Raw genomic sequence first — 49,315 nt, forward strand, 5'->3', positions numbered from 1 at the left:
CCGCTGGCAGCAGGCCTGGCGCGATGCCGTGCGCGATCCGCGCGAGCTGCTGGCGCTGCTGGGACTGGACGCACTGATGGAGCGGGTGTCGGACGAAGCCGCGACGCAATTCCCGCTGCGGGTGCCGCGCGGCTTCGTCGCCCGCATGCGGTATGGGGACCCGCATGATCCGCTGCTGCGGCAGGTATTGCCGCTGGACGATGAAATGCGGCCGGTCGCCGGCTACGGCCTGGACGCAGTCGGCGACGGCGCCGCCAAGACCGGGGCCGGCGTCATCCAGAAGTACCGTGGCCGGGCCCTGCTGGTGGCCACCGGCAGCTGCGCGATCAACTGCCGTTACTGCTTCCGCCGCCACTTCCCCTATTCCGATGAGACCGCTGCCCGCGAGGGCTGGCGCGAGGCCATCGACCTGATCCGCGACGACAGCAGTGTCGAGGAAATCCTGCTGTCCGGCGGCGATCCGCTGTCGCTGTCGAACGCCAAGCTCGCCGAGCTGACCGATGCCCTGGCCGGCATCCCGCATGTCCGTCGCCTGCGCATCCACAGCCGCTTGCCGGTCGTACTGCCGGAGCGCATCGATGACGGCCTGCTGGCCTGGCTGACGGGCCTGCGGTGGCCGGCGACCCTGGTCATCCACGCCAACCATGGCAACGAGTTCGATGCCGCGGTCGACGCCGCGCTCGCACGCCTGCGCGGTGCCGGCGTGCACCTGCTCAACCAGGCGGTGCTGCTGCGGGGCGTGAACGACGACGTCGACGCCCTTGCCGCGCTCAGCGAACGGGGCCTTGCGGCCGGCGTGCTGCCGTACTACCTGCACCAGCTCGACCGGGTGGCAGGCGCGGCCCACTTCGAGGTGGACGACGCGCGGGCCAGGACGCTGCACGCGGCGCTGGCCGCCCGCCTGTCCGGCTACCTCGTGCCGCGGCTGGTGCGGGAAGTCGCCGGCGATACCGGAAAGCGGCCACTCTGACGGCCGCTCAAGCGGGGCGGTGTCAGCATCTGCGACGGTTGCATTGGACTCGTCTCACACGTTCGGGTATTAAACGCGCACCCCTCGCGGACACGTTGCATGCAGATCGGCAAAGACACCACGCTACGACTGACCCTGGTGGACGACAGTGCGGAAGACGCGGAGGTCATCGTCTCGACGCTGCGCAACGGCGGCATCGCCGTGCGCCCGCTGCGACCACTCGACGCAGGCGAACTGGGGCAGATGGTAAGCGCGCAGCCGATGGACATGGTGCTCGCGTCGCGATCGGCCAAGGGCATCCCGCTGGCGACCGTACTGGGACAGGTCGATGCCAGCGGCAAGGACATCCCGGTCATCGTGCTGGCTGACGCGATCAGCGAGGCCGACCTGCTCGCCGACCAGGCGGCCGGCGCGCGTGCGACGGCGCTGCGCGGCCGACCCGAACACGTACTGACCGTCCTCCGCCGCGAGTGGGCCGATCTCGACGCCCGTCGTTCGCAGCGCCGGCTGGAAAGCCAGATGCGCGAGACCGAGCGCCGTTGCGATGCCCTGATCTCGTCTTCCCGCGATCCCATCGCGTACATCCACGAAGGCATGCATATCCGGGCCAACGACGCCTATCTCGAGATGTTCGGCTTCGAGTCGTTCGAAGACGTGGAGGGCCTCTCGCTGCTCGACCTGGTGGCGCCGCAGTACGTCAACGACTTCAAGGCCCTGCTGAAGAAGCTCAGCAAGGGTGAAGCGCCGCCGCCGCGCTTCGAACTGGAAGCCCGCAGCATCGACGGCGACAGCTTCCCCGCCACGCTGGAATTCGCCACGGCGACCTACGAAGGCGAGGCTTGCGTACAGGTGGTGTTCCGCCGCCGCGAGGAGTTCGACCCCGAACTGGCCCGGGAAGTCGAAGACCTGCGCCAGCGCGACATGGTCACCGGGCTGCTCAACCGCCCGACGTTCCTGCGCGAACTGGAGAACGCCGTGGCCAAGGTCGCCCACGGCGAAGACCAGTACGCCTTGTTGCTGATCGAGCCCGACCACTACCAGCGCCTGCTGCAGGACATCGGCATCGACTCGGCGGACGCCTTGGCCGCCGCCTTGGCCGCGCGCCTGTCCGAGAAGCTCGACGAGGGCACCCTCGCCGCGCGCTTCGGGGAGCGCACGTTTGCGGTCCTGCTGCGCGGCAACCATGCGCAGACCGCCGCGCTGGCGGAAAAGCTGCGTGCGTCCTACGCATCGCACGTCTTCAACGTGGGCGAGCGCTCGGCCTCGGTCACCGCCAGCATCGGCGGCGTGCAGATCGGCGAGAAGATCGCCAGTGTCGGACCGGTGCTGACGCGTGCCACCGATGGCCTGCAGACGGCCACCAACCTGGGCGGCAACCGCATCGAGATCTTCGACCCCGGCGCCGTGGATCGCGCCGAGGAAGAACGCGTGCAGAACTGGATCCAGCGCCTGCGCGAAGCCCTGCAGGACGGCAGTTTCCGCCTGCACTACCAGCCGGTCGTCAGCCTGCAGGGCGAGCCCGGCGAAGTGTACGAGGCATTGCTGAGGCTGGAGTCCAACGACGAAGTGGTGCTGCCGCAATCCTTCATCGGCATCGCCGAGGACAACGGCCTGCTCGATGCCATCGACCGCTGGGTGGTCAACCGCGCCATCGAAGTGCTGGCCGAGCGCAAGCGCGCCGGTCGCGATACCCGCCTCGTCGTGAAGGTCAGCCCGGCGTCGTTTGCCGACACGCGCTTGCTGGACCTGATCGCCAGGCAGCTGGCCGCCCTTGATGTGCCCGGCGACCGCCTGTGGCTGCAGACACCGGAGGCCAAGGTGTTCACTCACCTGCGGCAGGCGCAGGCCTTCCAGTCCGCGGCGGCCAAGCTTGGCTGCCAGGTGGGGCTGGAGCATTTCGGCGCCGGGCTGGATTCGTTCCAGCTGCTGTCGCACTTCCAGCCGACCTTCCTCAAGATCGACCGCGTCTTCAGCGAGGACCTGGGCAAGAACACCGAGCACCAGCAGAAGATCCGCGAGATCGCCGAGCGCGCGCAGGCGCTGGGCATCCTGACGGTGGCCGAGCACGTGCAGGACGCCGCCACGATGTCGTTCCTGTTCACCGCCAGCCTCGATTACGTCGAAGGCAACTTCCTGGCCGCACCCGGCCCGGCGATGCACTACGACTTCAGCTGACGGGCTGCCTCCTCCCTTGAAACAGGAAACCCGCCTTCCGGCGGGTTTCCTTTTCGTCGCGGTTGCCTGTCAGGCGAACGTGCCCTGCTGCGCACGCAGCGCGGCGATGCGATCTTCCAGTGGCGGGTGGCTGAGGAACAGCTTCTTCATGCCCTGGCCGATGCCGCCGGCGATGCCGAAGGCCTCCACTTGCGCGGGCAGCGTGCTGGGACGCTGCTGCTGGCTGAGGCGTTCCAGTGCGGCGATCATCTTCTGGCGACCCGCGTACGTGGCACCGCCCTGGTCGGCGCGGAACTCGCGACGACGCGAGAACCACATCGCGATCATCGTGGCGAACAGGCCGAACACCACTTCCAGCACCATCACGATGATGTAGTAGCCGAACCCGCGGCCGCCGCCTTCACGGTTGCCGGACAGGAAGCTGTCGACGATGCCGCCCACCACGCGGGCCAGCACGATGACGAAGGTGTTCAGTACGCCCTGCAACAGCGCCATGGTCACCATGTCGCCATTGGCGACGTGCGCGACCTCATGGCCCAGGACCGCCTCGGCTTCGTCCTGGGTCATCGAACGCAGCAGGCCCGTGGACACCGCCACCAGCGCGTTGTTGCGATTGGCGCCGGTGGCGAACGCATTGATCTCCGGCGCGTCGTAGACCGCGACTTCAGGCATGCCGATGCCGGCCGCCTGCGCCTGACGCTGCACGGTGGCGACCAGCCAGCGCTCGGCATCATTGCGGGGCTGGGTGATGACCTGCGCACCGGTCGCGCGCTTGGCCATCCACTTGGAGGTCAACAGCGAGATCAGCGAACCGCCGAAGCCGAAGATCGCCGCCATGATCAGCAGCCCGCCCATCTGGCCCGAATTGACGCCCAGGAGGGACATGACCACGCTGGCGAGGGCCAGCACGGCAAGGTTGGTAGCGAGGAACAAGGCGACGCGCGTGAACACGACAGGGATCTCCGGGATGGGTGGTATGCAAACGGTTACGACCGCAGAATTGCGGCTGTGACCGCTTGAATTCAAGCGACTTCCTGACTACGTGGTTCAGCTTTCCTCCCTACTGACGAATGAGCGACACCGTTCCCTCCCCGTACCGCGGTCGTTTCGCGCCCTCACCCACCGGACGACTGCATATCGGATCGCTCGTCGCCGCACTGGGCAGTTGGTTGCTGGCCCGTCACCACGGCGGTGAATGGCTCATCCGCGTGGAGGACCTCGACCCGCCCCGTGAGATCGCCGGCGCTGCCCGATGGCAGGTGGACACGCTTGCCGCCTTCGGCATGGAATCGGACCTTCCCATCGTCTGGCAGAGCACGCGTCATGCGCGGTATGCCGACGCGCTCGCGCGCTTGCTGGCCGACGGCCATGCGTTCGAATGCCGGTGCAGTCGCAGCGATCTCGCCGCGGCAGGCGGCATCCATCGCGCCTGCGTCGCGTCGGATCCCGGACGCCCGCCGGCGATTCGCCTGCGCGTGCCGGAGGGTACCCGCGTGTCGTTCGATGACGGCCTGCAGGGAATGGTCGAACAGCACATCGACCGCGAGGTGGGCGACGTCGTCCTGCGCCGCGCCGACGGCTTCTGGGCGTATCAGCTCGCCGTCGTCGTCGATGACGCCGACCAGGCCATCACCGATGTCGTGCGCGGCGCCGACCTGCTCGACTCCACGCCCCGGCAGATCCTGCTGCAGCGCACCCTGGGCCTGCCCACCCCGCGCCATCTGCACCTGCCACTGATCGTCGATGCGCACGGCAACAAACTGTCGAAATCGATGGCATCCCTGCCCATCGACGACGACGCGCCGCTACCGGCCCTGCGGGTCGCCTGGCAGGCGCTGGGGCAACCGGCCACCGTCCTCGACGGCGCGCCTACGGTCACTGCCGCCCTTCGGCTCGCGATACGCGAATTCCAGCCGGATCGCCTGCCAAAAGTGACATCAATGACGTTCGCTGCAGCGCACAACAATCCTGCCGCAGGCGCTGTCTAGAATCGGGTGGCCGTCGGCTTGCGGCGGTCCAAGGAGATTCCCCACATGACATCGCGCGTCGCCCTGGTCACTGGCGGCACCGGAGGTATCGGTACCGCCATCTGCAAGAAGCTGGCCGACATGGGCCACAAGGTCGCCACCAACTATCGGAATGAGGAAAAGGCGCGTGCGTGGCAGGCGCAGATGAAGGCGGACGGTTACGACTTCGTGCTGGTGAAAGGCGACGTGACATCGCCGGACGAAGCGCAGGCGATGGTGAAGGACGTGGAGCAGTCGCTCGGCCCGGTCGAGGTGCTGGTCAACAACGCCGGCATCACCCGCGATGGCACCTTCCACAAGATGTCGTCTTCGCAATGGGGCGATGTCATCAACACCAACCTCAACTCGGTGTTCAACGTCACCCGCCCGGTGATCGACGGCATGCGCGACCGCAAGTGGGGCCGCATCATCCAGATCAGCTCGATCAACGGCCTCAAGGGCCAGTACGGCCAGGCAAACTACGCCGCGGCCAAGGCCGGCATGCACGGCTTCACCATCTCGCTGGCGCGTGAAAACGCCAAGCTCGGCATTACCGTCAACACCGTTTCGCCTGGCTACGTGGCCACGGACATGGTGATGGCCGTGCCGGAGGAAGTCCGCGCCAAGATCGCCGCCGACATCCCGACCGGTCGCCTCGGCAAGCCGGAGGAAATCGCCTACGCCGTGGCATTCCTCGTGGACGAACAGGCCAGCTGGATCACCGGCTCCAACCTGGACATCAACGGCGGCCACCACATGGGCTGGTAAACCCAGCACGTTTACACCCGTTTCCCGACGCCCCGCATGGGGCGTCGTCGTACCTGCATGCGGCGCAGCATGTTCCCGCGGCTGAACAGGGCCTCCCTGCCTTGTGGCCTGTTGCAAGGGCTGTTGCGCTGCGTCATGCTGGCCGTATACGCGTTTAGAGCGAAGACTCAATGGCTGCGATCCGCATCATCAAGAAGTACCCCAACCGTCGTCTCTACGACACCGAGATCTCCAGCTACATCACCATTGAGGACGTGCGCCAACTGATCGTCGACGGCGAGGATTTCGAGGTCCGGGACGCCAAGAGTGGCGACGACCTGACCCGCACCGTGCTGCTGCAGATCATCAGCGAGCAGGAACAGGACGGCGAGCCGATCCTGTCCACCCAGTTGCTCAGCCACATCATCCGGTTCTACGGCGACTCGCTGCAGGGCTTCATGGGCAACTACCTGGAGCGGAGCATGCAGTTGTTCATGGAACAGCAGCAGCAGTTCCGCAGCCAGATGGGCAACCTGCTCGGCCAGACGCCGTGGACCATGATGAACCAGCTCACCGAGCGCAACATGGAGCTGTGGCAGGAATTCCAGCGCAACCTCACCGGTGGCATGGGCCGACCGACCACGGTCAAGCCGAAGGACGAGCCGCGCGAGACGCCCAAGACGCGCGCCCGCTAACCACCTCGTAGTGAAACCCGGCCCGCGCCCCGTTGCGCGGGCCTTTTTTTGACCTCGTGACGCAGGAATACGCATGACGCAACGCATCGCCGTGGTGACCGGGGGGCTGGGTGGCCTGGGAGTGGCGATCTGCCGCGCACTGGCGCAAGCCGGACGCACGGTGATCGCCGCCGACCTGCCCGCTTCCACCGAACAACTGGACCGCTTTCGCGCGCACACCGCCGGATTGAACATCGAAACCGCGGCCGTCGACGTGGCCGACTTCGACGCCTGTGCAGCGTTCGTGCACGACATCGAAGCCCGCTATGGCGCGCTCGACATCCTGGTCAACAACGCCGGCATCACCCGCGATGCGACCCTGCGCAAGATGGACAAGGCGCAGTGGGATGCGGTGATCGGGGTGAACCTCGACAGCGTGTTCAATCTCTGCCGCCATGTCGTCGACGGCATGCAGGCACGCGGCTTCGGCCGCATCGTCAACATCAGCTCGGTCAGTGGCCAGACCGGCAACTTCGGCCAGGTGAACTACGCCGCGGCGAAGGCCGGCCTGCACGGCTTCTCGATGTCGCTGGCGCGCGAAGTCGCACGCAAGGGCGTCACCGTCAACAGCGTGTCGCCCGGTTACGTGGAAACCCCGATGACCCGCGCCATGCCCGACGAGGTGCGCGACCGCACCGTCGCCTCGGTGCCGGTCGGCCGCATCGGCCAGCCGGACGACATCGCACGCGCGGTCGCCTTCCTCACCGCCGACGACGCCAGCTACATCACCGGCGCCAACCTGCCGGTCAACGGCGGCCTGTTCATGAGCTTCTGAGCGTCGGTTCCCGGCGCTTCACCGACACGACAAGGAATCCCGATGAAACTGACCCCTCCCACGTTCGGCGTCTGGCTGATCGCGCTGCTGCTCGGCAGCGGCGGCATCGCCGCCAAGTTCGGCTACGTGCCGGTACTGGCCCCGCACGCTTTCTGGCTGGTGGTCGCCGGCTTCGGCCTGCTGGTGGCGGCAACGCTTTTCAGCAAGCTCTGACACTGCGTCGTCCGCTGGACTGATCCCTACTCCAGCTCGAAGCGGTCGAACGCGATCTCCAGCGTTTCGAACAAGGCCTCCGCCAGCGCCGCATCCATCGACGAGGTCTGGTAGGCCGCCGGCCGGGCGCGCAGGAAGCGCCAGCGCATCGCCGGATTGCCCTGCTCGTCCAGCAGCGTCACGCTGATGCTGCGCCGTGCGTCGCCGCCATTGCGTGCTTCGTCCCACCACTGGTACCACGCCAGCGATCCGATCACGCCCCGCCGCAGCACCAGATGCCCGTAGTGCGTCAGCGTGGACAGCTTGGTGGCTTCCAGCGTCTTGTCGTTGCCGTTGCGGTATTCGTTGAGCTGCAGCCGCGCATCGGGGAAGGTCACTTCGGATACACCGCCCTGGGCGCCGTCCTCCCCGGTGCCGAGGTCGACGAGGAAATTCATTCCGGCATACGGACGGTCACGCAGTACGGCCATGGGCAGGTTCCATGTGAGGGAGGAAGGCCGGCGCAGGTATGCCGCCGACCTCTTTTCCAACGCAGAGACGCCGTGCCGGAGGTCAACAAAGTGACATTCGGGGGGCGAGATGGCCTGTCGAGCCCCATCGATGGAGCCCGGAATCCCTCGCGCAAGGCTCGGAATGTCACGCGTCGGGCGCGGAAAGCCATCGATGGCATGCCGAGGGCCATACCCGGCACTCGGAGGGCGATCGACGGGATCTACTGTGAGACGGATGACCATCAGAAAGCCATCGATGGCACATTGAAAGCGATCGATGGCATTCGGAAACCCATCGATGGCTTTCAACGTGAGACACGCCGGGCTCCGAACGCGATCGATGGAGCTCGGAATGCCATCCGCACCGATGGATGTGAGACCGGACGACGGTCCGTCGCGACCGTGGGGCAGTAACGCCCTAGCCCGCCGCCTGCTGACCGATCCAGAGACGGTTGCCGTCCGGGTCGTCGATGCGGAATTCGCGCATGCCGTAGAAGGTGTCGTCCAGGTCGGGGACGTCGAGGCCGTTCTCGCGCGCCTGCCGGTGGAACGCCGCGATGTCGTCCGGATGCACCGCACCGCGCGGCGCGTCTGGATTCACGTTGATCGACTGGTCCAGCATCACCCGGCACTCGCCCCAGCGCAGCTTCGCCCAGCCCCAATCGTCACGCCGGTCCTCGACGGTGAAACCCAGTTGCTCGTAGAACGCGATCGCCCGCGGCAGATGGCGGACGGGTTGCATGGGGATGATGCGTGGGGACATGCAGGCGTGCTCCTACGTAGGATGGGTTAAGCGAAGCGATACCCATCGTCAAGAAAATCGTCGTCCGAGATGATGGGTATCGCCTTCGGCTCCACCCATCCTACAAAAGCCCCTACGTTCCGCCGGTTTGCAAGGCTTGCCCCAACGCTTCGGCAAACAGGGCGATGCACGACGGGTCGGCAACAAGGTGCAGATTGCCCGTCAACGCGCCGATGGAAAAGCGGATGCTCGCGACAGGTTTTCCGACGTCGAAATTCACGTTCTCGACAGGACCGAATCGGAGACACAACCGCTGTCCTGGTACCGCCAGTTCGAACACAGCGTCCAGGCGCGAAGAAACAAGTGCTTCCAGGCGGCCATCCAGCCAGGCCACCAGATGGCGGTGCAATGCCTCAAGCGATGCCGTCGTCAGGAGGAAGCCCTCCACAGCTCCCGTGAACGGCTGACCGCGTGCGCTGTTCCAGTCCTGATCCACGAACGCGAGCGTGCATTCCCACTCGGCATCGCTGCACAGGTTCAGGCGCAGCGTGAGTTCGGATACACCGCGAGTGGACCTGAGCACCGCGTCCATATCCCTTCTCCCGCTCACCTCTTCCTGCACAGCGTTCGCGATACGCGCGGCCAGCATGCCACTCCCACCAGGGCCGATCCGCACATCACCAGCAAGGCGCCCGAGGCCATGCCGAAGAACACACCCTCGGTCTGCTGAAGGAACAACCATTCCAGCTTCCAGCGCAGACCCTTCAGTGTCGCCAGTGTCGCGTCATCACGGGGAAGCATCTGCCTGAGGTCGTGATACTCCTTGACCAATCCCTGACTCAGGAACGGCGGGTCAGCAAACAGAGGCCAAGCCCACACCAACACGATAATGCCGGCCACGATCTGCAGGACCCCAATGCAGAGCACCAGGAACTCCGACATTCCGGCAGTGCCCGGCGAGCTGGTTGGACATGGCGCCTGCGAAACCAAACGTCCGCCTTACACCTCGGCCCACACCACATCGATCCCTTCCGATTCACCCACCGCCGTGCGCAGCAGGGCGACGAAGTCCGCGCTGGCGCCGAGGCTTTCGAGCGCGTCGATGGCGGTGTGCTCGACGTAGTAGTCCTGGTCCGTCGAGGACTCCTCTTCCATGTGGTCGACCAGCAACTGGAAGTCTTCCTGCGAGATCGTGCCCAGCGTACGGCCACTGTCCTTTTCCGTCAGACGAATGCTCATGCGGTCCTGCTCTCCTTGAGGGATGTGATGAAACTCAACGCGACGGGGTCGATGCCGGCGGTGGTGCGCCGAGGAACGTCGCCAGGCCGCCCAGCTGCACGCCCTGCACCTTGTCGACGGCCGGCGCGAATTTACCCAGATCATCGGGCGTATAGCCGCCAACGCGATACCACAGGGTGATGCGGGTACCGCCCTTCTCTTCGGCGAAGCGCCATTCCAGCGCACCGTGCAGGCCCATGCCCTGCAGCGGGCCGAGGCCGCCGGTCATGCGCAGCAGCGTGCCGGGATCGGTGAAGGTCACCGTCATGTGCCACGCCTGCTGCGCGCCGTTGATCTCGCAGAAGCAGCCGCCGGCCTTGTCGCTGATCGACAGCTTCGAGGCATCGCCCCACCACGTGTGATCCGCCGGCCACCAGCGACCGACGTCGTTCACCAGCGCGGCATACGCCGCCTGCGGCGTGGCCGGGACCCACGCCGAATGCTCGAGGGTAAAGCCCTGGGGCCTCGCATCCTTGACCTCGGCATACGCCGGCATTGCGACCGCAACCGACAACAACGCCAAGCGTGCGGTAGTGAAGATCACTTTCATTGGCTGCCGTGCATCGATGCCGAGGAAACATCAGGCATTCGACCCGTTTGTTCCGTACTGTGCAAGCAGGCCCGCCTGTATTCGGCGACGTGGGCCGCCCTCCATTAACTCCCGGGGGCCGCTAGCGGCCCCCGTGCAACGTACTGAAGCTTCAGGCGATCAGCGACCCGGCACGCGGCAGCAGGTGCGTGACGCGCGCAACTCGGCCGCACCGCCCGAGTTGTTCTGTGCCGAACAAGTACCGTTCTTGAAGAAAACGAAGGGCATCTGCCAGGTCTGCGATTCGCAGTTCGTAGCGGTCTGGGTGTAGCCGGCGGGGCAAGCGGGAGCGACGGAATTGGCGGTAGCGCCCGCTGCCACGCTGGTGATCGTGCTCGTCGTATCCACGCACTGCAGCGCCGTGGCAAGCGGGGGTGCGAAGTAGCCGACGATATCGACCACGTAGTGCGATTGCGCCAACGAATAAATGCTGAAGTCGAACGAACCCAGCGGATTCGGAATCTGCACGATGAGTGCGTTGTTGACGACGTCACCCGCCGTGTAATTCACGCTGGCGGTGGAGGGCTGCGTCGTAGCGTAGGGATATACCGTGGCGTAGCCGGCCCCGTTCGGTACAACCGCAGTGACGTTCACCGCGATGGCGGTCGCCACCAGGCCCAGCGTACCGCAGTTGGTTGCACTGCCGCCCTGCGCGCTGAAATTGCTCGCATTGACGCCAAGGAAGTTGCGCGTCGCGTTCGCGTTGATGGCACCTGCCGACGTGCTGCGCGTATCGACGATGCGGCATGGCGCGACTGGCGTATACACGAGATCGTTGTTGAGGGCGCCCAGCACCTTCGGCGTGACATCCTGGTTGCGGGCAAGCTTGGTGATCATCTGGTCATCACTGACCTCTACGCCATTGCCACCCAGCTCCGCCATCGCACCTTCGAACGTATCGCGCTTCAGGGCGTTGCGGAAATTGTCGCCATCCACCAGGCCAAAGTTCGGCCCCATGCGCCCAGCCCACACCTTCACCGGAACACCGTAGACGCGCTCCACGTAGTTGCCCCACTTGGCGACGAAGGCGCGCGTCAGCGCTGCGCGTTCCTGGGGCGATGCACTGCTCCCCGTCCGTACCGCCTGCTGGGCTACCGCCTTTCCGGTTGCAGCGGGAACACCAGGAGCAGCGGTGCGCGACTGGGCTGAAACATGCAACGGCAGGGCAAATGCCAACAGCAGAGCAGATCGGACAGTCAACGACGTCATAGGAGAGCTCCAGAAGGAAAGAGGTGGTAGCGGTCGTGTTCCGCTACCTTCCATAACGAAGAATGAACGCGCCAAGGGACACGCGTAGGCAACAGGGCGCCACGCGCGAGTACGCGACCTCCGATATCGGGCTTCCGCTCGCCGAGGCTCAGCCGCCCGCGGGCGTGGTACAGAAGCGCTGGCGATACTCCTTCGCCTTGGGCATCAGCGCGGTCAGGTTCTGGATGCGCGTGCCGGGATTGGGATGGGTCGACGAGAACTCCGGCGGCGCCTGGCCACCGCTGGCTTCGCTCATGCGCTGCCACAGCGGCACGGCTTCTTCCGGATTGAAGCAGGCCGCCGCCGCCAGCATGAGGCCGACTTCATCGGCCTGCGTCTCGTGTTCGCGCGCATACGGCAGCAGGTAGCCGTAGCCCATCGCGGACATCACCATCTGTTGCTGTTGCGGGTCCATGCCGCTCATCGCGCCGGCCATCTGGCCGATCTGCGTCAGCTTCTGCTGCGACATGCGTTGCGCACCGTGGCGCAGCAGCGCATGGGCGATCTCGTGGCCCATCACCACCGCCACGGCATCGGCATTCTTCGCCACCGGCAGCAGGCCGGTGTAGACGGCCATCTTGCCGCCAAGCAGGCAGAACGCATTGGCCTGCTCGGACTCGATGACGTTGACGTCCCAGTCGAAGGTCTTCCAGTTGCCGCTGGGCTGGGTGCCCTTCTCCGCCGCGATGGCGGCCTCGACCTCGGGAATCCTGGCGATCAGCCGCTGGGCGATCGTGCGCACCTGCTGTGCGACCTGCGAATTCGGATCGACCGGACGCTCCTGCTGCAGGATCTCCTGGTAGGCCTGCAGGCCCAGCGCCTTTTCCTCCTCCACGCCGATGGAATTGTCGATCAGCACCTTCTCGCCGGTGTAGGGGTCGACCACGCGGTTGTTGAGGTAGTAGCAGCCGCCGTAGACCAGGAATCCCAACAGGATCAGCCAGCGCAGGTTGCCCAGCCCGCCACCGCGACGCCCGCCGCCCTGGCCGTATTGCGAGCGCCCGTTAGGATCTTGCCTCATCACCCTCTCCCTGGCGGCTAGATGCCGCGAACGACGCGGAAGCCCACCCGCGCATTAGTCATATCCGAATCCGAGGACGAACGCCACGCGGCGCGCGCCTGCGCCGGCGAACTGGCCCAGGAGCCGCCCCGCACCACCCGCGACCGGCAGCCGGGATTGAACCACGCCGCGCCATCGGCCGGCGCGCGCCGGTAGCTGGCGTGCCAGCAGTCGCCGACCCATTCGCTGGTGTTGCCGCCCAGGTCCTTCAGGCCGAACGCATTGGCGCGGAAGCGGCCTACCGGCGCGGGCCCCCAGTAGCCATCGCCATAGCCGACGAAGGCGTTGTTCCAGGTGCGCCCGCTGGGCGAGGCGTCGTTGCCGCCGGTCAGGTTGCCGAACCCGCGCGGCGGCTGGCCATTGCCCCACGGGTAGCGGCCCTGTTCGCCGGCGCGCAGCGCGTACTCGAACTCGGCCTCGCTGGGCAGGCGGTAGCTGTGGCCGGTCTGCCCCGCCAGCCATTCGGCGTAGGCTTCAGCGTCGTACACGCTGACATGCAGCACGGGCATGTCGTCGCTGGCGGGCTGGCCGGCGTAATCGGACTGCCAGTCCACGCCGCTGCGGCGCACGAAGTTGCCGCTGCGCTCGTCGTACACCACCGAATGGCCACGACGCGTGGCACGTGGACGATACTGGGTGGCCTCGACGAACCGGCGGAACTCGCCCACCGTCACCGCGTGCCGCGCCATCGCGAAGCCGCGATCGAAGCGCACGTAATGGGCGGGCTTTTCGGCATCGGCCGCATTGGCCTCGTCGGCGGCGGCGCCCATGCTGAAGCCCCCGTGCGGGACCACGACCATTGCCGGCCCGCGACCGCCATGATGCAGCGCGTCAGTAAAGGCCTGTCCCGGGCGGAACAGGCCGTAGTGGGTGGCCAGGTCGATGCGCAGGCGGAAATCGGCGGCGACGCGATTGCCCGGCTCGGCGATGCGCAGCACCTCCGTCAGCTTGATCCGCGCATCCTTCAGCCCCAGTGGCGTGGCCATGTCGCGCACGCCGGCATCGCGCAGTTCGATGATCCTCGCCATGCGGACGGCCTCCACGCGAACGCGTGCATCGGCCACCGTCCGGGCGTCCTCACGCACGGTCCCCGCGCGGTCCAGCCACGTCTGCGCGGTACCGAAATCAGTGGCGTCCGCAGCCTCTTCGGCACGCCGGATCATCGCGCTCTCGATGGCGGCGATGCCCTGCATCGCGCGCGCCTGTCCCGGCTTCCATTTCAGCACTTCGCGAAAGCCCGCCAGGGCGCCACCGCCGTCCTCACCCAAACGCCCCTCGCGCAGCGCACGTTCGCTGCCCACGTTCAGCCGGGCCAGCTGGTCGACCTCGTCCACGCGAGCGAGGTAGCCGGTGACCGCAGCATCGCCCGGCGCCAACGTGCGCGCGACCGCCGCGATCTGCCGCGCACGGCGCAGTGCTTCGGTGCGATCTTCGGCGTGACGCAGTGCCTGCGCACCCTGGTCGAGCAGACGATCGAGGCTGCGGCGCAGGCCGCTCTTCGCGCGCGGATCGGCAGGATCGATGCCTTGCAGCGCCAGGTACAGCGGAATCGCATCGTCCGCGGTTTCGAACAACCGACCTTCGGACAACGCGCGCGTGGCGCGCTGGTGCGCGTCCGCGGCGTCTTCTGCCGCCAGCACGACCGGCGGCGCGCGCCAGTTCAACTCTTCCACGCCGCTGTCGTCGCCGCTGACGGTGACGCTGGGCATGCGCACGGCATCGTCCGCATCGTCCGCGTCACCGGATGGGGCGGCATCGCGCGAACACGCGGCAAGCCACAGCAGCGACATCAGCAAGGCGGCGGGAATCGCGCGCAAACAGCCTCCATGAAGGGCGCCGCCGGCGCCTCATGAGAGAATGCCGGCGGACAATACGGGCAGACGATACTGGCTGAGCCCGGACCTTGGGTTATTGTCGCCTGACTGAGCAAACGACGCATCACGCGGAGAACACGTGCCCCATTGGATCGACACCCCCGCCGCGCTGGACGCGCAGCTGCAACGCCGGCCTGCGCGGATAGGCCTGGACACCGAGTTCGTGCGCGAACGCACGTTCTGGCCGCAACTCGCCCTGGTGCAGATCGCCATCGATGACGACGTGCTGCTGGTCGACCCGCTGGTTCCCGGCATGACCGATGCGCTGCGGTCGTGGCTGCTGGACACGTCGATCACCAAGGTCATGCACAGCGCCAGCGAAGACCTGGTGGCCTTCAAGTTCGCCTGCGACGCCCTGCCCTCACCGCTGTTCGATACACAGATCGCGGCCGCGATCGCCGGCGTGGCCAGCGGCATGGGCTACCAGAAGCTGGTGGAACGCATCACCGGCGTCGCCCTGCCTAAGGGCGAGACGCGTTCGGACTGGCTGCGCCGGCCCTTGAGCGACGCGCAACTGCACTATGCCGCCGATGACGTGCGCTACCTGTTCGCCGTGCACGACGCCTTGCGGGCGGACCTGATCGCCACCGGTCGCCTCGCCTGGCTGGAAGAGGATTGCGCCCGCTTCGTCGACAGCGCCACACAGGACGACGGCGAGCGCTGGCCGCACCAGTCCATGCGCAGCGCGCAGTTCCTCGATGCCCCTGCACAGCAACGGCTGGTGCAACTGCTGCGCTGGCGCGATGTCCAGGCGCGCAGCAGCGACAAGCCGCGCAGCTGGATCCTGGACAACGAACTGGCGGTGGCGTTGGCGCGCACGCCGCCGGCTGACAAGACCGCCCTGCTGCGCCTGTTTGATACCCAGCCCAAGGCACCCAGGAAACTGGCCGATGCGATCTGGCAGGCGCTGACCACGCCGCTGGACGACGCTGCCGACATGCCTGTGGCTCGCGCCGCGTCCGACGCTGACAAGACGCAGCTCAAGCGCCTGCAGGACGCCGTGTCCGCACGCAGCGCAGAGCTGGGCCTGCCGGACGGCGTGCTGGCCTCACGCCGCTATCTGGAGGCACTGCAGGAGTCCGGCGAATGGCCAGCGGCCCTCTCGGGCTGGCGCCGTGGTGAACTGGAGCCGGTGCTGGCCCCGATCCTGGGCGCCTGAGGCTTGGCACAGGCGATTCCTGCGGGCTAGAATAATCCCGCTCTTGTGGGGCCATAGCTCAGCTGGGAGAGCGCGTCGTTCGCATCGACGAGGTCAGGAGTTCGATCCTCCTTGGCTCCACCATCCAACACGAAAGGCCAGGCGAATGCCTGGCCTTTTTTTGTTGTCCGGCTCCGCTGTTGGCGACCGTAGCAGGCATCACGCGATGGTCGGAACGACTATCCCTGCCTGATCACCATCGACCTCGTTCCCCGCGCCAGGCCCGACCGTCACCGGGGCACGGAACGCATGCAGGTCACGACCTGACCGTTCACGCGGGCCGAACCCGCGGCAGCAGGTCAGACTGCGTCGCGGGCGAGCTCACGCAGTCTGCCTTCGTGCAGTTCCAGCACGCGGTCCAGCTTGCGGGCCAGGCGACGGTCGTGGGTCACCAGGACGAGACTGGTCTTCTGCGCACGGTTGAGGTCCAGCATCAGGTCGAACACGATGGCGGCGGTCTTTTCGTCCAGGTTGCCGGTAGGCTCGTCACCCAACACGCAGGCGGGCTGATTGACCAGTGCGCGCGCCACGGCGGCGCGCTGACGTTCACCACCGGACAGTTCACCCGGCTTGTGCGCCAGGCGATGGCCGAGGCCCACGGCTTCCAGCAGTGCCCTCGCCTTGCCCGATGCATCGTTGGCAGCGGCACCGCCCAGCATCACCGGCATCATGACGTTCTCCAGCGCGGTGAACTCCGGCAGCAGGTGATGGAACTGATACACGAAGCCGAGCGCCTGGTTGCGCAACTGGCCACGCGCGGCATCCGACAGCGAGGACATCTTCTTCCCGGCGACGTAGACCTCGCCCGAGGTCGGCGTATCGAGACCACCCAGCAAATGCAGCAGCGTGCTCTTGCCCGCACCGGACGCACCGACGATGGCGACGGTCTCACCCGGCTGCACGTTGAGTTCCAGCCCATCGAAGACCGGCGTCCGCAGCGAGCCTTCTGCGTAGGTCTTGCCCAGCGCCTCGGCGTGGACGACGGCCGACCGGATGACGTCATTCATAGCGCAGCGCCTCCGCGGGCTGGGTGCGGGCGGCGCGCCACGCGGGATACAGCGTGGCGAGGAAGCTCATCGTCAACGCCACGGCGGCGATCGTCACGACTTCACTAGCGCTCAGTTCGTAAGGCAGGCCGGTGATGTAGTACACATCGGGCGGCAGCAGCGTCACCTTGAACACCGCCTCGATGGCGGCGAGGATGTATTCCAGATTGATCGTCAGCAGGATGCCGCCGACCACGCCCAGCACCGTGCCCATCACGCCGATCAGCACGCCCTGCACCATGAACACCTGCATCACGCCACGCGGCGTCAGGCCCAGCGTGCGCAGGATGGCGATGTCCGCCTGCTTGTCGGTGACCAGCATCACCTGCGAGTTCACCAGCGAGAACGCGCCCATCAGGATGATGAAGGACAGCAGGATGCCCATCACCGTCTTCTCCATCTTCAGCGAGTGGTAGAGATTGGCGTTCTCTCTGGTCCAGTCGCTGATGCGGTAGGGGCCTTGCAGACGCAGCGCCAGATCGCGTGCCACGTTCCACGATTGGTACATGTCGTGCAGCTTCAGCCGCACGCCCGTGACACCTTCGCCCATCCGCAGCACGCGCTGCAGGTCGCCCATGTGGACCAGCGCCAGGTTGCGATCCACGTCGTTGTGGCCGACCGCAAAGATGCCGCTGACGGTAAAGCGCTTGATCTTGGGCATCGCGCCCATCGGCGTGCCCTGGAAATCGCCCGCCGTGACGACCACGCTGTCACCGACGCCGACACGCAGCCAGGCCGCCAGTTCCTGCCCGAGCAGGATGCGGAACTCGCCCGGCTGCAGCGAATCCAGCTTGCCCTGCTTCATCTTGTCGCCGATCACCGAGACCTTCGGCTCCTCGCCCGGCAGGATGCCGGTCACCAGCGCCCCCTGCGGATCGGCGTTGCCGGACAGCATGGCCTGCACATGGATGAAAGGCGCGGCGCCGGCGACACGCGGATCGGCCATCGCGATCTTCGTCGCATGCGGCCAATCCTGCATGGCCTCGCCTGCCCCCATCACGGTGGCGTGCGCGGTGGCCTGCAGCAGGCGGTCGCGGATTTCGCGCTGGAATCCGCTCATCACCGACAGCGTGGTGATCAGGATCATCACGCCCAGCGCGATACCGACGACCGAGGCCAGCGAGATGAAGGAGATGAAACCATTGCGGCGCTTGGCGCGGAGATAGCGCAGGCCGATCGCGACAGGAAGGGGTTTGAACATGGGCCTATGGTGCCCGATCCCTCCGATGCCGCCCAGCGCCCTCGTCGCCCGCAGCAAGCCGGAGTTCACGCCGCTGCGCTGCAGGCAGCGTATCGGGCCACCAGGCCGCATGCCGCCAGTGCCCGCCTGGCTGCTCGCGCCAGCGCAGGAACGCCAACGGGCCACGCCAGTGGAGGCGCGTATCGCGCATCGGCGCACCATCGGCGGTCGGCGGGCGGTCATTGCCGGGAAACCAGAACGCAAGGCGGGGTTTGCGCCCTTCCCGCCTCGCCTGCCACGCGCCGCAGCCCAGTGCGGCGATGGCGATGGGCAAGGCGAATGGACGCGGCATCTCGCTCGCGAGGACGGATATCGCGCCCAGCACACCTAGCAGGATCAGCAGCGCCTGCAGCAGGCGCGACGGCCGCCACTCAAGCCGGCAATTGACGGATCCGTTCGACCAGCGCGGCGAGTTCCGCATCGGGACACTGCTCGTAGCCCATGAACCAGCGCCAGAGCTTATCGTCCTCGCAATCCAGCAGGCGTAGGAAAACCACGCGCTGCGGCTCGGATTCGGTCGCCCAGCAGCGATCGAGATAGCGACCGAACAACTGGTCCAGTTCGCGCATGCCGCGCCGGCAGTGCCAGCGGACGCGCTTCAGTTCGGGATCGTCCGTCATGCGGTCGCCAGCGCCACGGCCAGCCGTATCCAGAACGCGATCAGCACCAGCGTGCCCAATGCGTAGGCCACGAAGCGGGTCATGACATGGTTCCAGGTGCAGTGGACCACGCTGTGCACGGCACGCAACGCGACGAAGGCCCATGCCAACGCGAGCGACACGGTATCCGCCACGCCGAGCTGCGCCGCCAGCAGCACGCCGGCGTAGAACAGCACGGGGAGCTCGAACAGGTTGCGGAAGTTGTCCGACGCACGGGTGTCGACCAGCAGGCGCACCGAATCGGACACGCTGGCGAGATCCTGCGCATCGATGCGCTTGCGCGCCATTTCGCCGAGCCGCAGCTGGTACAGCCTGGCCCACACGAGGAAGGTCAGGCCGGCCATGGCCACCGCGGGCCAGAGGATCGCCGTGGCGGGTGCGTCGCTCATGCGATCAGGCGCGACGCGCCATCATCAGCTTCTTGATTTCAGCGATCGCCAGCGCCGGATTCAGGCCCTTCGGACAGGTCCGCGCGCAGTTCATGATGGTGTGGCAGCGGTACAGCTTGAACGGGTCTTCCAGATCGTCCAGGCGCGCACCGGTGTCCTCATCGCGCGAGTCGATGATCCAGCGGTAGGCCTGCAACAGGATCGCCGGGCCCAGGTAGCGCTCGCCGTTCCACCAATAGCTCGGACAGCTGGTCGAGCAGCACGCGCACAGGATGCACTCGTACAGGCCATCCAGCTTCTTGCGGTCGTCCGGCGACTGCAGGCGCTCGCGGTCCGGCGGGGCCGGCGTCTGCGTGCGGATCCACGGCTTGATCGACGCGTACTGCGCGTAGAAGTGGGTCAGGTCCGGCACCAGGTCCTTCACCACGTCCATGTGCGGCAGCGGATAGATCGGCACTTCCGACTTCTTGCAGTCCTCGATGGCCTTGGTACAGGCCAGCGTATTGGTACCGTCGATGTTCATCGCGCAGGAACCGCAGATGCCTTCACGGCACGAACGGCGGAACGTCAGCGTGGGATCGATCTCGTTCTTGATCTTGATCAGCGCGTCCAGGACCATCGGGCCGCACTTGTCGAGGTCGACGTCGTACGTATCGGTGCGCGGATTGGCGCCGTCGTCCGGGTTCCAGCGGTACACCTTGAAGGTGCGCACGTTCTTGGCGCCCTTCGCGGGGAAGTGCTTGCCCTTGGTGACGCGCGAGTTCTTCGGGAGCGAAAATTCGGCCATGTGTCAGATCTCCCTGGCTCAGTAAACGCGTGGCTTGGGCGGCACTACTTCCACGTCTTTGCTGAGCGTGTACATGTGCACAGGGCGGGAATCGAAGCTGCAGGCACCGTCGTCGGCGACGTTCACCAGCGTGTGCTTGTGCCAGTTGACGTCGTCGCGGTCCGGGAAGTCCTCATGCGCATGCGCGCCGCGGCTCTCGTGGCGCTGTTCGGCCGAGTTGATCGTGGCGACCGCGTTGAGCAGCAGGTTGTGCAGCTCATAGGTCTCGATCAGGTCGGAGTTCCAGACCAGCGAACGGTCGCTGACCTTGACGTCCTGGAAGCTGGAGAAGATGTCGGCCATCTTGTCGCAGCCTTCCTTCAGCGTCTTGCTGGTGCGGAAGACGGCAGCATCGGCCTGCATCGTGCGCTGCATGTTGTCGCGGATCACCGAGGTGGGCGTGTCGCCGTTGGCGTTGCGCAGCTTGTCCAGGTGCGACAGCGCCTTGTCGCAGGCATCGCCCGCCAGCGGCTTGTGCGACGAACCGCTCTTGATCGTCTCGGCGCAGCGGTTGGCCACCGCGCGGCCGAACACCACCAGGTCGAGCAGCGAGTTGGAACCCAGGCGGTTGGCGCCGTGCACCGACACGCAGGCCGCTTCGCCAATGGCGTACAGGCCGGGCACGACGGCATCCGGGTTGTCGCCGACCTTGCGCACGACTTCGCCGTGGTAATTGGTCGGAATGCCGCCCATGTTGTAGTGCACGGTCGGAATGACCGGGATCGGCTGCTTGGTCACGTCCACGCCGGCGAAGATGTGGGCGCTCTCGGCGATGCCGGGCAGCTTCTCGTTGATCACCTCCGGGCCCAGGTGGGTCAGGTCGAGCAGGATGTGGTCCTTGTGCTCGCCGACGCCGCGGCCTTCGCGGATCTCGATGGTCATCGAACGGCTGACCACGTCGCGCGAGGCAAGGTCCTTGTAGTGCGGCGCGTAACGCTCCATGAAGCGCTCGCCGTTGCTGTTGCGCAGGATGCCGCCTTCGCCGCGGACGCCCTCGGTGATCAGGCAGCCGGCACCGTAGATGCCGGTGGGATGGAACTGCACGAATTCCATGTCCTGCATCGGCAGGCCGGCGCGCATCACCATGCCGCCGCCGTCGCCGGTGCAGGTGTGGGCCGAGGTCGCCGAGAAGTACGCACGGCCGTAGCCGCCGGTGGCCAGCACCACGCCGTGCGAGCGGAACAGGTGCAGCGTGCCCGTGGCCATGTCCAGCGCCAGCACGCCACGGCAGGCGCCTTCTTCGTCGAAGATCAGGTCGAGGGCGAAATACTCGACCATGAAGCGCGCATCGTGCGCCAGCGACTGCTGGTACAGCGTGTGCAGCATGGCGTGGCCGGTGCGGTCGGCCGCGGCGCAGGTGCGCTGGGCCGGCGGACCTTCACCGTACTTGGTGGTCATGCCGCCGAACGGGCGCTGGTAGATCTTGCCTTCCTCGGTGCGCGAGAACGGCACGCCGTAATGCTCCAGCTCGATGATCGCGGGAATGGCCTCGCGGCACATGTACTCGATCGCGTCCTGGTCGCCCAGCCAGTCCGAGCCCTTGATGGTGTCGTAGAAGTGGTAGCGCCAGTCGTCTTCGCCCATGTTGGCGAGCGCGGCGGAGATGCCGCCCTGCGCCGCCACGGTGTGCGAGCGCGTCGGGAAGACCTTGGTCAGGCAGACGGTCTGCAGGCCCTTGGCGGCCAGGCCGAAGGTCGCGCGCAGACCGGCACCGCCGGCACCCACCACGACCATGTCGTACTTGTGTTCGGTGATCTTGTAAGCGGACATGATGCTCAGTTCCCCAATGCGATGCGGGCTACGGCAAACACGCTCACGAGCGCGCCCAGCACAGCAATGAATTTGACGGTGGTCTGCACCGCAAGGGCGAGCAGCGAGTTATGCACGTAGTCTTCCAGCACGACCTGCAGGCCGAGTTGGGCGTGCCAGAACATGGCAACCAGGAAGCCGACCAGCAGCACCGCGTTCCAGGGCTTGGCGACCGCGGCGGTCGCGGTGACGTAGTCGGCGCCGATCAGGCTGAGCACGAACACGAGGAACCAGATCGTCAAGGCGACCAGCGCGGTGGCGGTCAGGCGCTGGTGCACGAAATGCTCGGTACCGGTCTTGGCCGAGCCGAGACCACGCGCATTCTTGATGGGGGTACGGAAGTTGCTCACGCGCCACCTCCCAGCAGCACATAGGCCCACACCAGCGCAGTGATGACCAGGCTGGCGATCACCGACAGCCAGCTGCTGCGCACGAACGTGGCGATGCGGTAGCCGATGGCGAAGTCCTGCACGATGTGGCGGATGCCGTTGCACAGGTGGTAAGCGAAAGCCCAGGTCCAGCCGAACAGGAAGACCTGGCCATACCAGGCGCCTGCGTGCGCGGTGAAGCAGTTCCAGGCGTCAGGCCCGATCACCAGCATCAGCAAGCCTGCAGTGATCAGCAAGGCACCCGCGGCGAGGAAGATGCCGGTGGCGCGATGCAGGATGGACGTCGCCATCTGGATCTGCCAGCGGTAGACCTGCAGGTGGGGGGAAAGCGGACGTTGTGGTGTCGCCATTCGTTGCGCTCGTTGTCTCGGCTGGGCGGTCAGGACCGCGTTGGCTGTGCTGGGGCCGCGTCAGAAATCGATGCAGCGCCCGTTCTTTTCCCAATCCCCGTAACGCGTGGGCTCAGGCCCGTCGCGGCCGCCGATCTCCTTCTGCACGGCCGTCGTTCCGTCACCTGCGCCCAGTGAAGGCGGCGAGGTTTCGGGTGGCTGTGTTCCGGGATCGGGGTCGGGGGGCGGGGAAGTTTGACCTATCATGTGGATCTCGCAACGCACAAAATTTTAATCCTCACCCCCTTGGCTGACAACCTTTCCCGTACCAGTCCGCCGGTTTTCGCCCTGCCAGACCACGCCCTGGTGGTGCTGGAAGGCCCGGATGCCGTGGCGTTCGCCCAGGCCCAGTTCGCCAACGACGTCGCCACGCTGGCGCCGGGACGGTGGCAGTGGAATGCGTGGCTGACGCCCAAGGGGCGGGTGATGGCGGTGTTCGCGGTGGCCAAACGGACGCAGGACAGTCTCTGGCTGGTGCTACCCGACCATCCTGCCGACACGTTCGTCGAAGCGCTGCGCCGCTTCGTCTTTAGACGAAAGTTGGAGATCGAGGTGCCGGCCGGCGTCGCCGTCAGTGGCCTATTCGCTCAACCAGCCCATGCACGCGGCGCCGCGCTCGATGACGCCGATGGCGTGCTCGAGTTGGATGTCGGTGGCGATGGCGGACCACGGACATGGCGTATCGGTCCCGCCGTGGCCGCAGATGCGGCATCGCAGTCGGCATGGCAGGTCGCGGACCTGCGACACGGCCTGCCCCGCCTGCCGGCTTCGCAGCGCGAACAGTGGACACCCCAGCAACTCGCGCTCGACCGCCTGGCCGCCTACAGCGTCAAGAAAGGCTGCTACCCCGGCCAGGAAATCGTCGCGCGCACGCATTTCCTCGGCAAGGCGAAGCGCTCGCTGCAATGTTTCTCCGCCGCCGGCGTGATCGCCGACGGCACCCCGGTGCGCGAAGGTGACCGCGATGTGGGCGAAGTCGCCTGCGCGGCGCCCGATAGCACGGGGAGCGTGATGCTGGCCGTGATGCCGCTGGAGCATGCGGGTCACGATGTAGTTGCTGATGGCCACCTGCTGACACGGCAGCCTCTGCTGGACGGCCTGCGCCGCTGATCCTTTTCCGCGCGTCGATTGATCCACGTCAATGACGCGCGCGCGCGCAGACCTAGACTGCCCCGATACCCGAGCAGGAGGCATGCGCATGCACCATGACGTCATCATCATCGGCGCCGGACCGGCCGGTCTCTGCCTGGCCAAGGCCCTGTGCGACCTCGAACTGAAGGTCGCCGTGGTGGAGCGCCAGCCGCGCGCCGCGATCGCCGAACCCGCCTTCGACGGCCGCGAGATCGCGCTGACCCACGCCTCGATGCGCTTGCTGCGCGACCTCGGCATCTGGCAGCACCTGCCGGACGACGCCTGCTCGCCGTTGCGCGCGGCGCGCGTGATTGAGGGCGACTGCCTGCACGACATGCGCATCGATGCCGACCTGGCCGGCACGCCGGAGCTGGGCATGCTGGTGCCCAACCACCGCATCCGCGAAGCCGCATGGAAGGCCGTGTGCGACCTGCCCGGCCTGGACCTGTTCGACAGCGCGCGCATCCATGCGGTCCGCACCACCGACGACCACGCCTGCGTGACCCTGGGCGATGGCCTGCGGCTGGAGGCGCCGCTGCTGGTGGCGGCCGACAGCCGGTTTTCCGAGACGCGCCGCGCGATGGGTATCGGCGCCGACCAGTACGATTTCGGCAAGAGCATGCTCGTCTGCCGCATGCATCACGAACAACCGCACCAGGGTGTGGCGTGGGAGTGGTTCGGCCACGGCCAGACGCTCGCGCTGCTGCCGCTGCAGGAGCACCAGGCCTCCGTCGTGGTCACCCTTCCCGACAGCGCCGCCAAGCGACTCGCCGCGCTCGACGTGGAGGCCTTCGCCCGCGAGATCGAGCAGCGCTACGGGCATCGTCTCGGCCACATGCGACTGGAGAGCAGCCGGCACGTGTATCCGCTGGTGGGTGTTTACGCACGCCGCTTCGTCGGACGCCGCTTCGCCCTGGTGGGCGACGCGGCGGTGGGCATGCACCCGGTGACGGCGCATGGCTTCAACCTGGGGCTCGGCAGCGTGGAACGGCTGGCCGACATGGCGCGCGAAGCACTGCGCTGTGGCGGTGACCTGGGGGGCGTGGAAGGGCTGGCCCGCTACGAACGCCGCCACCGGCGAGGATCACGCCCGCTGTATCTCGCCACGCGCGCGATCGTGGAGCTCTACACCAATGATCGGGCGCCGGCTCGCGTCGTGCGCGAAACGGTACTGCGCGCCGGTCGCCGACTCACCCCATTCCGGCGCGTGCTGGCGCGCACGTTGGCCGACGAGCGTCCCCTGGATCGGAATCCCCTGCAACGCCTGCGCGATGGCATCGCGCTGCTGCGGCCTGGCTGACGCTCAGTCCAGCCAGGCCGCGTAGCGGTCGAGGAACGACTGCAGGCGCCGACGCAGACGCTCGTCGGTGATAACGCCGTCCGCGTCGATCTGGCCTTCGCGATACTGGATAGCGATCTCGGGCTGCGGCAGCACCGCGACATCCACCGCCGCCAGCACGTTGCGCAGGTGCTGCTGCGCCGACACCGTGCCGTGCGCGCCCGGCGATGTACCGATCACACCGGCGCGCTTGCCGGCGAACGAGTTGCTTCCGCCCGGGCGCGATCCGATGTCGATGGCGTTCTTCAGCACGCCCGGGATGGAGCGGTTGTACTCCGGGGTAACGAACAGCAACGCATCGCAGGCTTCCACCTGCCGCTTGAGGCGCAAGCCTGCGGCGGGGAAGTCCGCATCGTCGTCCTGGTCGTACAGCGGCAGGTCGGCGATGCCGATTTCTTCGAACACGAAGCGGTCGCCCGCCAACGCCTGTACGGCGCCGGCCAACTGGCGGTTGAACGAGCCGGCGCGCAGGCTGCCGACGATGAGGCCGATGCGGGGCGTGGACATGACCGTTTCTCAGCGGGTGGGGACAGTCATCATGCCAGCCGGTCGGCCGCTGCGACGATGTCCTCGTCACCCGGCAGCACCAGGAAGGCCGCGCCGGCCAGCGGCGTGTACGTATCCGCACCCACCACGCGCTGGAACGGGCGCGCACGATAACCCGCCTCCGTGATCGCGGTGATGACGCCCTCGCCTACCCCGGCCGCGTGCCGGCCCTCGTCGACGACCAGGATGCGCTTCGCCGTCTTCGCCTGTTCGGCGATGAAGGCGGCGTTGAGCGGCACCAGCCAGCGCAGGTCGACCACGCGCACCTTCCAGCCGTGCTTCTTGCCGACACTGCGCGCGGCGCGCAGGCTCATCGGCACGCCGTTGCCGTAGGTGAAGATGACCAGATCGTCCGCATCCGCGTCGTAGACGCGGCCTTCGCCCAGCGGCATCGCCTCGTCCTGCACGGGATACGGGAACAGCCATTGGCCGTCGCCGGCCTCGTACAGATCCTTGGTCATGTACAGCGCGATCGGCTCCAGGAACACGCTGACACGCCCATCGACCTTCGCCAGTGCCGCCAGCGTGCGCAGCATCGCGGCGGCATCGTCGCCGCGCGACGGGCAGCCGACCACCAGGCCGGGGATGTCGCGCAGCGCGGTGATCGAGTTGTCGTTGTGGAAGTGGCCGCCGAACCCGCGCTGGTAGCCCAGGCCGGCCATCCGCACCACCATCGGATTGCGGTACTGATTGTTGCTGAAGAACTGCAGGCTGGCCGCCTCGCCACGGATCTGGTCGCAGGCGTTGTGGAAGTACGCCAGGTACTGGATCTCCGGGATCGGCAACATGCCCAGGTTCGCGTAACCCTGCGCCAGGCCGAGGATCATCGTCTCGTCGAGCAGCGTGTTGAACACGCGGTTGCCCTTGAACGCCTTCTGCAGGCCCTTGGTGACGGTGTAGACGCCACCCTTCTGCGCCACGTCCTCGCCGAACAGCAGCGTCTCCGGGTACTTGCAGAACAGGTCGTGCAGCGCATTGTTGATCTGGATGGCCAAGTGGCGCGGCGGCAGCTTTTCCGGCAGTTTGTCCTCGCTGCCGAACGCGGCCACCCGCTTCTCGTGAGGTGCGACGCGCGCCGCCTCCGCCGCCACCGCATCAGGCGTGTAAGGCGCCAGCGGCGCCATCACATGCTCGAGCGTACTGATGCGCGGACGACGGTCCGCGTCCTCGGCGGCGGCGAAGCAGCGCTTGCGCGTGGTTTCGTACAGCGCCAGCAGCGCCTCCTTCGACAGCAGGCCGGATTCCAGCGCGATCGCCGCCGAACGCAGCAACGGGTCGGTCGCCTCCACCGCGCACAGCTCCTCCAGCGGACGCCATTCGATCTCGAAATCGGTACCGGCGTGCCCCATGATCCGCGTGGTGCGCAGGTGCAGGAAAGTGGGGCGACGCGTACGACGGCAATGCTCGACCGCCGCCTGCACCTGGCCGTAGCCGGTCGCCAGATCCAGGCCATCGGCGTGGAAATAGTCGAGGTCCTTGCGGTCGCGGAAGTTGCGGCCGATCCAGCCCTCCGGCGTCTTCACCGAAATGCCGATGCCGTTGTCCTCGCAGACGAACAGCACCGGTGCCGGCAGCTTCTGGTAAGCGGTCCACGCCGCGGCATTGAACGCGGTCTGCGCGGTGGCGTGGTTGCTCGAAGCGTCGCCGAACGAACAGATCGCGATGCTGTCCTCCGGAATCGGCGATACATGGCCGATGCGGCGCGCCTGCTCGATGGCCACCGCCGTGCCCAATGCCTTCGGCAGGTGCGATGCGATGGTGGACGTCTGCGGCAGCACCCACAACGGCTTGCTGCCCCACACCTTGTGGCGGCCACCGGACGCAGGATCCTCTGCGCTCGCCGCGAAGCTCAGCGCGGAATCCATCACCGGGTCCATGCCCGGCAGCTTGCGGAAGCGTTCGGCCATGAAGCCGCCGCTGCGGTAGTGCAGGAAGGCGGGATCGGTATGCCGCGTCAGCCGCGCGACCATCGCATTGCCCTCGTGGCCGGAACTGCCGATGGTGTAGAAGACCTTGTTCTGCACGCGCAGTACGCGCGCCATCAGGTCCAGGTGGCGCGAGATCAGCTGGGATTCCAGCAACTCGATGAAGCCGGTCGCATCCAGCGCGCTGCCGGGCAGGATGGCGTCGCCGGCCGCCGGCGTCGTGCCGACCCGTCCGTTCCACTCCTTCACGAACTCGATGAAGTTCTGGTCGCAGATCTCAGCGCGGTTGAGGCCCTTCATGCGGGCCGGAATCGGGTTGGCAGTCATGTGTTCGCTCAGGTTCGGGAAAACGCCAGGCGCGCCGCGACGTCGTCGCTCACCCCCGGCATGGGAACGAAACCAGGCGTGGCGCGCACGCGCGCCAGCCAGTCGGTGATACGCGGGTAGGCGAGCAGGTCGAAACCGCCATCCTCCGCGCAATGGGTGTAGGCGAACAGCGCGATGTCCGCGACGCCATAGGTGTCGCCGGAGAACCACGCCGCGCGCCGCAGGTGCTTCTCCATCACTTCCAGCGCTTGTTCTCCGCGCTCGATCAGGCGCGGCAGGTCGGCCCTGCGCGGGGAATCCACGGGTGTCCAGCCGCGGATGAAGCGCGCTACCGCGATGTACGGCTCGTGGCTGTACTGCTCGAAGAACAGCCAGCTCAACGCCTGCGCCCGCTGCCAGGCATCGGCGGGCAGCATCGGCGTCCCTTCTGCCAGCCAGTACAGGATCGCGTCGGACTCGACGAGGACGCCGCCATCGGCGCGTTCCAGCATCGGCACCTTGCCGTTGGGGTTCTTCGCCAGGTACGCCGGCGTGCGCGTCGCGCCATTCGCGCTGTCGACCTCGATCCATGCGTAGGGACGACCCAACTGCTCCAGCAACAGGCGCACCTTGTGGCAGTTGCCGGATGTCGACATGCCGTGGACGGTGACGGACTCAGGCGACATGACGGTCCTCCAGGAAGGCGGCGACGCGCGCGGCCTTGGCCAGGTCCTTCGGGCGCCCGAACAGGAGGAAGATGCGTTGCTGCTCGGCGAGTGTCGGCACGCGGATGGCGTGACCGCCCACATCGACGGTGGCATCCTCCAGCACCCGCAACGGGCGCCAGCCCTCCGGCGTCATCACGTCCAGGCCGCCCATCACTTCCAGCGGCATCGGCAGATGCGTGAAGCGCGCGAACGTGGACCGGAAGCGTGCCTCGTCCTGTGGCCGATAAACCCCATCGGCATGAGCCGCCCATGCTGCCTGCAACCGGAGCGCATCGTCGCGGCTGCACAGCACGTCGATATCCTGCGGCACGATGTCGGGGACGCCGATCAGCGCCATTGCAGCACTGCCGATGATCCACCAGGGATCGCGGAACGTCCGCGCCAGCTCAGGCAAGGCGATGTGCAGGCCTGCGTGCAGCGCGGAGGATTCGGTCATGGATGCGCGGCCCTGCGCGCCTGCCACTGCGCGCGCGTCTGGCCCCAGACTTCAACCGGCTTCTCGTGGTGCGGCTCGGGCAGGCGATCCATGCGCAGGTAGGTCGAACCCAGCTTGGCTGCGACGGTTTTCGAGTTGACGTTGTCCGGATCGATGGTGTGGATGACGTCATCCCAACCGAGATGTTCGAACGCCCAATCGACGCTGGCAATCGCAGCTTCCGGCGCGTAGCTCTTCCCCCACGCCTCGCGGGCGATGCTCCAGCCGACCTCGGTGCCGGGCCAGCCCTCTGGTTGCCACGGTCCTACCCGGCCGATCCAGCGACCACTGGCTTTCTCGATGACCGAAAACATGCCAAAGCCCTGCAGGTGCCAGCTGCCCAGCGTCGCCGCCAGGCTGCGCCATGCAGGCGAACGGGCCTGGGCACCGCCGATGTAGCGCATCGCTTCCTCATCGGCACCGAACGCCGCCCAGGCTTCGTAGTCTTCCCGCCGCGGCAGGCGAAGCAGCAGGCGCGGGGTTTCGAGCTGGAAATTGGCAAGGTCCATCGATACCACCCGTCAGAGACCGGACACGACGAGCGGCAACGCTCGACTCCCTGCACCTCACTCCCGTAACGGGAGCTGCCGACCTCAGAACGCGTTGATGCCCGTCAGCTCACGGCCGATCACCAGCTGGTGCACGGTTTCCGTGCCTTCGTAGGTGATGACCGACTCCAGGTTCAGTGCGTGGCGGATGGCAGCGTGCTCGGTGGTGATGCCGGCGCCGCCGAGCAGGTCGCGGCACTCGCGCGCGATGTCGATGGCCATGCGGCAGTTGTTCCACTTCGCCAGCGATACCTGCGACGGCGCCATGGTGCCGGCGTCCTTCAGGCGACCCAGCTGCAACGACAGCAACTGCGCCAGGGTGATGCGGCGGGCCATCTCGGCCATCTTGATCTGCGCGCTCTGGGTCGCCGCCACGGGGCGATCGAACAGGATGCGCTCCTTCGTGTAGGCCAGCACTTCGTCCAGGCAGGCGATGGCCGCACCGATCGGACCCCACGTGATGCCGTAACGCGCCTGCGTCAGGCAGCCCAGCGGCCCCTTCAGCCCCTTGACGTTGGGCAGGCGGCTGCTATCCGGCAAGCGCACGTTGTCGAAGAACAGTGCGCTGGTCACCGACGCGCGCAAGCTCATCTTGTGCTTGATCTCCTGCGCGGTGAACCCGGCCATGCCCTTCTCGAGCAGGAAGCCCTGGATGCCCTCGTCGGTCTGCGCCCAGACGATGGCGATGTCGGCCAGGTTGCCGTTGGTGATCCACATCTTGGAGCCGTTGATGACCCAGTCGTCGCCATCGCGGCGCGCGTGGGTCTTCATGTTGGCCGGGTCGGAGCCGCCATGCGGCTCGGTCAGGCCGAAGCAGCCGATGACCTTGCCGGCGGCCATGTCGGGCAGCCAGCGCTGGCGCTGCGCTTCGCTGCCGTAGGCGTAGATGGGGTACATGCACAGCGAGGACTGCACGCTGACGAAGCTGCGGATGCCGCTGTCGCCGCGCTCCAGTTCCTGGCAGATCAGGCCATAGCTGACCGCGTTGAGGCCGGCGCAGCCGTACTTCTCGGGCAGCGAAGAGCCCAGCAGGCCCAGTTCGGCGATCTCCGCCACCAGTTCCTTCGGAAACCGGCCCTGGTCGAAGGCGTCGCCGATGATGGGACGTACGCGCTCATCGGTGAAGCGGGCCACCGCGTCCTGCACGGCGCGCTCCTCTTCGCTCAGGAGGGAACGGACATCGAACAGGTCATACGGGTTCAGGGCCATTGCGCTTCAACCGGAGGGAGTCATTCACCGCATTGTATGCGGTGCTCCTCGAACCCGGTAAGCGCCAGTCCGCAAAGCGAAGGCCGGCGAAACGCCGGCCTTTGCGGGGTGCCACGTTGAAACGCAGGCCCGTGCGGGACCGGTGCCTCAGCCCTTGCCAGGCGCGTCGACGCTGGCGGTCTGCGTCACCACCTGGCCATCGATGACCGGCAAGCGATCACCGGGCTTCTGATCCAGGCGGATCGTCTTGTCACTGCCTTCGAAGCGGTAGGTCACGTCGTAACCGATGACCTTGTCGGTCGTGCCCATGGCAATACGGTTGCCCGGCTTGCTGTCCATGCGCATGGTGCCGGTGGTGCCATCCGGATTGCGGTAGGTCACGTTGTAGCCGGTGACACGTGACGACTCGGATGTCGCGTTCTCGGTGCGGCACTGCCGTTCGGTACGGTTGACGACCCGACCACCTACGTGGCGCTTGTCGACCTGGTTGCCGATGACACCACCGGCCACCGCACCCGCCGCCGTTGCGGCCTTCTTGCCGTTTCCGCCGCCCACCTGGTTGCCCAGCAGGCCACCGATCACGGCACCTGCCACGGTGCCGCCGACATTACCATCACGCTCAGGCAAGCGTTCCTGCACCGCGACGTCCTGACACACTTCGCGCGGCGTACTGGTCGTGGTGGTCTCGCGAACGGCTTCGGTGCCGATCACGGTGGCGTACAGCTTCTCGGAACTGGTGATCGGGTCTGCCTTCACCACCTCGGCATATTGCAGGGTGCCGACGGGGATCTGGTTGTCCGTGCCTGCCGCATCGTCGGCGACCAGCGCACCGTCCGCTGCCGTGACAAGGCCATCCGGGGCGGCGGGGCTCTTGTCGCTTCCTTTCAGGAAGGCTGCGGTCGCGACACCGCCTACCAGCAGCGCGCCGACGGCGACCAGGATCGTAGTGGTATTGCTCTTCATCGCTGCCTCCAAGTCGGGCGGTCCCCGATTCATCTTGGTCATCATTGCACCATTGCCAACCTGAACAAAGCACCCGCCGAGGCCCACGAAAACGAACAAAAAATGAACGCTTCAACGACGCGCCGATCATGCTAGCGTTGCGCGCGTTCCATCTCCCAAACAGAGAACCCGCCATGCCCAACCCGCTGCTGTTGCCATTGCTTGAGTGGGCACGAAAACTGCGCTACCCGACCTTGTTCAAGGTGACGGCGGCGCTGTTCCTGGTCACCCTGTTCGTGCCCGATCCGTTCCCGCTCGTAGACGAGATCCTGTTCGGCCTCGGCACCCTGCTGTTGGCCAACTGGAAGCGGCGCAAGGAACCGCCGCCGGCGATTGAACCGTCCAAGCGCTGACGCATGCTGGTCGACAGCCACAGTCATTTCGACGCGCCGGAGTTCGACGCCGACCGCGATGCGGCGTTGGCGCGAGCACGTGCGGCCGGCGTGACCCGGCAGGTGGTACCCGCCATCACCGCGGCTTCCTGGTCGAAGCTGCGCGAAGTGTGCGCGAGCTATGAGGGCTTGTTCCCTGCCTACGGACTACATCCGATGTACCTCGCCGACCACCGTCCCGCGCACCTCGATGATCTGCGCGGCTGGATCGAGCGCGAGCGACCGGTGGCCATCGGCGAGTGCGGGCTGGACTTCTTCGTCGACGGCTTGGATGCCGACGAACAGCAGCGCTACTTCGACGGTCAACTGAAGTTGGCGCGGGAGTTCGACCTGCCGCTGATCGTGCATGCGCGGCGCGCGGTGGATGCAGTGATCGCGTCGGTCAAACGCATCGGCCGCCTGCGCGGCGTGGTGCACAGTTTCTCCGGCAGCCCGGAGCAGGCCCGACAGCTGTGGCAGCTGGGTTTCATGATCGGACTGGGCGGACCGGTGACCTATGAGCGCGCGAACCGCCTGCGCACCCTCGCCCGCACGATGCCACTCGAGTTTCTGCTGCTGGAAACCGATGCGCCCGACCAGCCCGACGCGGGTATCCGCGGGCAGCGCAACGAGCCATCCCGGCTTACCGCGGTCCGTGACGTGATCGCGGAGCTTCGCGCCCAGTCGCCTGGCGAGATCGCCGCGGCGACGACGCGCAACGCCGAGCGTCTTTTCAGCCTGCCGCTGCGCTGACGGCCGGTTTCGACGGCTTGGCCAGCAGTTCCAGCGCCTTGCCCACCATCACGAACGCGAACGCGCCGGTGATGTGGGTGGCCGCACCGAGGCCGACGCCGCAATCCAGCTTCAGCGCGGCGTCCGCACCCAGCTGCGGACGCAGGCCGCAAACGCTGCCGTCGGCCTGCGGATACTTGACGTTCTCCAGCGAGTACACGGCCTGCACGCCGAAGTAGCGGTCCTTGTTCTTCGGGAAATTGAACTCCGCACGCAGTTTCTTGCGCACCAGCGCGAGCAACGCGTCGTGCTCGGTGCGCGAAAGATCCCGCAGGCGGATCTGGGTGGGATCGGTGCGACCACCGGCCGAGCCGGATACGACGATCGGCAGCTTGCGCCGGCGGCACCAGGCGATCATCTCCACCTTGACGCGGAAGCTGTCGCAGGCGTCGAGCACGAGGTCGAACCGGCGATCGAGCAGATCGGCCATGTTGGTCGGAGTGAGGAACTGCGGCACGACGTCGACCTCGATCAGCGGATTGATCGCCCGGCAACGCGCGGCCATCGCCTCGGCCTTGTTCTGCCCGTAGTGACCTTCCAGCGCGGGCAGCTGCCGATTGGTGTTGGACACGCAGATGTCATCGGCATCGATCAGCGTCAGATGGCCGATGCCGGAGCGCGCCAGCGCCTCGACCGCCCACGAGCCCACGCCGCCCATGCCCACCACGGCCACGCGCGCGGCCGCGTGACGCTCAACCGCACCCACGCCATACAGGCGGTCGATTCCGGCGAACCGGTCCCTGAGTTCTTTCTTCATGTCTCCAGTGTAAGCCGTGGCGCGAACCGTGACGCGCGTCGTACCATCGCGGCGTCACTTACAAGGAGCCCGCCGCATGGCCAGCCAACCCGAGACCAAGAAGCCCTCCGCCGCATCCCGGTACTTCTTCCTGTTCCTGATCGGGCTGGTGGTGGGCGCCATCTGTACGGTCATGGCGCTGCGCGCCATCCAGGCACGCCAGGATCCGTTCCCGGACAGCGTGATGCACGTGATGGCCAAGCATTCCGGTCAACTGGCCGACAAGGTCAAGCAGAACCGCTGCGCCGCCACCGACACCATCCCCCATGTGCGCACGCTGCGAGCCATGGCGAACGACTTGGAGATGGCCTTCCCCGGCATCGCCGACGACCAGCGCTTCAAGAACCACACCAGTCAGTTCCGCGCAGACCTCGACGCCGCGCTGAGTGCTCCGCCTACGCAATGCAGTGCGGCCAGCGCGCTGGTCGAAAAGATCGGTAGCGATTGCAAGGCCTGCCATCAGGATTTCCGCGGCTAGGTGGGGCCGCGCATCTGAATCGAACCTGACATCCGGGCTGCGCAAGCGGCCCGATTGTCGTCGTGTTCACGCACCCATGTGGAGCATGCGCTGCCAAGGCACCGCGCAATGACGTCGGGCCACACCACCACCCACAGGAGGCTCCCATGAACATGCGTCTGCTCGCCATCGGCTTGACCGCCACCGTCGCCCTCGCCGGCTGCGCCAGCACCTCACCGGGTTACAGCAGCAGCGGTGGCTACAACAGCGCGCCGGCAAACCGCTACTGCGCAGACTGCGGCATCGTAGAACGCATCGATGTGGTGTCGTCGGGCCGCAACGCCCCGTCTGCCACGGGCGCCGTGCTGGGCGGGATCGTCGGCGCCGTCGCGGGCCGCCAGATTTCCGGCCGGACCGGCGGCAGCGAGGGCAACAAGAATGTCTCGACCGTGGCCGGCGCGGTCGCCGGCGCTGCAGCAGGCAATGCGATCCAGAACCGCACCACCGGCGACACCTACAACGTCACCGTGCGCATGGACGATGGTCGCCGCGTGACGATCAGCCAACATGACCTCGGCGGCGTTCGCGAGAACACCTATGTCCGCATCCAGAATGGTCGCGTGGTGATCCGCTGATCGTTCCCGGCATGCGTTTACAAAAAAGCCCGGCATCTGCCGGGCTTTTTCTTGCGGGATCCGCGCGGGCGCACGGTGCCGCCGACGACCTCAGACCGGCTCCACCGCATCTGCCTGCAGGCCCTTCTGGCCTTGCACGACGGTGAAGCTGACCTTCTGGCCTTCTTTCAGGCTCTTGAAGCCCTGGGTCTGGATGGCGCGAAAATGCACGAACACGTCCTCGCCATTTTCGCGGCTGATAAAGCCGAACCCCTTGGCATCGTTGAACCATTTCACGGTTCCGGTTTCACGATCAGGCATCTACTTGCTCCTTGGAACGGGTGGTGGATACGTCCTGCTGGGCGGCTGGTTGCAAGGAGGAAGCGAGGTACAAGGATGCAGCGGATCATGGATCTACCCCATCAGGCCACGATTCACGGTGACCTTGGCAACGGCAGCGGCCGCACAGTAACCCGGCATTTGGCAAAATGCAAACGCGCGAAAGAAAAAGTCAACCCCCCTCCAACCCTTTGATTTGCTAGGAGATTTTATTGGACATCCAGATGCTGTACTACGCGCTGGCCGTGGTGTTGATCCTGGTGGGCATCGCGGGGGTGATCCTGCCCGCCCTGCCCGGCCTGCCAGTGGTGTTCGCCGGCATGCTGCTGGCGGCATGGGCGGGGGACTTCCAGCAGATCGGCTGGGTGACGCTGGTGGTGCTGGGCCTGTTGACGGCGCTGTCGTTCGCGGCCGACATCTTCTCCACCACGATCGGCGCGCAGCGGGTCGGTGCCAGCCGCAAGGCGCTGGTCGGCACAGTGATCGGCACGTTCGCCGGCCTGTTCTTCATGCCCATCGGCCTGCTCGCCGGTCCGTTCGTGGGCGCGCTGGTGGGCGAACTGTGGCACGGCCGCGAGCTGCGACAGGCAACGAAGGTGGGCCTGGGTACGTGGCTCGGCATCGTCCTGGGCGTCGTGCTGAAACTGGGCCTGGCGTTCGCCATGCTCGGCCTGTTCGTGTTCGCCTGGATCTTCTGACCCGGTCCTGCTTCGTCAGGCCGTCGCCGGCTGGCAGAATGGCGGCGCCCCCACCGTTCGAGTTCCTGCATGACGCATCGCATCCGCCTGCTGCCGCTGGTAATCGGAGTTACCTTTCCGCTGGGCGCCCAGGCCCAGGATGCGGATTCGAGCCAAGCGACACCAGCGGAGGCGTGCTTCCTGCTGGAGAACGATGCCGCGCGCCTGGCCTGCTACGACGCCGCGCTGGGTCGAACCGCGGCCGACACCCGCCATGCCGACGCGCAGGCGTTGGCGGCGAAGGAAGCCGAAGCACAAGCGCGTGCCCAGGCCCGAGCTGAAGCACGCGCCACAGCGGAAACCGAAGCCGGCCAGGATCTACCACTCAGCCAGCGCGCACGCCGACGCATGGGCGCATGGTTCCGTGTCGACGAAGCGGCGGAAGCCGACCTGATCGCCAACGCCGGCCGCGGCTCGCTGCTCGACAGCCGCTGGGAATTGGCCAAGGATTCCAAGTTGGGCGTGTTCCAACTGCGCGCCTACAAACCCATGTACCTGCTGCCTGCGTTCTGGACCAGCCGGGTCAATGAAATGCCGTCTTCGCCCAATCCGGACAATACGGTCACCGAGGCGCAGGAACTGCAGGACATCGAGGCCAAGTTCCAGTTGAGCTTCAAGACCAAGTTCGCGGAGAACGTGTTCGGCGACAACGGCGATATCTGGGGTGCCTATACGCAGAGTTCGCGCTGGCAGGTCTACAACGGCGAGGAGTCGCGTCCGTTCCGCGAGACCAACTACGAGCCGGAAGTGATGCTCGTGTTCCGCAGCAACTACGGCATCGCCGGCTGGAAGGGACGCATGACCGGCATCGCCTTCAACCACCAGTCGAACGGCCGCAGCGATCCGTTGTCGCGTAGCTGGAACCGCGTCATCGGCACGGTGGGAATGGATCGCGAGAACTGGGCACTCGTGCTGCGCTCGTGGTACCGCGTGCCCGACGGCAATGACGACGACAATCCCGACATCGAGAACTACATCGGCCGCGGCGACGCGATGCTGACCTACACGCGCGACGGCCACGTGTTCACCGTGCTCGGCCGGCACTCGCTGCGTGGCGGCGACGAGTCGTACGGGGCGCTGCAGCTGGACTACGGCTTCCCCATCAGCCGCGCCTTCCGCGCCCACGTGCAGGTCTTCCATGGCTATGGCGAGAGCCTGATCGACTACAACCACAAGGCCACCTACGTGGGCCTGGGCATCTCGCTGCTGGACTGGTACTGATGGACGACGTGACGATCTACCACAACCCCGCCTGCGGCACCTCGCGCAACACGCTGGGACTGATCCGCAATGCCGGTATCGAGCCGCACGTCATCGAGTACCTGAAGGCGCCGCCCGACCGCGCCACGCTGCAGGGACTGATCGCCGCCATGCAGGTGCCAGTCCGCGATGCCGTACGCACGAAGGAAGCCCTCTACGCCGAACTCGGCCTCGCCGACGCAGGCGATGCGTCGCTGATCGATGCGATGCTGGCGCATCCGGTCTTGATCAACCGGCCGATCGTGATCACCGCGCTGGGAACGAGATTGTGCCGCCCCTCGGAAGAGGTGCTCGACATCCTGCCCCAGCCACAGCGCGGGGCCTTCAGCAAGGAAGACGGCGAGCCGGTCGTCGATGCGGACGGAAATCGCATCGCCTGACGTAAGATCCCGCGCAGGTACCCGCATCGCCTGCCAAGGAAGCTCCATGCCACGCCAACGCCGTTCGTTCTTCGCCTACTCCTCCGCGCTGCTGGGCCTGCTCAGCCTGATGGCCGTGGCCTGCTTCCATTTTCCGGAACTGCTGACCAGCAAGGAATTCCGCGCGGCCTACAACGAACAGTTCGCCCGCCACCTGCTGCTGGTGGGGCTGGCGGCCGCGTTCGGCATGGGTACGTGGGCGATCCTGCGCGACCGCAACAAGCGCATCGCGATGATCGGCGTGGTCAGTGCCACGCTCGCCGTGCTGCTGGGCGGCACCAACGTGCAGTTCGATGCGATCGGCAAGACCCCGTATTCGCTGGGACTGGACTGGTTCGTCATCTCGCTGTTCTTCTCGGCGCTGGTGTTCGTGCCGATGGAGCACTACCTGGGCAAGCGCCGGATTTCGCCGCTGCGTCCGGGCTGGCGCACCGACGTCACCTACTTCTTCATGAGCCACATGCTGGTGCAGTTCATCCTGATCATGGTGACCGCGTCGACCTCGACGATCGCCGGGCTGGCCGCCTTCCCCGCCCTCAAGGCCGCGATCCAGTCGCTGCCGGTGTGGGCACAGTTCCTGATCGCGGTGTTCGTCGCCGACCTGGCGCAGGCGCTGCTGCATCGTGCGTACCACAACATCCCGTGGCTCTGGCGCTTCCATGCCGTGCACCACTCCAGCCGCGAGATGGACTGGCTGGCCGGTTCGCGCATCCATATCGTCGAGATCGTGCTGACCCGCAGCGCGGTGCTGCTGCCGCTGCTGGTACTGGGCTTCTCGACGCCGGCGGTGAATGCGTACGTGATCCTGGTCGGCCTGCAGGCTGTGCTGGCGCACGCCAACCTCGGCGTCCGCTTCGGCTGGCTGGAGTACCTGCTGGTGCTGCCGCGCTACCACCACTGGCACCACGCACGGCACAAGGACTACCTGGACGTGAACTACGCCATCCATTTGCCGCTGGTGGACATGCTGATGGGCACGTTCAAGCTGCCGTCCAGGCAGGAAGACTGGCCAGAGGAGTACGGCGTGATGAAGCTGGAGACGGTGCCGCGCGGCATCCTGCGCCAGCACCTGATGCCGTTCCAGGGCGGGAAAAAGTTCGACGAATACGTGGACTGATACAACGCGATGATCGCTGTGGGAGTGACGTAAGTCGCGAGCTTTCTCCATCGGCCCGCTTGGGTTCAATCGCGGGGCCTTCGCGACTTACGTCGCTCCCACAACACGAAGCGCGATCACGTCCAGTCCGTCAGCCCCTCGCGGGCATAGACTTCCCTGAAACTCGGCAGCGCCTTCATTCGTTGCGCGTAGGCCTGCAGCACCGGCCACGCGTCCGTCGGCATCGGCATGTTGCGCGACCAGCGCATCAGCACGGTCAACAGGAAATCGGCCGCGCTGCGCTGCGTACCCAGCAGGTAGGGGCCGTGCGCGCCAAGGTGGTCGGCGACCTGCCCCCACGCCATTTCCAGTTTCGCCCGCGCATGATCCTGCGCGGCCTGGATGTTGGCCTCGCCCGCGATCTCGTCCGAATAGAACCATGCGCGGTACGCCGGCATCAGCGTGTTGGCGCAGAACAGCATCCAGCGGTAGTACTGCGCCCGCTGCATGCTCGCGATCGCCGGCGCCAGTTCCGCGCGCGGATGCGTGTCGGCGAGGTGCATCAGGATCGCCGCTGTTTCCGTGATCACCTGCCCGTCCATCACCAGCGTGGGCACCACGCCGGCCGGATTGAGCTTCAGGTAGTCATCCGACTTCTGATCGCGCTTGTCGAAGTCCAGCTCGTGCAGCTCATGCGGAATGCCGAGCTCGATCAGCAACCAGTGCACGACCAGGCTGGCGGTACTGCGGGAGTAGTAGAGCGTGGTGTTCGGCATGACGGACTCCGGAACGATCACAGGTGAGGAGCGGAATGACGCTCGTGCAGGTGCAGCAGCGGGAAGGGGTTTCCACTGGCGTCCACGGGTGAGCGTCCGCCCACCTCGAAACCATTGGCCTGGTAGAACGCAAGTGCGGAAGGATTCTGCTCGTTGACGTCCACCGTCAACGGACCCTTGCGGTAGCGTGCATGCGCCAGCAGGGCCTGGCCGCAGCCGCGCCGGAAGAAGCGCGGATCGACGAACAGCGCCTCGACGTGCGCATCGGTCAGACCGACGAAGCCCGCAATGCCGTCGGGCAGTTCCGCGAGCCACACCTCGAGTCCCGGCAAGGCCACGTCGCGCACGACCGGCAGCAGCGACTGGATGTCGGCCTCGGTCAGGAAGCCGTGCGTCGCGCGCACCGATGCCAGCCACACGGCCAGCAACGTCGCGTGATCGCGGGTCGTGGCAGGCCTGATCGTGATCATGGCGTGGCGTCGATGCGATGGATCAGCCGACCACCACCGGAATCTTGCCGATCCGCGCCTGCCACTCCTTCGGGCCGGTCTGGTGCACCGAGGTGCCCTGCGAATCGACGGCCACGGTCACCGGCATGTCCTGCACGGTGAATTCGTAGATCGCTTCCATGCCGAGGTCAGCGAAACCGACGATCTTCGCTGCCTTGATCGCCTTCGACACCAGATACGCGGCGCCGCCCACTGCCATCAGGTAGGCAGACTGATGCTTCCGGATCGCCTCGATGGCGGTCGGGCCGCGCTCGGCCTTGCCTACCATGCCCAGCAGGCCGGTCTGCGCCAGCACCTGCTCGGTGAACTTGTCCATGCGGGTGGCGGTGGTGGGGCCGGCCGGACCGACGACTTCGTCGCGCACCGGATCGACCGGGCCCACGTAGTAGATGAAACGACCCTTTAAATCGACGGGTAGCGATTCACCCTTGTTGAGCATGTCGACCATGCGCTTGTGCGCGGCGTCGCGGCCGGTCAGCAGCTTGCCGTTGAGCAGCAGCACTTCACCGGGCTTCCAACTGGCGACATCGGCTGGGGTCAGCGTGTCGAGGTCGACCCGGCGGCCTTTCGAGGCGTCGTAAGTCAGTTCGGGCCAGTCTTCAAGCGACGGCGGATCCAGCATCACCGGGCCGCTGCCGTCGAGGGTGAAGTGCGCGTGGCGCGTGGCGGCGCAGTTCGGGATCATCGCGACCGGCAGGTTGGCCGCGTGGGTCGGATAATCCTTGACCTTGATGTCGAGCACCGTGGTCAGGCCACCCAAACCTTGTGCGCCGATGCCGAGCGCATTGACCTTCTCGTACAGCTCCAGGCGCAACTCTTCGGCACGGTTGCTGGCACCACGCGCCTGCAGGTCGGTGATGTCGATGGCCTCCATCAGCGATTCCTTCGCCAGCAGCATCGCCTTCTCGGCGGTGCCGCCGATGCCGATGCCGAGCATGCCCGGCGGGCACCAGCCGGCGCCCATCGTCGGCACGGTCTTCAGCACCCAGTCGACGATGGAATCGGACGGATTGAGCATGGCGAACTTCGACTTCGCTTCCGAGCCACCGCCCTTGGCGGCGACGATCACATCGACGGTGTTGCCCGGCACGACCTTGACGTTGACCACGCCCGGCGTGTTGTCCTTCGTATTGGTGCGCTTGCCGGCCGGGTCCGCCAGCACGCTGGCGCGCAGCTTGTTGTCAGGATGGTTGTAGGCGCGGCGCACGCCCTCGTGGACCATGTCTTCGACACCCATCGTGGCGTCGTCCCAGCGCACATCCATGCCGATCTCGAGGAAGACGGTGACGATGCCGGTGTCCTGGCAGATCGGACGGTGGCCCTCGGCGCACATGCGCGAGTTGATCAGGATCTGGGCGATGGCGTCCTTCGCCGCCGGCGATTCCTCGCGGTCGTACGCGGAGGCGAGGCTCTTGATGTAGTCGACCGGGTGGTAGTAGCTGATGTACTGCAGGCCGTCGGCGATGGACTGGATGAGGTCTTCTTGCTTGATCGAGGTCATGGGACGTAAGGCCGGGGGCTGCCGGTGGGGTAGCGGGCGGAAGCGCCCATTTTAGGCCAAAGTGACTCCCTGCCCGGTTGTCACGCCCCGTCGCCCTGCCCCGTCTTTGGTCGCATGAACGCCGAAACCACCTTCGAAACCCACCGTCCGCGCCTGTTCGGGCTGTCCTACCGCCTGCTCGGCAGCCGCAGCGATGCCGAGGACGTCCTGCAGGACACCTGGCTGCGCTGGCAGCAGGTGGACAAGGCCGGCATCCGCGATGCCGAAGCCTGGCTGGTCACGGCGGCCACCCGCCTGGGCATCGATCGGCTGCGCGCCGCGCGCACGCAGCGCGAACGCTACATCGGCCCGTGGCTGCCCGAACCGTCCGAGATCGACGAATCCCCCACGCCCGAGCATTCCGCCGACGTCGCCGAACAGGTCTCGCTGGCGTTCCTGGCCGTGCTGGAACGGCTTGGCCCGGAAGAACGCGCCGCCTTCCTGCTGAAGGAAGCCTTCGACTACGACTACGCGCAGATCGCGCCGCTGCTGGGACAGAGCGAGGCGAACTGCAGGCAGATGGTCCACCGCGCGCGCGAACGCGTGCAGGCGGGGCGGCCGCGCTTCGAGGTGGCCCCCGAACATCATCGGCGCCTGCTGGAGCGTTTCATGGACGCCGCGCGTCGCGGCGACCAGCCGGCGATCACCGCGTTGCTGCGCGAAGACGCGCAACTGGTCTCCGACGGCGGCGGCAAGGCGCAGGCGGTCACCCGTCCACTGCTCGGCGCCGTGCGTATCGCACGCCTGTTCTGGGCGGCGTATCGCCGGCAGGATCCGGCCATCACGTGGCGCATGGGCAGGGTCAACGGCGAGCCGGCCATCCTGCGCTACCGCAACGGCCGGCTCGTGGCCGTGATGGTGGCCGTGAGCGACGGCGACCGGATCATCGAGCTGTACTCGGTGATCAATCCGGACAAGTTGGGCGCGAATGTCACGGCCGGCGACGCGGGCGCGTCCTGGTAATGAAGGTGGCCATGTTGGCCACCCATGAGCCACTGCCATGAACATGAAGTTCCATCGCGTCGATTATCCCAAGCACGTTCCCGACGCCATCCGCGGTCTGTACGCCACCAGCGCCGCCGTGCACAACGGCGTGCTGGGGAAGGAGTTCCTCGAACTCGTCTTCCTGCGCGTGTCCCAGATCAACGGCTGCGCCTACTGCATGGACATGCACAGCAGTGCCCTGGTCAAGGCCGGGGTGACGTCGCGCAAGCTGCATACGCTGGCCGGCTGGCGCGACAGCCGTTTCTTCGATGCGCGCGAGCGCGCCGCGCTGGCATGGGCGGAACAGCTGACCACCCTGCCCTCCGGCGCACCGGACGACAGCACGTACGAGGCCCTGAAGGAGCACTTCGACGAACACGGCATCGCCGAGCTGACCATGGCCGTGGCGATCATCAATGCCTGGAACCGCCTGGGCGTAGGCATGCAGCCGATTCTGGCCTGACCGGTCGAGGCTCGCAGGCCCGCCATGCCGGCGGCACAATGCCGGCATGGATACCCTCGTCCTCATCCTCGACCTGGTCGGCACCTTCGTGTTCGCGCTCAGCGGCGCCACGCTGGGCGTGCGCCGGCGCCTGGACATCTTCGGCGTGTTGGTGCTGTCGTTCATCGCCGCCACGGCAGGCGGCATCACCCGCGACCTGCTGATCGGCGCCACGCCACCCGCAGCGCTCAGCGACTGGCGTTATCCGGTGACCTCATTGGCCGCCGGTATCGTGACGTTCTTCCGCGCGCCCCAGATCGAGAAACTCCACCATCCCGTTCGCCTGTTCGACGCCATGGGACTGGCGCTGTTCGCCGTAGCCGGTACGCAGAAAGCACTGGAGTACGGCATCTCGCCACCGATGGCCGCCGGGATGGGCATGCTGACGGGCATCGGGGGCGGCATCGCCCGCGACGTGCTGCTGGCGCAGGTGCCGCTGGTGCTGCGCGCCGAGCTGTATGCGGTGGCGGCACTGGCCGGCGCGCTGATCGTCGCGCTCGGTCATTGGCTGTCGCTTCCCGCTCTGCCCTGCGCCCTAGTGGGTGCTGGACTGTGCTTCGGCCTGCGCATGATGGCGGTCACCTACGGCTGGCACCTGCCGGTCGCCCTGCAGTCGGGTGGCGACGGGGAACCACCCGGGCCGTTGAAGTAGCGCGTCGATGCGCCGAAGCGTGCCCGGACGCCGACAAGCCGTGCAGGCACGCAACGAAGGGGGCGGTAGCATGGCGCCACCTGCGTCCTGATCGACACCATGGCCATCGCCACCTCCCATCCGCTGGCCCTGCCGCGCCAGCACGTCTTCTGGCTGCTGCACCTGACCGGCTGGGGCGCGTACGTCGCCCAGGGTTGCCTGTATGCGGTTGCACACGGCAAACCGTCCGGATACTGGGTGGTGCCCGCCACCGCCGCGACCATGGGCGCGCTGGTCACGCTGGGCCTGCGCTACGTGCTGAAAAGCGGCTGGAGCCTGCCGCCACGCCGCCTGCTGGTGCTGATGGTGCCGCTGATCCTGGTCAGCTCGGCCGTCATCGATTTCGTCACCCGCGAAGTGCTGGTCGACTTCTGCGAGACCTGCAAGCCGACCACGCAACTGGAGTTCATCGCCTATTCGCTGGGCTACATCTACGTGCTGCTGGCCTGGGTGGGTGCGTACATGGGCATCAAGTATTACCAGCAGCTGCAGGACGAAACCGCGCGCGCGCTCGCCGCCCGCAGCATGGCGCACCAGGCGCAGCTGAAGATGTTGCGCTACCAGTTGAACCCGCATTTCCTGTTCAACACGCTCAACGCCATCTCCACGCTGATCCTGGACCGCGACAACGCCACCGCCAACCGCATGGTGCAGGGCCTGTCCTCGTTCCTGCGCCACTCGCTGGACAACGACCCGATGCAGCGCGTCACGCTGCGGCAGGAGCTGGATGCGCTGACGCTGTACCTGGACATCGAGAAGATCCGCTTCGCCGAACGCCTGCGCATCGAGACCGCCATCGACGAGGATTGCTGGCGTGCCCTGCTGCCCAGCCTGCTGCTGCAGCCGCTGGTGGAGAACGCCATCAAGTACGCGGTCGCCAAGCAGATCGCCGGCGGCCTGCTGCGGATCACGGCCGAACGCGACGGCGACCAGTTGGTGCTGCGGGTCACCGACGATGGCCCCGGCTGCAGCGCCCTCGAAGGCGACCAGCTCCCGCCCGGCAAGGGCGTGGGCCTGCGCAACACGCGCGAGCGCCTGCACGTGCTGTACGGCGAGGCCAGCGGGTTCTCCGTGCGCAATCTCGAACGCGGCATCGAGGTGACGTTGCGCCTGCCGTTCGACACCGCGCAGACGCTGGCGGACTGAGGCATGGACGCGAACGCCCTGGCACCGCTGCGCGCCATCGTCGTCGACGACGAGCCGCTGGCCCGTCGCGGCCTCGAGATCCGCCTGGCCGCCCATCCCGACGTGGAGATCGTGGGCCACTACGGCGACGGCGAATCGGCCATCGCCGGCCTGCGCGCGCAGCGCCCGGACCTGATGTTCCTCGACGTGCAGATGCCGGGCATGGATGGCTTCCAGACCCTGCGCGCGATTCCCGCCAGCGAAATGCCACTGGTGGTCTTCGTGACCGCCTACGACCACTACGCCATCCGTGCGTTCGAGGCCTCGGCGACCGACTATCTGCTCAAGCCGGTGGAAGAGTCGCGCCTGGCTCAGGCCCTGGTGCGCGTGCGCCAGGCCCGCGCGCAGCGCGAGGCCAGCGGCCATTGCGCGCACCTGCTCGGCCTGCTGGGCGAACTCAGCGGCCGGCCGCCGCTGGACCTGGACGAAGCGCTCAAACCCGATGCACTGGACCTGCTGCGCCGCGAGGAAAAACTCGCCGTGCGCGATGGCGGCCGCACCGTGCGCGTCGACCTGCACAGCATCCGCTGGATCGACGCGGCCGGCGACTACATGTGCATCCACACCGACGGCGACGCGCCGAACGGCAACACCCTGATCCTGCGCGCCACCATGCGCGAGCTTGAAAAGCAGCTCGACCCGCAACGCTTCCCGCGCATCCACCGCTCCACCATCGTCCATGCGCGCCGCGTGGTCGAGATGCGTCCGCACACCAACGGCGAAAGCTTCCTGCTGCTCGATTGCGGGCAGGAACTGAAGCTGTCGCGCAGCCACCGCGACAAGCTGGCGATGCTGCTGTAGGCAGCCTCGGACCTTTCTTGTGGGAGCGACGTCAGTCGCGATGAAGGACCTTGATGCGTCCATCGCGACTGACGTCGCTCCCACGACGGCTTCGGCAACCGCACGTAACGCGGATTCTCAACACTCGGTTCGCCGTACCGCCTTCACGACTCGCCGCAACCCGGCGCATCGCATGACTTCCGGGCCATAGCCGCGCGAGAAGACGCGCGCATCGTGCGCACCGCCGACCACCACGCGGACCCGCACGATGAAACTCACCGATGCTTCCCTGCGCAATCCGGCCGCCGTCGCGGTCGTCGTGGCGATGGTCTGCGCGTTCGGCCTGCTGAGCCTGATGAAGCTGCCCTTGCAGCTGTTCCCCGATATCGAACGGCCGCAGATGTCCATCGAGACCTCGTGGCGCGCGGCGTCGCCACAGGAAATGGAATCGGAAATCGCCGAACCCATCGAAGCCGTGATGCAGGGATTGCCGGGACTGGAAGAGATCGCCTCCAACGTCAACGCCGGCAACAGTTTCATCAACCTGACCTTCGCCGTCGGCAGCGACATGGACGCGATGCTGGTGGAAGTGCTGTCGCGCATGAACCGCCTGCAACCGCTGCCGCGCGATGCGACGCCGCCGGTCGTGCAGGCCGGCGCGGACAACGCCAACAACTCGCTGACGTTCTTCTTCGTGCAGAAACTGCCCGGCACGAGCGGCGACATCCTCGACTACCGGCAGCTGATCGAGGACCGCATCGTGCCGCGCCTGACCTCGGTCGATGGCGTGGCCGGCGTGGAGATCAACGGGGGTGCCCAGGACGAATTGACCATCACCCTCGACCTGGAACGCGCCGCCGCACTCGGCATCCAGGTGCCGGACGTCGCGGCGGTCGCGGCACGCGCCACCGATGTCTCGGGCGGCGTGGTCGAAGCGGGCCGCCGCGAGTACGTGCTGCGCTTCGCCGGTCGCTATTCACCGGACACGATGGGCGAGCTGATTCTCGCCTGGCGCGAGGGGCGTCCCGTCCGCCTGGGCGATGTGGCCGCCGTGGAAGTGAAACGGCCGGAGCAGCGCTTCTTCGCCTACCAGAACGGCAATCCGGCGATCGGCCTGCGCGTCCTGCGCGAGAACGGCGCCAACGTGCTGGATACGCTGGACGAGGTAAAGCGCGTCGTCGCCGAGGTGCGCGATGAAGAGCTGAAGCCGCTTGGCCTGGATATCGCGCAGAGCTTCGACGCCTCCGTCTTCATCAACCGTGCGCTCGGCCTGCTGTCCGGCAGCCTGACCGCCGGCGTGCTGCTGGCCATCGGCTGCCTGTGGTGGTTCCTGCGCGACGTGCGCGCCACCGCGCTGATCGCCTGCGCGATTCCGATCTCGCTGCTGGCCACCTTCATCGTGCTGCAACTCACCGGCCGCAGCCTCAACGTCATCTCGCTGGCGGGCCTCGCCTTCGCCGTCGGCATGGTGATGGACGCGGCCGTGGTGGTGGCGGAGAACATCGTGCGCCTGCGCGAGGACGGCCTGCCGGCAGGCCGCGCCGCCCTGGAAGGCACGCGCCAGGTCGGCGGCGCGCTGGTCGCGTCCACGCTGACCACGGTGGCGGTGTTCCTGCCGGTGATCTTCATGGACGACGTGGAAGGCCAGCTGTTCGCCGACCTCGCATTGACCATCTCCATCGCCGTCGGCATCTCGCTGCTGGTGGCGGTCACCGTCCTGCCCGCCGCCGCCGGCACCTGGCTGCGTACGCGACCGGACGACGTGGAACAGCACCGCGCGTGGTCGCGCATCAGCGACTGGGCCATGCGCACCACCGAGGGCCGCCAGCGCCAGTGGGCCTGGGTCTGCGCGCTGGTACTGGCGCCGGCACTGCTGGTGGTACTGCTGGTGCCGCAGATCGATTACCTGCCGCCGGTGAAGCGCGCCGCCGTCGATGCGTTCTTCAATTTCCCGCCCGGCATGAGCCCGGAGCGCGTCAACCGCGAGATCGCACCGGTGCTGCTGGAGCGCATGCGGCCCTACATGGACGGCAGGAAGGGCCCGCAGCTCAGCAACTGGTACCTCAACCTGTGGCCCGGCGGCGGCACGCTGGGCGCGCGCGTGGTGGATCCGGACGATATCGGCGAACTGGAACGTATCGTCCGCGACGAGATCGTCGTCGGCTTCCCGGATACGCGCGCGTTCGCCAGCGAAGGCGAGCTGTTCGGCAGCTTCGGCGGATCGGCACGGGCCATCGCCATCCACCTGCAGCATGGCGACGGCGATGCGCTGGCACGGGCCGCCGAAGCGGGACGCAAGCTGCTGTCGGACCGCTTCGCCGGCGCCAACGTGCAAGCCTGGCCGAACGCCGATGCAGGCACGCCCGAGCTGCGCATCACCCCGGACGACAGGCGCCTGGCTGAAGTCGGCTGGCGCCGTCCCGAGTTGGGCACCGTCGTCCGCGCGCTCGGCGATGGTCAATGGCTCGGCGAGTATTTCAACGGCGACCGTCGCCTCGCCATCATCCTGCGCAGCAACCGCGGCGAAGACGTCGAGCGCCTCGCTGCCGCGCCTCTGGCGACACCGCAAGGTGGCGTGCTGAGCCTGGCCGATCTGGCGCAGGTCGACACCGTGCTGGCGCCGAACCAGCTGCGCCGCATCGACCGCCGCCGCACGGTGACGCTGACGGTCGATCCGCCCGCAACGATGTCGCTGGAAGAAGCGCTGGGCATCGTCAACGACGAGATCGTGCCGTCGCTGCGCGGCACGCTGCCGCCCGACGCGGCCATCCGCATCTCCGGCAGCGCGGACCGGCTGGGCGAAGTGGTGCGCAGCATGGGCACGAACTTCGCGCTGGCGCTGGTGGTGTTGTTCATGCTGATGGCGGCGATGTTCAAATCGCTGCGCGACAGCGCCTTCGTCATGGCCACGTTGCCGATGGCGGTGCTGGGCGGCGTCGCCGGCCTGCGCGTGCTGGATCTCGCGGCCGGGCAGACGCTCGACCTGCTGTCGATGATCGGCTTCATCATGCTGCTGGGCATGGTGATCAACAACACCATCCTGCTGGTCGCGCAGGCACGCGAGGCGCAGGCCGGCGGCGCGTCCCTGGACGCCGCATTGAGGCAGGCGCTCGACCAGCGGCTGCGTCCGATCCTGATCGCCGCGCTCACCGGCGTGCTGGGCGCGTTGCCGATGGCGATCAATCCGGGGCCCGGCGCCGTGATCTATCGCGGGCTCGCTGCGGTGTCGGTCGGCGGCGTGGCGCTGAGCCTGCTCTTCACGGTGATCCTGGTGCCAGCGCTGCTGCGCCTGGCCGGCGAACGCACGCCCCGGCCCGCACAGGTCGCCACCGACGCATCCCTCCCCCACGCCGCTCCCTGATCCCCCGCTCCGGAGAATTTCATGCGCCCCCTGCCCAAACTGTTGCTCGC

The 49,315-nt window shown here is 66.8% G+C and carries 56 protein-coding genes and 1 tRNA gene; 25 read left to right on the top strand and 32 right to left on the bottom strand.

What is annotated here, in order from left to right; genetic code table 11:
* Both epmB and AX730_RS07065 read left to right on the top strand, forming a co-directional pair.
* Positions 1 to 970: EF-P beta-lysylation protein EpmB (gene epmB, locus AX730_RS07060; RefSeq protein ID WP_062354012.1), on the top strand; the 970-nt coding region annotated here is incomplete at its 5' end.
* Positions 971 to 1,069: 99 nt separating this feature from the next.
* The gene (locus AX730_RS07065; RefSeq protein WP_062354014.1) at positions 1,070 to 3,145 is read left to right on the top strand and encodes an EAL domain-containing protein; all 2,076 of its coding nucleotides are present in this window, start codon (positions 1,070 to 1,072) and stop codon (positions 3,143 to 3,145) included.
* Positions 3,146 to 3,214: 69 nt separating this feature from the next.
* Here the strand turns inward: AX730_RS07065 and htpX are convergent, their stop codons facing one another.
* Positions 3,215 to 4,096 carry a protease HtpX gene (htpX, locus tag AX730_RS07070; RefSeq protein ID WP_062354017.1) on the bottom strand — a complete coding sequence of 294 codons (882 nt, stop codon included), beginning with the start codon at positions 4,094 to 4,096 and terminating at the stop codon, positions 3,215 to 3,217.
* Between the two features lie 119 nt (positions 4,097 to 4,215).
* Between htpX and gluQRS the strand changes: the two genes are divergently transcribed.
* The 5 genes from gluQRS to AX730_RS18840 all read left to right on the top strand — a co-directional run bounded on the left by gluQRS (position 4,216) and on the right by AX730_RS18840 (position 7,620).
* Positions 4,216 to 5,133 carry a tRNA glutamyl-Q(34) synthetase GluQRS gene (gene gluQRS / locus AX730_RS07075; protein ID WP_062354020.1) on the top strand — a complete coding sequence of 306 codons (918 nt, stop codon included), beginning with the start codon at positions 4,216 to 4,218 and terminating at the stop codon, positions 5,131 to 5,133.
* A 45-nt stretch (positions 5,134 to 5,178) separates the two neighbouring features.
* Entirely contained in the window at positions 5,179 to 5,919 is a 741-nt protein-coding gene (phbB, locus tag AX730_RS07080; RefSeq protein ID WP_062354023.1) for a beta-ketoacyl-ACP reductase, read from the top strand.
* A gap of 170 nt (positions 5,920 to 6,089) precedes the next feature.
* A complete protein-coding gene (phaR, locus tag AX730_RS07085) occupies positions 6,090 to 6,593 on the top strand; it encodes a polyhydroxyalkanoate synthesis repressor PhaR (protein ID WP_062354026.1) in 504 nt (167 codons plus the stop codon).
* A 73-nt stretch (positions 6,594 to 6,666) separates the two neighbouring features.
* Complete coding sequence (phbB, locus tag AX730_RS07090; protein WP_062354028.1) at positions 6,667 to 7,407, top strand: acetoacetyl-CoA reductase; 741 nt, start codon at positions 6,667 to 6,669, stop codon at positions 7,405 to 7,407.
* Positions 7,408 to 7,449: 42 nt separating this feature from the next.
* Entirely contained in the window at positions 7,450 to 7,620 is a 171-nt protein-coding gene (locus tag AX730_RS18840) for a hypothetical protein (RefSeq protein ID WP_157074144.1), read from the top strand.
* A 26-nt stretch (positions 7,621 to 7,646) separates the two neighbouring features.
* On the opposite strand, the gene AX730_RS19120 is transcribed toward AX730_RS18840, so the two are convergent.
* From AX730_RS19120 to AX730_RS07135, 9 genes are all read right to left on the bottom strand, one after another.
* A complete protein-coding gene (locus AX730_RS19120; protein WP_062354030.1) occupies positions 7,647 to 8,090 on the bottom strand; it encodes a phage tail protein in 444 nt (147 codons plus the stop codon).
* Between the two features lie 439 nt (positions 8,091 to 8,529).
* On the bottom strand, positions 8,530 to 8,874 hold the full coding sequence (locus AX730_RS07100) for a VOC family protein (RefSeq protein ID WP_083537784.1): 345 nt from the start codon (positions 8,872 to 8,874) through the stop codon (positions 8,530 to 8,532).
* A gap of 112 nt (positions 8,875 to 8,986) precedes the next feature.
* Positions 8,987 to 9,502, bottom strand: a complete 516-nt coding sequence (locus tag AX730_RS07105; protein ID WP_198147069.1) for a hypothetical protein — start codon at positions 9,500 to 9,502, stop codon at positions 8,987 to 8,989.
* The gene (locus tag AX730_RS07110; RefSeq protein WP_062354036.1) at positions 9,460 to 9,795 is read right to left on the bottom strand and encodes a hypothetical protein; all 336 of its coding nucleotides are present in this window, start codon (positions 9,793 to 9,795) and stop codon (positions 9,460 to 9,462) included. The genes AX730_RS07105 and AX730_RS07110 overlap by 43 nt, the downstream gene beginning before the upstream one ends.
* Positions 9,796 to 9,852: 57 nt before the next feature.
* Complete coding sequence (locus AX730_RS07115; RefSeq protein ID WP_062354039.1) at positions 9,853 to 10,092, bottom strand: hypothetical protein; 240 nt, start codon at positions 10,090 to 10,092, stop codon at positions 9,853 to 9,855.
* A 34-nt stretch (positions 10,093 to 10,126) separates the two neighbouring features.
* Positions 10,127 to 10,675 (bottom strand): SRPBCC family protein, encoded by a 549-nt coding sequence (locus AX730_RS07120; protein ID WP_232310200.1) that lies wholly within the window; start codon positions 10,673 to 10,675, stop codon positions 10,127 to 10,129.
* Between the two features lie 165 nt (positions 10,676 to 10,840).
* Positions 10,841 to 11,929, bottom strand: a complete 1,089-nt coding sequence (locus tag AX730_RS07125) for a hypothetical protein (protein ID WP_157074145.1) — start codon at positions 11,927 to 11,929, stop codon at positions 10,841 to 10,843.
* A 148-nt stretch (positions 11,930 to 12,077) separates the two neighbouring features.
* On the bottom strand, positions 12,078 to 12,989 hold the full coding sequence (locus tag AX730_RS07130; protein WP_062354048.1) for a M48 family metallopeptidase: 912 nt from the start codon (positions 12,987 to 12,989) through the stop codon (positions 12,078 to 12,080).
* Between the two features lie 17 nt (positions 12,990 to 13,006).
* Complete coding sequence (locus AX730_RS07135) at positions 13,007 to 14,818, bottom strand: formylglycine-generating enzyme family protein (protein ID WP_083537785.1); 1,812 nt, start codon at positions 14,816 to 14,818, stop codon at positions 13,007 to 13,009.
* Between the two features lie 163 nt (positions 14,819 to 14,981).
* On the opposite strand from AX730_RS07135, the gene rnd reads away from it, so the two are divergent.
* On the top strand, positions 14,982 to 16,061 hold the full coding sequence (rnd, locus tag AX730_RS07140) for a ribonuclease D (RefSeq protein ID WP_062354053.1): 1,080 nt from the start codon (positions 14,982 to 14,984) through the stop codon (positions 16,059 to 16,061).
* A gap of 47 nt (positions 16,062 to 16,108) precedes the next feature.
* A tRNA-Ala gene (locus tag AX730_RS07145) sits at positions 16,109 to 16,184 on the top strand.
* Positions 16,185 to 16,399: 215 nt separating this feature from the next.
* Here AX730_RS07145 and lolD read toward each other — a convergent pair.
* Genes lolD through AX730_RS18435 form a run of 10 tightly spaced genes read right to left on the bottom strand, consistent with a single transcriptional unit; the run spans position 16,400 to position 23,054 of the window.
* Positions 16,400 to 17,107: a lipoprotein-releasing ABC transporter ATP-binding protein LolD gene (lolD, locus tag AX730_RS07150; RefSeq protein ID WP_062354056.1), complete on the bottom strand. Its 708-nt coding sequence runs from the start codon at positions 17,105 to 17,107 to the stop codon at positions 16,400 to 16,402.
* Positions 17,100 to 18,347: a lipoprotein-releasing ABC transporter permease subunit gene (locus AX730_RS07155; RefSeq protein WP_062354059.1), complete on the bottom strand. Its 1,248-nt coding sequence runs from the start codon at positions 18,345 to 18,347 to the stop codon at positions 17,100 to 17,102. The genes lolD and AX730_RS07155 overlap by 8 nt, the downstream gene beginning before the upstream one ends.
* Positions 18,348 to 18,351: 4 nt before the next feature.
* Positions 18,352 to 18,807: a hypothetical protein gene (locus AX730_RS18430; protein ID WP_083537786.1), complete on the bottom strand. Its 456-nt coding sequence runs from the start codon at positions 18,805 to 18,807 to the stop codon at positions 18,352 to 18,354.
* Positions 18,758 to 19,006, bottom strand: a complete 249-nt coding sequence (locus AX730_RS07160) for an FAD assembly factor SdhE (protein ID WP_062354061.1) — start codon at positions 19,004 to 19,006, stop codon at positions 18,758 to 18,760. Before AX730_RS07160 ends, AX730_RS18430 begins: the two co-directional genes overlap by 50 nt.
* Positions 19,003 to 19,434 (bottom strand): MAPEG family protein, encoded by a 432-nt coding sequence (locus AX730_RS07165; protein WP_062354064.1) that lies wholly within the window; start codon positions 19,432 to 19,434, stop codon positions 19,003 to 19,005. Before AX730_RS07165 ends, AX730_RS07160 begins: the two co-directional genes overlap by 4 nt.
* Positions 19,435 to 19,438: 4 nt before the next feature.
* Positions 19,439 to 20,221, bottom strand: coding sequence for a succinate dehydrogenase iron-sulfur subunit (locus AX730_RS07170; RefSeq protein WP_062354066.1), 783 nt, complete (start codon positions 20,219 to 20,221; stop codon positions 19,439 to 19,441).
* Between the two features lie 18 nt (positions 20,222 to 20,239).
* A complete protein-coding gene (sdhA, locus tag AX730_RS07175) occupies positions 20,240 to 22,030 on the bottom strand; it encodes a succinate dehydrogenase flavoprotein subunit (RefSeq protein ID WP_062354069.1) in 1,791 nt (596 codons plus the stop codon).
* Positions 22,031 to 22,035: 5 nt separating this feature from the next.
* Positions 22,036 to 22,419: a succinate dehydrogenase, hydrophobic membrane anchor protein gene (gene sdhD / locus AX730_RS07180; RefSeq protein ID WP_062354073.1), complete on the bottom strand. Its 384-nt coding sequence runs from the start codon at positions 22,417 to 22,419 to the stop codon at positions 22,036 to 22,038.
* A complete protein-coding gene (gene sdhC, locus AX730_RS07185; protein WP_062354076.1) occupies positions 22,416 to 22,808 on the bottom strand; it encodes a succinate dehydrogenase, cytochrome b556 subunit in 393 nt (130 codons plus the stop codon). Before sdhC ends, sdhD begins: the two co-directional genes overlap by 4 nt.
* A gap of 60 nt (positions 22,809 to 22,868) precedes the next feature.
* Positions 22,869 to 23,054: a DUF1674 domain-containing protein gene (locus AX730_RS18435; RefSeq protein WP_083537787.1), complete on the bottom strand. Its 186-nt coding sequence runs from the start codon at positions 23,052 to 23,054 to the stop codon at positions 22,869 to 22,871.
* Between the two features lie 39 nt (positions 23,055 to 23,093).
* Between AX730_RS18435 and ygfZ the strand changes: the two genes are divergently transcribed.
* Positions 23,094 to 23,957 carry a CAF17-like 4Fe-4S cluster assembly/insertion protein YgfZ gene (gene ygfZ, locus AX730_RS07190; protein WP_062354079.1) on the top strand — a complete coding sequence of 288 codons (864 nt, stop codon included), beginning with the start codon at positions 23,094 to 23,096 and terminating at the stop codon, positions 23,955 to 23,957.
* Positions 23,958 to 24,045: 88 nt separating this feature from the next.
* The gene (gene ubiM / locus AX730_RS07195; RefSeq protein ID WP_062354082.1) at positions 24,046 to 25,278 is read left to right on the top strand and encodes a 5-demethoxyubiquinol-8 5-hydroxylase UbiM; all 1,233 of its coding nucleotides are present in this window, start codon (positions 24,046 to 24,048) and stop codon (positions 25,276 to 25,278) included.
* Positions 25,279 to 25,281: 3 nt separating this feature from the next.
* Here ubiM and AX730_RS07200 read toward each other — a convergent pair whose 3' ends face one another.
* The 7 genes from AX730_RS07200 to AX730_RS07230 form a co-directional block, all read right to left on the bottom strand.
* Positions 25,282 to 25,824 carry an NADPH-dependent FMN reductase gene (locus tag AX730_RS07200; RefSeq protein WP_062354084.1) on the bottom strand — a complete coding sequence of 181 codons (543 nt, stop codon included), beginning with the start codon at positions 25,822 to 25,824 and terminating at the stop codon, positions 25,282 to 25,284.
* 29 nt (positions 25,825 to 25,853) lie between these two features.
* Positions 25,854 to 28,115 (bottom strand): thiamine pyrophosphate-dependent enzyme, encoded by a 2,262-nt coding sequence (locus AX730_RS07205; RefSeq protein ID WP_062354087.1) that lies wholly within the window; start codon positions 28,113 to 28,115, stop codon positions 25,854 to 25,856.
* Between the two features lie 8 nt (positions 28,116 to 28,123).
* Positions 28,124 to 28,780: a glutathione S-transferase family protein gene (locus tag AX730_RS07210; protein WP_062354090.1), complete on the bottom strand. Its 657-nt coding sequence runs from the start codon at positions 28,778 to 28,780 to the stop codon at positions 28,124 to 28,126.
* Positions 28,770 to 29,258, bottom strand: coding sequence for a nucleotidyltransferase family protein (locus AX730_RS07215; RefSeq protein ID WP_157074146.1), 489 nt, complete (start codon positions 29,256 to 29,258; stop codon positions 28,770 to 28,772). Before AX730_RS07215 ends, AX730_RS07210 begins: the two co-directional genes overlap by 11 nt.
* Entirely contained in the window at positions 29,255 to 29,806 is a 552-nt protein-coding gene (locus AX730_RS07220; protein WP_062354096.1) for a GNAT family N-acetyltransferase, read from the bottom strand. The genes AX730_RS07215 and AX730_RS07220 overlap by 4 nt, the downstream gene beginning before the upstream one ends.
* 84 nt (positions 29,807 to 29,890) lie before the next feature.
* The gene (locus AX730_RS07225; RefSeq protein ID WP_062354099.1) at positions 29,891 to 31,054 is read right to left on the bottom strand and encodes an acyl-CoA dehydrogenase family protein; all 1,164 of its coding nucleotides are present in this window, start codon (positions 31,052 to 31,054) and stop codon (positions 29,891 to 29,893) included.
* 147 nt (positions 31,055 to 31,201) lie between these two features.
* Entirely contained in the window at positions 31,202 to 32,017 is an 816-nt protein-coding gene (locus AX730_RS07230) for a glycine zipper 2TM domain-containing protein (protein WP_062354151.1), read from the bottom strand.
* A gap of 173 nt (positions 32,018 to 32,190) precedes the next feature.
* Here AX730_RS07230 and AX730_RS07235 point away from each other — a divergent pair, with 173 nt between their 5' ends.
* Together AX730_RS07235 and AX730_RS07240 are read left to right on the top strand one after the other, a co-directional pair.
* Complete coding sequence (locus tag AX730_RS07235) at positions 32,191 to 32,409, top strand: DUF6116 family protein (protein ID WP_062354101.1); 219 nt, start codon at positions 32,191 to 32,193, stop codon at positions 32,407 to 32,409.
* A 3-nt stretch (positions 32,410 to 32,412) separates the two neighbouring features.
* Positions 32,413 to 33,180 carry a TatD family hydrolase gene (locus tag AX730_RS07240; RefSeq protein WP_062354104.1) on the top strand — a complete coding sequence of 256 codons (768 nt, stop codon included), beginning with the start codon at positions 32,413 to 32,415 and terminating at the stop codon, positions 33,178 to 33,180.
* Here AX730_RS07240 and AX730_RS07245 read toward each other — a convergent pair.
* Positions 33,161 to 33,976 (bottom strand): tRNA threonylcarbamoyladenosine dehydratase, encoded by an 816-nt coding sequence (locus AX730_RS07245; protein WP_062354107.1) that lies wholly within the window; start codon positions 33,974 to 33,976, stop codon positions 33,161 to 33,163. The two genes, AX730_RS07240 and AX730_RS07245, sit on opposite strands and share 20 nt — an antisense overlap.
* A gap of 76 nt (positions 33,977 to 34,052) precedes the next feature.
* On the opposite strand from AX730_RS07245, the gene AX730_RS07250 reads away from it, so the two are divergent.
* Complete coding sequence (locus AX730_RS07250; protein ID WP_062354110.1) at positions 34,053 to 34,493, top strand: cytochrome c; 441 nt, start codon at positions 34,053 to 34,055, stop codon at positions 34,491 to 34,493.
* Positions 34,494 to 34,639: 146 nt separating this feature from the next.
* Entirely contained in the window at positions 34,640 to 35,107 is a 468-nt protein-coding gene (locus AX730_RS07255; protein ID WP_062354112.1) for a glycine zipper 2TM domain-containing protein, read from the top strand.
* A 90-nt stretch (positions 35,108 to 35,197) separates the two neighbouring features.
* Here the strand turns inward: AX730_RS07255 and AX730_RS07260 are convergent, their stop codons facing one another.
* Positions 35,198 to 35,407 carry a cold-shock protein gene (locus tag AX730_RS07260; RefSeq protein WP_062354115.1) on the bottom strand — a complete coding sequence of 70 codons (210 nt, stop codon included), beginning with the start codon at positions 35,405 to 35,407 and terminating at the stop codon, positions 35,198 to 35,200.
* Between the two features lie 230 nt (positions 35,408 to 35,637).
* On the opposite strand from AX730_RS07260, the gene AX730_RS07265 reads away from it, so the two are divergent.
* The 4 genes from AX730_RS07265 to AX730_RS07280 all read left to right on the top strand — a co-directional run bounded on the left by AX730_RS07265 (position 35,638) and on the right by AX730_RS07280 (position 38,958).
* Complete coding sequence (locus AX730_RS07265) at positions 35,638 to 36,123, top strand: DUF456 domain-containing protein (RefSeq protein ID WP_062354118.1); 486 nt, start codon at positions 35,638 to 35,640, stop codon at positions 36,121 to 36,123.
* 69 nt (positions 36,124 to 36,192) lie between these two features.
* Complete coding sequence (locus AX730_RS07270; protein ID WP_062354121.1) at positions 36,193 to 37,383, top strand: phospholipase A; 1,191 nt, start codon at positions 36,193 to 36,195, stop codon at positions 37,381 to 37,383.
* A complete protein-coding gene (arsC, locus tag AX730_RS07275) occupies positions 37,383 to 37,802 on the top strand; it encodes an arsenate reductase (glutaredoxin) (RefSeq protein WP_062354124.1) in 420 nt (139 codons plus the stop codon). The genes AX730_RS07270 and arsC overlap by 1 nt, the downstream gene beginning before the upstream one ends.
* Positions 37,803 to 37,848: 46 nt before the next feature.
* The gene (locus AX730_RS07280; protein ID WP_062354127.1) at positions 37,849 to 38,958 is read left to right on the top strand and encodes a sterol desaturase family protein; all 1,110 of its coding nucleotides are present in this window, start codon (positions 37,849 to 37,851) and stop codon (positions 38,956 to 38,958) included.
* Positions 38,959 to 39,074: 116 nt separating this feature from the next.
* Here the strand turns inward: AX730_RS07280 and AX730_RS07285 are convergent, their stop codons facing one another.
* From AX730_RS07285 to AX730_RS07295, 3 genes are read right to left on the bottom strand one after another with little or no spacing between them, the layout of a single operon-like run.
* Entirely contained in the window at positions 39,075 to 39,713 is a 639-nt protein-coding gene (locus tag AX730_RS07285; protein ID WP_062354154.1) for a glutathione S-transferase family protein, read from the bottom strand.
* A 17-nt stretch (positions 39,714 to 39,730) separates the two neighbouring features.
* A complete protein-coding gene (locus tag AX730_RS07290) occupies positions 39,731 to 40,183 on the bottom strand; it encodes a GNAT family N-acetyltransferase (protein ID WP_062354131.1) in 453 nt (150 codons plus the stop codon).
* Between the two features lie 22 nt (positions 40,184 to 40,205).
* Positions 40,206 to 41,723, bottom strand: a complete 1,518-nt coding sequence (locus tag AX730_RS07295) for a fumarate hydratase (protein ID WP_062354134.1) — start codon at positions 41,721 to 41,723, stop codon at positions 40,206 to 40,208.
* Between the two features lie 114 nt (positions 41,724 to 41,837).
* Here AX730_RS07295 and AX730_RS07300 point away from each other — a divergent pair, with 114 nt between their 5' ends.
* The 6 genes from AX730_RS07300 to AX730_RS07325 all read left to right on the top strand — a co-directional run bounded on the left by AX730_RS07300 (position 41,838) and on the right by AX730_RS07325 (position 49,265).
* Positions 41,838 to 42,725 (top strand): RNA polymerase sigma-70 factor, encoded by an 888-nt coding sequence (locus tag AX730_RS07300; RefSeq protein WP_062354137.1) that lies wholly within the window; start codon positions 41,838 to 41,840, stop codon positions 42,723 to 42,725.
* A 43-nt stretch (positions 42,726 to 42,768) separates the two neighbouring features.
* The gene (locus tag AX730_RS07305; RefSeq protein ID WP_062354156.1) at positions 42,769 to 43,209 is read left to right on the top strand and encodes a carboxymuconolactone decarboxylase family protein; all 441 of its coding nucleotides are present in this window, start codon (positions 42,769 to 42,771) and stop codon (positions 43,207 to 43,209) included.
* 46 nt (positions 43,210 to 43,255) lie between these two features.
* The gene (locus AX730_RS07310; RefSeq protein ID WP_062354139.1) at positions 43,256 to 43,900 is read left to right on the top strand and encodes a trimeric intracellular cation channel family protein; all 645 of its coding nucleotides are present in this window, start codon (positions 43,256 to 43,258) and stop codon (positions 43,898 to 43,900) included.
* A gap of 99 nt (positions 43,901 to 43,999) precedes the next feature.
* A complete protein-coding gene (locus AX730_RS07315; protein WP_062354141.1) occupies positions 44,000 to 45,085 on the top strand; it encodes a sensor histidine kinase in 1,086 nt (361 codons plus the stop codon).
* A 3-nt stretch (positions 45,086 to 45,088) separates the two neighbouring features.
* Positions 45,089 to 45,925 (top strand): LytR/AlgR family response regulator transcription factor, encoded by an 837-nt coding sequence (locus AX730_RS07320; protein ID WP_062354146.1) that lies wholly within the window; start codon positions 45,089 to 45,091, stop codon positions 45,923 to 45,925.
* Positions 45,926 to 46,172: 247 nt separating this feature from the next.
* On the top strand, positions 46,173 to 49,265 hold the full coding sequence (locus AX730_RS07325; protein ID WP_062354148.1) for an efflux RND transporter permease subunit: 3,093 nt from the start codon (positions 46,173 to 46,175) through the stop codon (positions 49,263 to 49,265).
* Positions 49,266 to 49,315 lie beyond the last annotated feature (50 nt).

It is taken from the genome of Pseudoxanthomonas mexicana, from assembly GCF_001556105.1.
GTDB lineage: Bacteria > Pseudomonadota > Gammaproteobacteria > Xanthomonadales > Xanthomonadaceae > Pseudoxanthomonas_A > Pseudoxanthomonas_A mexicana_A.

Bases quoted from the DNA above. Each gene is read 5' to 3' on its own strand.
- phbB (WP_062354028.1), top strand. From the start codon at position 6,667: ATGACGCAACGCATCGCCGTGGTGACCGGGGGGCTGGGTGGCCTGGGA.
- AX730_RS07220 (WP_062354096.1), bottom strand. From the start codon at position 29,806: ATGGACCTTGCCAATTTCCAGCTCGAAACCCCGCGCCTGCTGCTTCGC.
- ubiM (WP_062354082.1), top strand. From the start codon at position 24,046: ATGCACCATGACGTCATCATCATCGGCGCCGGACCGGCCGGTCTCTGC.
- AX730_RS07170 (WP_062354066.1), bottom strand. From the start codon at position 20,221: ATGGCCGAATTTTCGCTCCCGAAGAACTCGCGCGTCACCAAGGGCAAG.
- AX730_RS07295 (WP_062354134.1), bottom strand. From the start codon at position 41,723: ATGACCTCGATCAAGCAAGAAGACCTCATCCAGTCCATCGCCGACGGC.
- AX730_RS07135 (WP_083537785.1), bottom strand. From the start codon at position 14,818: ATGTCGCTGCTGTGGCTTGCCGCGTGTTCGCGCGATGCCGCCCCATCC.
- AX730_RS19120 (WP_062354030.1), bottom strand. From the start codon at position 8,090: ATGGCCGTACTGCGTGACCGTCCGTATGCCGGAATGAATTTCCTCGTC.
- AX730_RS07105 (WP_198147069.1), bottom strand. From the start codon at position 9,502: ATGCTGGCCGCGCGTATCGCGAACGCTGTGCAGGAAGAGGTGAGCGGG.
- AX730_RS18430 (WP_083537786.1), bottom strand. From the start codon at position 18,807: ATGCGGAACTCGCCGCGCTGGTCGAACGGATCCGTCAATTGCCGGCTT.
- AX730_RS07210 (WP_062354090.1), bottom strand. From the start codon at position 28,780: ATGTCGCCTGAGTCCGTCACCGTCCACGGCATGTCGACATCCGGCAAC.
- AX730_RS07125 (WP_157074145.1), bottom strand. From the start codon at position 11,929: ATGACGTCGTTGACTGTCCGATCTGCTCTGCTGTTGGCATTTGCCCTG.
- AX730_RS07260 (WP_062354115.1), bottom strand. From the start codon at position 35,407: ATGCCTGATCGTGAAACCGGAACCGTGAAATGGTTCAACGATGCCAAG.
- AX730_RS07240 (WP_062354104.1), top strand. From the start codon at position 32,413: ATGCTGGTCGACAGCCACAGTCATTTCGACGCGCCGGAGTTCGACGCC.
- AX730_RS07235 (WP_062354101.1), top strand. From the start codon at position 32,191: ATGCCCAACCCGCTGCTGTTGCCATTGCTTGAGTGGGCACGAAAACTG.
- AX730_RS07300 (WP_062354137.1), top strand. From the start codon at position 41,838: ATGAACGCCGAAACCACCTTCGAAACCCACCGTCCGCGCCTGTTCGGG.
- AX730_RS07305 (WP_062354156.1), top strand. From the start codon at position 42,769: ATGAAGTTCCATCGCGTCGATTATCCCAAGCACGTTCCCGACGCCATC.
- AX730_RS07205 (WP_062354087.1), bottom strand. From the start codon at position 28,115: ATGACTGCCAACCCGATTCCGGCCCGCATGAAGGGCCTCAACCGCGCT.
- AX730_RS07250 (WP_062354110.1), top strand. From the start codon at position 34,053: ATGGCCAGCCAACCCGAGACCAAGAAGCCCTCCGCCGCATCCCGGTAC.
- AX730_RS18435 (WP_083537787.1), bottom strand. From the start codon at position 23,054: ATGATAGGTCAAACTTCCCCGCCCCCCGACCCCGATCCCGGAACACAG.
- AX730_RS07325 (WP_062354148.1), top strand. From the start codon at position 46,173: ATGAAACTCACCGATGCTTCCCTGCGCAATCCGGCCGCCGTCGCGGTC.
- AX730_RS07230 (WP_062354151.1), bottom strand. From the start codon at position 32,017: ATGAAGAGCAATACCACTACGATCCTGGTCGCCGTCGGCGCGCTGCTG.
- AX730_RS07270 (WP_062354121.1), top strand. From the start codon at position 36,193: ATGACGCATCGCATCCGCCTGCTGCCGCTGGTAATCGGAGTTACCTTT.
- AX730_RS07285 (WP_062354154.1), bottom strand. From the start codon at position 39,713: ATGCCGAACACCACGCTCTACTACTCCCGCAGTACCGCCAGCCTGGTC.
- AX730_RS07215 (WP_157074146.1), bottom strand. From the start codon at position 29,258: ATGACCGAATCCTCCGCGCTGCACGCAGGCCTGCACATCGCCTTGCCT.
- phbB (WP_062354023.1), top strand. From the start codon at position 5,179: ATGACATCGCGCGTCGCCCTGGTCACTGGCGGCACCGGAGGTATCGGT.
- AX730_RS07110 (WP_062354036.1), bottom strand. From the start codon at position 9,795: ATGTCGGAGTTCCTGGTGCTCTGCATTGGGGTCCTGCAGATCGTGGCC.
- AX730_RS07315 (WP_062354141.1), top strand. From the start codon at position 44,000: ATGGCCATCGCCACCTCCCATCCGCTGGCCCTGCCGCGCCAGCACGTC.
- AX730_RS07245 (WP_062354107.1), bottom strand. From the start codon at position 33,976: ATGAAGAAAGAACTCAGGGACCGGTTCGCCGGAATCGACCGCCTGTAT.
- AX730_RS07065 (WP_062354014.1), top strand. From the start codon at position 1,070: ATGCAGATCGGCAAAGACACCACGCTACGACTGACCCTGGTGGACGAC.
- AX730_RS07130 (WP_062354048.1), bottom strand. From the start codon at position 12,989: ATGAGGCAAGATCCTAACGGGCGCTCGCAATACGGCCAGGGCGGCGGG.
- lolD (WP_062354056.1), bottom strand. From the start codon at position 17,107: ATGAATGACGTCATCCGGTCGGCCGTCGTCCACGCCGAGGCGCTGGGC.
- AX730_RS07310 (WP_062354139.1), top strand. From the start codon at position 43,256: ATGGATACCCTCGTCCTCATCCTCGACCTGGTCGGCACCTTCGTGTTC.
- AX730_RS07225 (WP_062354099.1), bottom strand. From the start codon at position 31,054: ATGGCCCTGAACCCGTATGACCTGTTCGATGTCCGTTCCCTCCTGAGC.
- AX730_RS07255 (WP_062354112.1), top strand. From the start codon at position 34,640: ATGAACATGCGTCTGCTCGCCATCGGCTTGACCGCCACCGTCGCCCTC.
- arsC (WP_062354124.1), top strand. From the start codon at position 37,383: ATGGACGACGTGACGATCTACCACAACCCCGCCTGCGGCACCTCGCGC.
- AX730_RS07280 (WP_062354127.1), top strand. From the start codon at position 37,849: ATGCCACGCCAACGCCGTTCGTTCTTCGCCTACTCCTCCGCGCTGCTG.
- gluQRS (WP_062354020.1), top strand. From the start codon at position 4,216: ATGAGCGACACCGTTCCCTCCCCGTACCGCGGTCGTTTCGCGCCCTCA.
- AX730_RS07115 (WP_062354039.1), bottom strand. From the start codon at position 10,092: ATGAGCATTCGTCTGACGGAAAAGGACAGTGGCCGTACGCTGGGCACG.
- phaR (WP_062354026.1), top strand. From the start codon at position 6,090: ATGGCTGCGATCCGCATCATCAAGAAGTACCCCAACCGTCGTCTCTAC.
- AX730_RS07100 (WP_083537784.1), bottom strand. From the start codon at position 8,874: ATGTCCCCACGCATCATCCCCATGCAACCCGTCCGCCATCTGCCGCGG.
- sdhA (WP_062354069.1), bottom strand. From the start codon at position 22,030: ATGTCCGCTTACAAGATCACCGAACACAAGTACGACATGGTCGTGGTG.
- AX730_RS07320 (WP_062354146.1), top strand. From the start codon at position 45,089: ATGGACGCGAACGCCCTGGCACCGCTGCGCGCCATCGTCGTCGACGAC.
- AX730_RS07200 (WP_062354084.1), bottom strand. From the start codon at position 25,824: ATGTCCACGCCCCGCATCGGCCTCATCGTCGGCAGCCTGCGCGCCGGC.
- AX730_RS07165 (WP_062354064.1), bottom strand. From the start codon at position 19,434: ATGAGCGACGCACCCGCCACGGCGATCCTCTGGCCCGCGGTGGCCATG.
- sdhC (WP_062354076.1), bottom strand. From the start codon at position 22,808: ATGGCGACACCACAACGTCCGCTTTCCCCCCACCTGCAGGTCTACCGC.
- AX730_RS07160 (WP_062354061.1), bottom strand. From the start codon at position 19,006: ATGACGGACGATCCCGAACTGAAGCGCGTCCGCTGGCACTGCCGGCGC.
- AX730_RS07155 (WP_062354059.1), bottom strand. From the start codon at position 18,347: ATGTTCAAACCCCTTCCTGTCGCGATCGGCCTGCGCTATCTCCGCGCC.
- AX730_RS07290 (WP_062354131.1), bottom strand. From the start codon at position 40,183: ATGATCACGATCAGGCCTGCCACGACCCGCGATCACGCGACGTTGCTG.
- AX730_RS18840 (WP_157074144.1), top strand. From the start codon at position 7,450: ATGAAACTGACCCCTCCCACGTTCGGCGTCTGGCTGATCGCGCTGCTG.